General features: G+C 67.5%; 45 protein-coding genes. 27 read left to right on the top strand and 18 right to left on the bottom strand.

The genetic code is table 11. The annotated features are described in order from the left end of the window. Positions 1 to 373: 373 nt before the first annotated feature. Together xseA and queG are read right to left on the bottom strand one after the other, a co-directional pair. Complete coding sequence (gene xseA, locus O0K41_RS10300; protein WP_164223266.1) at positions 374 to 1,705, bottom strand: exodeoxyribonuclease VII large subunit; 1,332 nt, start codon at positions 1,703 to 1,705, stop codon at positions 374 to 376. 44 nt (positions 1,706 to 1,749) lie between these two features. Next, positions 1,750 to 2,820 carry a tRNA epoxyqueuosine(34) reductase QueG gene (gene queG, locus O0K41_RS10295; RefSeq protein ID WP_032966929.1) on the bottom strand — a complete coding sequence of 357 codons (1,071 nt, stop codon included), beginning with the start codon at positions 2,818 to 2,820 and terminating at the stop codon, positions 1,750 to 1,752. 23 nt (positions 2,821 to 2,843) lie between these two features. Here queG and O0K41_RS10290 point away from each other — a divergent pair, with 23 nt between their 5' ends. The 6 genes from O0K41_RS10290 (at position 2,844) to O0K41_RS10265 (ending at position 10,421) form a co-directional block, all read left to right on the top strand. Continuing rightward, on the top strand, positions 2,844 to 4,328 hold the full coding sequence (locus O0K41_RS10290) for an NAD(P)H-hydrate dehydratase (protein WP_123958833.1): 1,485 nt from the start codon (positions 2,844 to 2,846) through the stop codon (positions 4,326 to 4,328). Then, entirely contained in the window at positions 4,325 to 4,807 is a 483-nt protein-coding gene (tsaE, locus tag O0K41_RS10285) for a tRNA (adenosine(37)-N6)-threonylcarbamoyltransferase complex ATPase subunit type 1 TsaE (protein WP_164223263.1), read from the top strand. Before O0K41_RS10290 ends, tsaE begins: the two co-directional genes overlap by 4 nt. A gap of 82 nt (positions 4,808 to 4,889) precedes the next feature. Continuing rightward, the gene (locus O0K41_RS10280) at positions 4,890 to 6,452 is read left to right on the top strand and encodes an N-acetylmuramoyl-L-alanine amidase (RefSeq protein ID WP_164223260.1); all 1,563 of its coding nucleotides are present in this window, start codon (positions 4,890 to 4,892) and stop codon (positions 6,450 to 6,452) included. Positions 6,453 to 6,617: 165 nt separating this feature from the next. Further along, complete coding sequence (gene mutL / locus O0K41_RS10275; RefSeq protein ID WP_308304499.1) at positions 6,618 to 8,522, top strand: DNA mismatch repair endonuclease MutL; 1,905 nt, start codon at positions 6,618 to 6,620, stop codon at positions 8,520 to 8,522. 11 nt (positions 8,523 to 8,533) lie between these two features. Continuing rightward, positions 8,534 to 9,463, top strand: a complete 930-nt coding sequence (locus O0K41_RS10270) for a DUF1684 domain-containing protein (protein WP_005410393.1) — start codon at positions 8,534 to 8,536, stop codon at positions 9,461 to 9,463. Between the two features lies 1 nt (position 9,464). Continuing rightward, positions 9,465 to 10,421, top strand: a complete 957-nt coding sequence (locus tag O0K41_RS10265; RefSeq protein ID WP_108270388.1) for a TraB/GumN family protein — start codon at positions 9,465 to 9,467, stop codon at positions 10,419 to 10,421. A gap of 72 nt (positions 10,422 to 10,493) precedes the next feature. Here the strand turns inward: O0K41_RS10265 and phaR are convergent, their stop codons facing one another. The 3 genes from phaR to gluQRS all read right to left on the bottom strand — a co-directional run bounded on the left by phaR (position 10,494) and on the right by gluQRS (position 12,891). Beyond that, positions 10,494 to 11,027, bottom strand: coding sequence for a polyhydroxyalkanoate synthesis repressor PhaR (gene phaR / locus O0K41_RS10260; protein WP_049451648.1), 534 nt, complete (start codon positions 11,025 to 11,027; stop codon positions 10,494 to 10,496). Positions 11,028 to 11,212: 185 nt separating this feature from the next. Then, entirely contained in the window at positions 11,213 to 11,953 is a 741-nt protein-coding gene (phbB, locus tag O0K41_RS10255) for an acetoacetyl-CoA reductase (RefSeq protein WP_005410389.1), read from the bottom strand. Beyond that, positions 11,950 to 12,891 carry a tRNA glutamyl-Q(34) synthetase GluQRS gene (gene gluQRS / locus O0K41_RS10250; protein ID WP_012480843.1) on the bottom strand — a complete coding sequence of 314 codons (942 nt, stop codon included), beginning with the start codon at positions 12,889 to 12,891 and terminating at the stop codon, positions 11,950 to 11,952. Before gluQRS ends, phbB begins: the two co-directional genes overlap by 4 nt. Before the next feature lie 93 nt (positions 12,892 to 12,984). Here gluQRS and htpX point away from each other — a divergent pair, with 93 nt between their 5' ends. Next, positions 12,985 to 13,851: a protease HtpX gene (gene htpX / locus O0K41_RS10245; protein ID WP_005410387.1), complete on the top strand. Its 867-nt coding sequence runs from the start codon at positions 12,985 to 12,987 to the stop codon at positions 13,849 to 13,851. Positions 13,852 to 14,495: 644 nt separating this feature from the next. Here the strand turns inward: htpX and O0K41_RS10240 are convergent. Then, entirely contained in the window at positions 14,496 to 15,323 is an 828-nt protein-coding gene (locus O0K41_RS10240; protein WP_005410386.1) for an inositol monophosphatase family protein, read from the bottom strand. 120 nt (positions 15,324 to 15,443) lie between these two features. Here O0K41_RS10240 and O0K41_RS10235 point away from each other — a divergent pair, with 120 nt between their 5' ends. From O0K41_RS10235 to O0K41_RS10225, 3 genes are read left to right on the top strand one after another with little or no spacing between them, the layout of a single operon-like run. Next, complete coding sequence (locus O0K41_RS10235; RefSeq protein ID WP_099606072.1) at positions 15,444 to 16,214, top strand: RNA methyltransferase; 771 nt, start codon at positions 15,444 to 15,446, stop codon at positions 16,212 to 16,214. 47 nt (positions 16,215 to 16,261) lie between these two features. After that, positions 16,262 to 17,194, top strand: coding sequence for a phosphate/phosphite/phosphonate ABC transporter substrate-binding protein (locus O0K41_RS10230; protein WP_049451653.1), 933 nt, complete (start codon positions 16,262 to 16,264; stop codon positions 17,192 to 17,194). Then, positions 17,191 to 19,317, top strand: coding sequence for an EAL domain-containing protein (locus O0K41_RS10225; RefSeq protein WP_088435930.1), 2,127 nt, complete (start codon positions 17,191 to 17,193; stop codon positions 19,315 to 19,317). The genes O0K41_RS10230 and O0K41_RS10225 overlap by 4 nt, the downstream gene beginning before the upstream one ends. 73 nt (positions 19,318 to 19,390) lie before the next feature. On the opposite strand, the gene epmB is transcribed toward O0K41_RS10225, so the two are convergent. Continuing rightward, positions 19,391 to 20,407: an EF-P beta-lysylation protein EpmB gene (gene epmB, locus O0K41_RS10220; RefSeq protein WP_049451655.1), complete on the bottom strand. Its 1,017-nt coding sequence runs from the start codon at positions 20,405 to 20,407 to the stop codon at positions 19,391 to 19,393. 118 nt (positions 20,408 to 20,525) lie between these two features. Between epmB and efp the strand changes: the two genes are divergently transcribed. The 5 genes from efp to O0K41_RS10195 all read left to right on the top strand — a co-directional run bounded on the left by efp (position 20,526) and on the right by O0K41_RS10195 (position 24,786). Further along, positions 20,526 to 21,092: an elongation factor P gene (efp, locus tag O0K41_RS10215; RefSeq protein ID WP_005410381.1), complete on the top strand. Its 567-nt coding sequence runs from the start codon at positions 20,526 to 20,528 to the stop codon at positions 21,090 to 21,092. Between the two features lie 200 nt (positions 21,093 to 21,292). Then, positions 21,293 to 22,636, top strand: coding sequence for a TRZ/ATZ family hydrolase (locus O0K41_RS10210; RefSeq protein WP_005410380.1), 1,344 nt, complete (start codon positions 21,293 to 21,295; stop codon positions 22,634 to 22,636). A gap of 25 nt (positions 22,637 to 22,661) precedes the next feature. After that, entirely contained in the window at positions 22,662 to 23,378 is a 717-nt protein-coding gene (gene ubiG / locus O0K41_RS10205; RefSeq protein WP_005410379.1) for a bifunctional 2-polyprenyl-6-hydroxyphenol methylase/3-demethylubiquinol 3-O-methyltransferase UbiG, read from the top strand. After that, complete coding sequence (locus tag O0K41_RS10200; protein WP_005410378.1) at positions 23,375 to 24,070, top strand: phosphoglycolate phosphatase; 696 nt, start codon at positions 23,375 to 23,377, stop codon at positions 24,068 to 24,070. The genes ubiG and O0K41_RS10200 overlap by 4 nt, the downstream gene beginning before the upstream one ends. An 11-nt stretch (positions 24,071 to 24,081) precedes the next feature. Beyond that, positions 24,082 to 24,786, top strand: coding sequence for a phytoene synthase (locus O0K41_RS10195; RefSeq protein ID WP_012480837.1), 705 nt, complete (start codon positions 24,082 to 24,084; stop codon positions 24,784 to 24,786). A gap of 104 nt (positions 24,787 to 24,890) precedes the next feature. Here the strand turns inward: O0K41_RS10195 and O0K41_RS10190 are convergent, their stop codons facing one another. The 3 genes from O0K41_RS10190 to yidD are packed head-to-tail and all read right to left on the bottom strand — an operon-like array spanning position 24,891 to position 27,341. Beyond that, entirely contained in the window at positions 24,891 to 25,739 is an 849-nt protein-coding gene (locus O0K41_RS10190) for a M23 family metallopeptidase (RefSeq protein ID WP_164222840.1), read from the bottom strand. Further along, positions 25,739 to 27,085: a dihydroorotase gene (locus O0K41_RS10185; RefSeq protein WP_088435929.1), complete on the bottom strand. Its 1,347-nt coding sequence runs from the start codon at positions 27,083 to 27,085 to the stop codon at positions 25,739 to 25,741. The genes O0K41_RS10190 and O0K41_RS10185 overlap by 1 nt, the downstream gene beginning before the upstream one ends. A gap of 1 nt (position 27,086) precedes the next feature. Next, the gene (yidD, locus tag O0K41_RS10180; protein ID WP_005414016.1) at positions 27,087 to 27,341 is read right to left on the bottom strand and encodes a membrane protein insertion efficiency factor YidD; all 255 of its coding nucleotides are present in this window, start codon (positions 27,339 to 27,341) and stop codon (positions 27,087 to 27,089) included. 272 nt (positions 27,342 to 27,613) lie between these two features. On the opposite strand from yidD, the gene dksA reads away from it, so the two are divergent. After that, a complete protein-coding gene (gene dksA / locus O0K41_RS10175) occupies positions 27,614 to 28,843 on the top strand; it encodes an RNA polymerase-binding protein DksA (RefSeq protein WP_005410374.1) in 1,230 nt (409 codons plus the stop codon). A gap of 371 nt (positions 28,844 to 29,214) precedes the next feature. On the opposite strand, the gene O0K41_RS10170 is transcribed toward dksA, so the two are convergent. The 3 genes from O0K41_RS10170 to cysS are packed head-to-tail and all read right to left on the bottom strand — an operon-like array spanning position 29,215 to position 32,341. After that, positions 29,215 to 30,462 (bottom strand): MFS transporter, encoded by a 1,248-nt coding sequence (locus tag O0K41_RS10170; RefSeq protein ID WP_088435928.1) that lies wholly within the window; start codon positions 30,460 to 30,462, stop codon positions 29,215 to 29,217. After that, positions 30,459 to 30,911, bottom strand: a complete 453-nt coding sequence (locus O0K41_RS10165; protein WP_005410372.1) for a SufE family protein — start codon at positions 30,909 to 30,911, stop codon at positions 30,459 to 30,461. Before O0K41_RS10165 ends, O0K41_RS10170 begins: the two co-directional genes overlap by 4 nt. Positions 30,912 to 30,964: 53 nt before the next feature. Next, on the bottom strand, positions 30,965 to 32,341 hold the full coding sequence (gene cysS / locus O0K41_RS10160; RefSeq protein WP_049451669.1) for a cysteine--tRNA ligase: 1,377 nt from the start codon (positions 32,339 to 32,341) through the stop codon (positions 30,965 to 30,967). Positions 32,342 to 32,528: 187 nt separating this feature from the next. Between cysS and O0K41_RS10155 the strand changes: the two genes are divergently transcribed. From O0K41_RS10155 to O0K41_RS10105, 11 genes are all read left to right on the top strand, one after another. Continuing rightward, positions 32,529 to 33,092, top strand: a complete 564-nt coding sequence (locus O0K41_RS10155) for a hypothetical protein (RefSeq protein ID WP_049451716.1) — start codon at positions 32,529 to 32,531, stop codon at positions 33,090 to 33,092. A gap of 334 nt (positions 33,093 to 33,426) precedes the next feature. After that, positions 33,427 to 34,437 (top strand): N-acetylornithine carbamoyltransferase, encoded by a 1,011-nt coding sequence (locus tag O0K41_RS10150; protein WP_005410369.1) that lies wholly within the window; start codon positions 33,427 to 33,429, stop codon positions 34,435 to 34,437. 119 nt (positions 34,438 to 34,556) lie between these two features. Beyond that, entirely contained in the window at positions 34,557 to 35,753 is a 1,197-nt protein-coding gene (locus tag O0K41_RS10145; RefSeq protein WP_164222834.1) for an argininosuccinate synthase, read from the top strand. A 151-nt stretch (positions 35,754 to 35,904) separates the two neighbouring features. After that, on the top strand, positions 35,905 to 36,993 hold the full coding sequence (locus tag O0K41_RS10140; RefSeq protein WP_164222831.1) for an acetylornithine deacetylase: 1,089 nt from the start codon (positions 35,905 to 35,907) through the stop codon (positions 36,991 to 36,993). Positions 36,994 to 37,018: 25 nt separating this feature from the next. Then, positions 37,019 to 38,347 carry an acetylglutamate kinase gene (locus O0K41_RS10135; protein WP_164222828.1) on the top strand — a complete coding sequence of 443 codons (1,329 nt, stop codon included), beginning with the start codon at positions 37,019 to 37,021 and terminating at the stop codon, positions 38,345 to 38,347. A gap of 3 nt (positions 38,348 to 38,350) precedes the next feature. Then, positions 38,351 to 38,953, top strand: coding sequence for a GNAT family protein (locus tag O0K41_RS10130; RefSeq protein ID WP_164222825.1), 603 nt, complete (start codon positions 38,351 to 38,353; stop codon positions 38,951 to 38,953). Continuing rightward, a complete protein-coding gene (gene argC / locus O0K41_RS10125; protein ID WP_005414005.1) occupies positions 38,950 to 39,903 on the top strand; it encodes an N-acetyl-gamma-glutamyl-phosphate reductase in 954 nt (317 codons plus the stop codon). The genes O0K41_RS10130 and argC overlap by 4 nt, the downstream gene beginning before the upstream one ends. 20 nt (positions 39,904 to 39,923) lie before the next feature. Next, positions 39,924 to 41,219, top strand: a complete 1,296-nt coding sequence (gene argH / locus O0K41_RS10120) for an argininosuccinate lyase (protein WP_164222823.1) — start codon at positions 39,924 to 39,926, stop codon at positions 41,217 to 41,219. Further along, positions 41,219 to 41,482 carry a YciI family protein gene (locus tag O0K41_RS10115; protein ID WP_164222820.1) on the top strand — a complete coding sequence of 88 codons (264 nt, stop codon included), beginning with the start codon at positions 41,219 to 41,221 and terminating at the stop codon, positions 41,480 to 41,482. Before argH ends, O0K41_RS10115 begins: the two co-directional genes overlap by 1 nt. A gap of 11 nt (positions 41,483 to 41,493) precedes the next feature. Further along, a complete protein-coding gene (proB, locus tag O0K41_RS10110) occupies positions 41,494 to 42,651 on the top strand; it encodes a glutamate 5-kinase (protein ID WP_164222817.1) in 1,158 nt (385 codons plus the stop codon). After that, a complete protein-coding gene (locus tag O0K41_RS10105) occupies positions 42,648 to 43,919 on the top strand; it encodes a glutamate-5-semialdehyde dehydrogenase (protein WP_164222815.1) in 1,272 nt (423 codons plus the stop codon). Before proB ends, O0K41_RS10105 begins: the two co-directional genes overlap by 4 nt. A gap of 103 nt (positions 43,920 to 44,022) precedes the next feature. On the opposite strand, the gene pgaD is transcribed toward O0K41_RS10105, so the two are convergent. The 5 genes from pgaD to O0K41_RS10080 all read right to left on the bottom strand — a co-directional run bounded on the left by pgaD (position 44,023) and on the right by O0K41_RS10080 (position 51,201). After that, the gene (gene pgaD / locus O0K41_RS10100; RefSeq protein WP_005410359.1) at positions 44,023 to 44,493 is read right to left on the bottom strand and encodes a poly-beta-1,6-N-acetyl-D-glucosamine biosynthesis protein PgaD; all 471 of its coding nucleotides are present in this window, start codon (positions 44,491 to 44,493) and stop codon (positions 44,023 to 44,025) included. After that, positions 44,490 to 45,746, bottom strand: a complete 1,257-nt coding sequence (gene pgaC, locus O0K41_RS10095; protein ID WP_005414000.1) for a poly-beta-1,6-N-acetyl-D-glucosamine synthase — start codon at positions 45,744 to 45,746, stop codon at positions 44,490 to 44,492. The genes pgaD and pgaC overlap by 4 nt, the downstream gene beginning before the upstream one ends. Position 45,747: 1 nt before the next feature. Further along, on the bottom strand, positions 45,748 to 47,634 hold the full coding sequence (gene pgaB / locus O0K41_RS10090) for a poly-beta-1,6-N-acetyl-D-glucosamine N-deacetylase PgaB (RefSeq protein ID WP_005413999.1): 1,887 nt from the start codon (positions 47,632 to 47,634) through the stop codon (positions 45,748 to 45,750). Between the two features lies 1 nt (position 47,635). After that, on the bottom strand, positions 47,636 to 49,663 hold the full coding sequence (gene pgaA, locus O0K41_RS10085) for a poly-beta-1,6 N-acetyl-D-glucosamine export porin PgaA (protein ID WP_149501245.1): 2,028 nt from the start codon (positions 49,661 to 49,663) through the stop codon (positions 47,636 to 47,638). Between the two features lie 332 nt (positions 49,664 to 49,995). Then, a complete protein-coding gene (locus O0K41_RS10080; protein ID WP_005413997.1) occupies positions 49,996 to 51,201 on the bottom strand; it encodes an MFS transporter in 1,206 nt (401 codons plus the stop codon). Positions 51,202 to 51,489 lie beyond the last annotated feature (288 nt).

Below are 51,489 nucleotides of genomic sequence, written 5' to 3'. Positions count from 1 at the left end.
CCCCCCCCCCCCCCCCCCCCCCCCCTCCGCCAGATCCGCGCGCCCTGCCGGAAGGGGGGGGGGCCCCCCCCGTTCCCCCCCCCAAACCGGACCGGACCCCGAATTGATTCGATATCTGACAGAGATTCATCCACGCATGGCGTGGATCTACCGACCGTCATCGGGAAACTGTCGAGGGTGGGGCGGTGTGGCTGTGCAGGACCGTTGGCGCCATGGATGGCGCCATCGAGCCCCCAGGGATGGGTTTACGGCGTGTCCTGCACAGCCACACCGCCCCGCCAAACCATCAGCAATCCAGAGCCGCTTTGGCTGTTGCTTCGGCCGTTGCTTGAAGCCTCTGCAGGTGCAGGGCGCAGCCCTGCCGACCACCCCTCTACTTGACCTGCACGTCGATCACGCCGTCGCCAACGCGGGCCTGCAGCGCGTCACCGGGCTGCACCTGGTCGACCTTTCGTACCAGCGTGCCATCGTCAGTGCGGGTCAGGATGCTGTAGCCACGGGCCACGGTGGCCAACGGGCTGACCGCTTCCAGTGAACGCGCCAGTCCGCGCAGTCGCAGTGCATCGCGCTCCAGCAGGCGCTGCATCGCTGCCTGCGGCCGCCCGCGCAGGGCGGCGAGGCGGCGCTGCATCGCGTCGAGCTGGCGTTGCGGATGGTGCCCGCGCAGTACCGCGGCCGCATGGCGCAGGCGTGCGGCACGGCGCTCCTGCTGCTGGTTGAAGACCGCATGCAGGCGCCGGCCCAGATCGAGCTGGCGGCGGCGCAACAGGTCCAGCCGCGCCTGCGGGCTCTGTGCGTTCAGGCGCAGCAGGGCGCGGTCGGCACGCTGCATCGCCTGCTGCATCGCATGCCGTTGCAGCTGCACCATGCGCGCGGCCGTGCGGCGCAGGCGCAGGGCCAGTTCGCGCTGGTCCGGTACCAGCAGCTCGGCTGCCACCGACGGCGTTGGTGCGCGCAGGTCGGCGGCAAAATCGCTGAGGCTGAAGTCGGTTTCATGGCCCACCGCCGATACCACCGGCGTGCGGCTGGCGGCGATCGCACGGGCCAGGGCTTCGTCATTGAACGCCCACAGGTCTTCCAGTGAACCGCCGCCACGGGTCAGCAGGATCACGTCGTAGCGGCCACTGGCATCGGCGGCCTGCAGCAGCCGGGTGATCTGCGCCGCGGCGCTGCTGCCCTGCACCAGGGTCGGCAGCAGGTCGACCTCCAACAGCGGGAAGCGGCGGCCGAGCACGCTCAGCACGTCGCGCACGGCGGCGCCGGTGGGCGAGGTGATCACCGCCAGGCGCTGCACGTGCGCCGGCAGCGGCCGTTTGCGTGCCGAGTCGAACAGGCCTTCGGCCTCCAGGCGTGCCTTCAGCTCTTCGAACGCGCGGCGCAGCGCGCCTTCGCCGGCTTCCTCCATGTGGTCCAGCACCATCTGGTACTCGCCACGGGCGTCGTACAGGGTCACCTTGCCGCGCACCAGCACGCGCATGCCTTCGCGCGGCACGAACTTCAGGTACTGCGCCTTCATCCGGAACATTGCCGCGCGCAGCTGCGCACGCGCATCCTTCAGGGTGAAATACAGATGCCCGGAGGCGGGACGCGCCACGCTGCCCAGTTCGGCCTCGACCCAGATCGCCGGGAAGCTGCCTTCCAGCAGGTCGCGGGCCAGGGTGTTGAGCTGGCTGGGGGTGAGGATGTCGTTGTTGCGTGGCTGCATGGGAACGGCGTGCTGCGGGCGGAACGGGGGCTCAGGATCGCACGTCAGCGCACCGTGTGCTGGCCCAGCGCCCACTGCACGTGTTCACGCACCAGCGGCGAGGGATCATCGACGCGGGTATGCAACGCGGCCAACGCTTCGGCCGAGGACGGTGCATTGCCCAGTGCCACGGCGATGTTGCGCAGCCAGCGTTCATGGCCGCTGCGCCGGATCGGGCTGCCTTCGGTACGGCGCAGGAATTCGGCTTCGTCCCAGGCAAACAGCTGGTCCAGACGGGCAGTGTCGAGGTTGTTGCGCGCGCGGAAATCGGCTTCGTCGGTACGCTTGGCGAACTTGTTCCAGGGGCAGACCAGCTGGCAGTCGTCACAGCCGTAGATGCGGTTGCCGATCAACGGCCGCATGTCTTCGGGGATGGCACCGTCGTGCTCGATGGTCAGGTAGGAAATACAGCGCCGCGCGTCCAGCCGCTGCGGGCCGGTGATGGCCTGGGTCGGGCAGACATCGATGCAGCGCGTGCAGGTGCCGCAGTGTGCCGTGGCCGGTGCATCGATCGGCAGCGGGATATCGATGTAGATCTCGCCGATGAAGAACCAGGAGCCGCCATGGCGATCGATCAGACAGGTGTGCTTGCCGATCCAGCCCAGGCCGGCATTGCGCGCCAGTGCGCGTTCCAGCACGGGCGCCGAATCGACGAACACGCGGTAGCCCAGCGGTGCCACTTCATCGTTGATCTGCGTGGCCAGCTTCTGCAGGCGGTTGCGCATCAGCTTGTGGTAGTCGCGGCCCAAGGCGTAACGGGCCACGTAGGCGCGGCCCGGGTCGGCCAGGGTTGCCCAGGCTTCGGTGTCGTCCTTGTGGCTGTAGTCCATGCCCACCGAGATCACCCGTACGGTGCCGGGCAGCAGCTCGGCCGGGCGCGCACGCAGGGTGCCGTGGCGCGCCATCCAGTCCATCGTGCCGTACAGGCCCTGGCCCAGCCAGTCGGCCAAGTGCGCCTCGTCCTCGCCCAGCTCGATGCCGGCGATACCGCAGCGCTGGAAGCCATGCGCACGCGCCAGTTCGCGGATGCGCTGCACGGCCTGGGCCGGATCGACAGGGACGGGGGCGGGGGACATGTGCACCAGTATAAAATCCCTGCATGGTCAACCTTGCCGATCTTTTCGATTCCGCTGCCGCGCGTGCGCTTGATGCGCAGGCCTCGGCGCTGGCCGCCGAGGGTGGTTGGGGCCTGATGGCGCAGGCCGGCCAGGCCGCCTGGCAGTGCCTGCTGCAGCATTGGCCGGAGGCGCAGCGGATCGGCGTGGTGGTCGGAGCAGGCAACAACGGTGGCGACGGCCTGGTGCTGGCCCGCCATGCACGGAAGGCCGGGCGCGCGGTGACGGTGATCGCCTTGCCGGGCAAGCCACCGGCGACGTCGCTGGCACAGCGTGCAGCATCGGAATTCAAGTCCGACGGCGGCAGCACTGCCGATTTCGACGGCACGCTGCCCGAGGCCGACATCTGGGTGGATGCGTTGTTCGGCCTTGGTTTTGACCGCGCGCCGGAGGGTGCGGCGCAGGCACTGATTGCCGCGCTCAACGCGCAGACTGCGCCGGTGCTGGCGCTGGATGTTCCCAGTGGCGTCGATGCCGACCGTGGGGCGGTGCCGGGCGTAGCAGTGCGCGCTGCACTGACCCTGCAGTTCATCGTGGCGCATCGCGGGCTGTATTCCGGCGATGCGCTGGATCATTGCGGGCAGAAGGTCCTGGCGCCCCTGCAGTTGCCTGCCGCGGCCTGGCAGGGCGTGGTACCCGCTGCGGAGCACTGGACCCAGGCTCGCTTGCCGGCACTGCTGCCGCCGCGTCGTGCCAATACCCACAAGGGCGAATCCGGGCATGTGCTGTGCGTCGGCGGCAACCATGGCAGCGGTGGGGCCATCGCGATGGCGGCCGAAGCGGCACTGCGTGCCGGCGCGGGACTGTTGAGCCTGGCCACCCGGCGCGATCACGTCGGCCCGTTGCTGGCTCGGCTTCCCGAGGCGATGACCCATGCGCTTGAAGATGGCGATGTGCTGCCGGCGCTGCTGGACAAGGCCAGGGTGGTGGCGATCGGCCCCGGCCTGGGCCAGGACGAATGGGCACGCGCAATGTTTGCGCAGGTGCTGGACAGCGACAAACCGCTGGTGGTTGATGCCGATGCGCTGAATCTGCTGGCGCAGGATCCGCGCGCGCTGCCGGAGGCGATCCTTACGCCACATCCGGGCGAGGCCGCGCGTCTGCTCGGCTGCAGTACCACTGACATCCAGGCCGATCGCTACCGCTGTGCGCAGGCGTTGGCCGAGCGATTCCACGCCGTGGTGGTGCTGAAGGGCGCGGGCAGCATCGTGACGGCGCCCGGGCAGGTGCCACGGCTGATTGCTGCAGGCAACCCCGGCATGGCCGTGGGGGGCATGGGCGACCTGCTCACCGGCATCATTGCCAGCCTGCGCGCGCAGGGCCTGGCCGCCTTCGACGCTGCCGCCGCTGGCGCACTGCTGCACGCGCTCGCCGGCGACGCTGCGGCCGCCGACGGCGCGCGCGGCATGCTTCCCACTGATCTGCTGGTGCCGCTGCGGCAACTGGCCAACCCGGAACGCTCTTCATGACTGAATTCTTCCTTGCCGACAGCGAAGCCACCGAACTGCTCGGGCAGTGGCTGGCGGCGACCCGACCGCCCCAGGCGCTGATCGAACTGCGCGGCGACCTCGGCGCTGGCAAGTCCACAACGGCCCGGGCACTGCTGCGCGCGCTGGGCGTGCAGGGCGCGATCCGCAGCCCGACCTATACCCTGGTCGAGCGTTATCCGCTGGCCAGTGGCGGCGAAGCCTGGCACCTGGACCTGTACCGGATCGGCCAGGCCGGCGAACTCGATTTCCTGGGCCTGGACGAGGGCAGCGCGGTGTTGTGGCTGGTGGAATGGCCGGAACGCGGCGCTGGCGCGCTGCCGCCGACCGACCTGGTGGTGGCGTTGGAGATCGAGGGGCAGGGGCGCCGCGTCCGTCTCATCGGAGCCAGCGACGTCGGACATGAGTGGCTGAAGCGGCTTCCCCAAGGGGGCGACTTGCAGGCCATTTCTGTCGGCTGACGAGAACAAAGACCGGCAGGTTACGGATTATTAAGGAAAAAGGTGTTGCATTCCGTTCAGCGCGGTGATTGAATCCTGAGCCATGCGCCCGGGGAACCGTCTCATCGCTATCTGTGCCGCCGTCGGACTGGGTCTGGCGAGCGTCAGTGCGTGGGCCGGTGAAGTCCGCCAGGTCCTGCTGAATACCGGCGCCACCGGCACCCGTGCCGAGATCTCGCTGGTCGGCAGTGGCGGCTACAAGACGCTTTCTCTGGCCGGTCCGAACCGTCTGGTGGTCGACTTCCCTGACTCCAGCGCCATACGCAACCTGAAGATGCCGGCTGCGCAGGGCGTGGTCACGGCGGTGCGTACCGGACAGCCGGTGCCGGGCACCTTCCGTGTCGTTTTCGACCTCGCTGAATCGGTGGCGCCATTCCGCCCGCAGATGCAGCGGGAGGGCAATGAATCCAAGCTGGTGATCGAATGGCCGGGCGATGGCCCGGCCGTGGCCGCCAGCCGTCCGGCAGCGACACCGGCGGTGCAGCCGCAGGCACCGGTGGCCACGCCCGCGCCGACCCCGGCTGAAAGCGTACAGTCGCGTTCCGATGCCGCACGTGCGACCGCACTGCTGACCGCGCAGGTGCGGCAGCAGGCCAGTGCCACTGCCGCCGCACCGGCCACGCCGACCCCGGCGCCGTCCACCACGCCGGCCCAGGTTGCGGCGGCCGGTACCGTGGCCAGCAGCTCACCTTCTTCCTCGCCGGCCGCGATCCTGGCCGGCCAGCGCACCGCCGCCGTGGTGACCACGCCGCCGGCTACCGTGCCTGCACCGGCGCCGACGCCGGTAGAACCGCCGCGCCCGGCCATGCCCAGCGATGCCTCGCGCATCCGCATGCAGGCCGGCATGCGTCATCTGGTGGTCGCCATCGATCCCGGCCACGGTGGCCAGGATCCCGGCGCGATCGGCCCGACCGGCAAACGCGAAAAGGATGTCACCCTGGCGGTGGCGCGTGAGCTGGCCCGCCAGGTCAATGCGACGCCGGGCCTGAAGGCCTATCTGACCCGCGACAGCGACGTGTTCATCCCGCTGCCGATGCGTGCGCAGAAGGCACGTGCAAACAAGGCCGACATCTTCATTTCGATCCATGCCGACGCGGCCGAAAACCGTTCGGCCACTGGTTCGTCGGTATACGTGCTGTCGACCAAGGGCGCCTCTTCGCAGCGCGCCCGCTGGCTGGCGGACAAGGAAAACGCGGCCGACCTGGTGGGTGGCGTGCGCCTGCAGCAGACCGAAGGCACGCTTGCCAACGTGCTGCTGGACCTCGCCCAGAGCGGTTACATGAAGGCGTCTGAAGATGCCGCCGGCCACGTGCTGGGCGGCCTGAAGCGGATCGGCAACAACCACAAGCCGAACATCGAACGTGCGAACTTCGCCGTGCTGCGCACCTCGGACATGCCGGCGATGCTGGTGGAAACCGCGTTCATCTCCAACCCGGACGAAGAGCGCCGCCTGATCGACCCGGCCTACCAGCGCAAGATCGCCGGTGCCGTGCTCGACGGCGTGCACACCTTCTTCAGCCGCCAGCCACCGCCGGGCACGCTGTACGCAGCCCGTGCCCAGGCCGAGATCGACGCTGCCGGGACCATGGCCGGCGGCAGCAAATAACCCGCCGAAGGCAGGTTACTGCTTTCTGTAGCGTCGACTGTCAGTCGACTACGCGCGCAACGCGGGGTTTTCGGCGCCCGGCGGAGGGCAGTCGACTGACAGTCGACTCTACACGGGGCGGCTCCGCTATCATCAACCCATGAAGTCTGCTGCCCATCCTCTCCCATGAGCGCGCCCGGACCGCGCCCGATCCGGCCGTTGCCGGAAATCCTGATCAACCAGATCGCCGCCGGCGAAGTGGTCGAACGTCCTGCGTCGGTGGTCAAGGAGCTGGTCGAGAACGCGATCGATGCCGGTGCCAGCCGCGTTGATATCGATCTTGAAGAGGGTGGTGTCCGCCTGATCCGCATCCGCGACAATGGCAGTGGCATCGAGCCGGAACAGCTGCCGCTGGCGGTCTCGCGCCACGCCACCAGCAAGATCGCCGATCTGGACGACCTCGAATCGGTGGCCACGCTCGGGTTCCGTGGCGAAGCGCTGCCGTCGATCGCCTCGGTCAGCCGCTTTACCCTGTCCTCGCGTCGCGCGCATGACGAACACGGTTCGGCACTGCAGATCGAAGGCGGCAAGATCGGCGAAGTGACGCCCCGTGCGCATGCACCGGGCACAACGGTGGAAGTGCGCGAGCTGTTCTACAACGTACCGGCGCGGCGCAAGTTCCTGCGCGCCGAGCGTACCGAACTGGGCCATATCGAAGAGTGGTTGCGTTCGCTGGCGCTTGCGCGACCGGATGTCGAGCTGCGCGTGTCGCACAACGGCAAGGCCTCGCGCCGCTATAAGCCGGGCGATCTGTATTCCGATGCGCGCCTGGCCGAAACGCTGGGCGAGGATTTCGCCAACCAGGCCGTGCGCGTTGACCACAGTGGTGCCGGCCTGCGCCTGCACGGCTGGATCGCGCAGCCGCATTATTCGCGCGCCAGCGCCGACCAGCAGTACCTGTACGTCAACGGCCGCTCGGTGCGCGACCGCAGCGTCGCCCATGCGGTGAAGATGGCTTACGGCGATGTGCTGTACCACGGCCGCCAGCCAGCCTATGTGCTGTTCCTCGAGCTCGACCCGATCCGCGTTGACGTCAACGTGCACCCGGCCAAGCACGAGGTTCGCTTCCGTGATTCGCGGCTGGTGCACGATTTCGTCTACCGCACGCTGAAGGACGCGCTGGCTGATACCCGCGCCGGCATGTCGGCGCAGGAGATCGGTGCGGGTCCGGTGCATCCGGTGGACGCCGCTGCTGCACCGATGGCATCGAGCGCGGGCGCATCGGGTTTCGGGCTGGCGCGTGGACCTGCGCCCGGTGCCGGCTCGGGTGGCGGTGGTGGTGGTTTTTCCGGCTGGCGCCCGCAGCAGCCCCTTGGACTGCAGGTGGCCGATGCACCGGCGGCCTATGCCGCGCTGTATGCCGCGCCGGCCGGTGCCGAACGCGGTGCTGCGCTGCCGCCGATGCCGACCGAGAACGGACTGCCGGTGACCAGTGCCGACGCCGGCGTACCGCCGCTGGGCTACGCGATCGCGCAGCTGCACGGCATCTACATCCTGGCCGAGAACGCAGAAGGCCTGATCGTGGTCGACATGCATGCCGCGCACGAGCGCATCGGCTACGAGCGCCTGAAGAACGCGCACGACGGTATCGGCCTGCAGTCGCAGCCGCTGCTGGTGCCGATCACACTCGCCGTGGGCGAGCGCGAAGCCGACACCGCCGAAAGTGAAGCCGAAACGTTGGCGGCGCTCGGCTTCGAGGTGACCCGTGCCGGTCCCGGATCGCTGCACGTGCGCAGTATTCCAGCGCTGTTGGCGCATGCCGAACCGGAGGGGCTGCTGCGCGATGTGCTGACCGACCTGCGCGAGCACGGCCAAAGCCGCCGCGTGGCCAGCGCGCGTGACGAACTGCTGTCGACCATGGCCTGTCACGGTGCGGTGCGTGCCAACCGGCGCCTGACCGTGCCGGAAATGAACGCGCTGCTGCGCGACATGGAAATCACCGAACGGTCTGGCCAGTGCAACCACGGCCGGCCGACCTGGGCCCGTTTTTCGCTGGCGGAGATCGACCGCTGGTTCCTGCGCGGACGTTGAGGGGAGCATCGATGCGTTATCGGGGAATGGGCGGCCTGCTGGCCGCCTTGCTGTTGGCCGCGTGCAGTCCGGCAACACCGCCGGCGCCGAAGGTTACCGAAGATCCGGCCTATGCGGCCGCGCAGCAGCAATGGCGGGTGGCCCGCTACCAGGACCTGACCCGGCCCGATGGCTGGACGGCCTTGGTCGGCCTGCACTGGCTGCAGAACAAATCGCACTTCGTCGGCAGTGGTGCCACCAATGGCATCCGCCTGACGGTCGGCCCGGACAAGCTGGGCCTGCTGCGTCGCGAGGGCAGCCAGTGGTGGTTCACGCCCGAAGCCGGTGTGGATGTCAGCCATGATGGCCAGCCGGTGCGCGGCCGTATCCGCATCGACACCGACAAGGATCCGCAGCCAACCCTGTTGGCCTTCGACGGTGGCAAGGGCCAGCTCAGCATCATCCGGCGCGGGCCGCGCGATGCGCTGCGGGTCAAGCATGCCGATGCGCCGGCGCGCCGTGATTTCGCCGGGTTGGAGTACTGGCCGGGTGGCCCGGACTGGCAGGTGCAGGCACGTTTCATCCCGCATCCGGCGGGCAAGACCCTGCCCATTGTCGACATCACCGGCCTGACCACCGAGATGCCCAATGCGGGTGCGGTCGAATTCGAACGCGACGGCCGCACATGGCGGCTGGAGGCGATCGGAGCCACCGGGCAGCCGCTGTTCCTGATCTTTGCCGACCGCACCAGTGGCCGCGGCAGTTATCCGGCCGGGCGCTACCTGGATACCGATGCGCCGGCAGCCGACGGCACGCTACGCATCGATTTCAATCATGCCTACAACCCGCCGTGTGCATTCACCGCCTATGCCACGTGCCCGCTGGCGCCGCCGGAAAACCGGCTGGACCTGCGCATGGAAGCGGGCGAGAAGGCCTACCACCTGTCTGAAGGAGAGGGCTGAGATGCCGTTGAAGGGACTGTTCCGTGCAACGCTGCTGATGGCAGCGTTTGCAATCGCACCGCTGGCACCGGCGCGCAATGCACCGGCCACCGACGCCGCTGCCACGGCGGCGGCCAAGCCGCCGGTGCCGCTGCTGTGGAAGGTGACCGGCCCGGGTGATTCACGCGTATACCTGCTTGGATCATTCCATCTGTTGAAACCGCAGGACTACCCGCTGTCGCCCGATGTCGAGCAGGCCTTCGAGGCCTCGCAGCGGGTCGTGTTCGAACTGTCGCCGGAAGACATGCAGTCGCCGCAGCTGGCCAGCCGCATGGTGCAGGCTGCAGTGCGCACCGATGGCAGCGAGCTCAAGCGCGATCTTGACGCGGCCACCTGGCAGAAGCTGCAGGCGTTCGCATCCGAGAACAAGCTACCGTTGGCACAGATGCAGGGCATGAAGCCCTGGTTCGTCGGCCTGAGCATTTCGGTCGGGCAGATGCAGAAGATGGGCCTGGACCCGGCGTTGGGCCTGGACCGTCATTTCATGGAGCGCGCGCAGAAGACCGGCCGCAGGACCGCTGGGTTGGAAGACATCGATACCCAGATCGGCATGCTCGACGGCATGACCGTGCAGGAGCAGCGACAGATGCTGTCCGAGGCGCTGGATCAGGCGGGCAAGGGCGATGAGCAGGCGCGCCAGCTGCATGATGCCTGGCGGCGAGGCGATGAGCGCGTGTTGTGGACGAAGATGGCCGCGGAAATGCGCCAGCAGTATCCGCAGCTTTACCAGCGCATCAACACCGGGCGCAACGATGCGTGGATACCGAAGCTGCTGCCGTACCTGCAGGCTGGGCAGGGTGGCACGCTGGTGGTGGTCGGTACGCTGCACCTTCTGGGCGGTGACGGCGTGGTCGAGAAGCTGAAGGCGAAGGGCTACAAGGTCGAACGCGTATGCACGGGGTGCAAAGCTAAACGTTGATGCTCCCCCGGGGCACAAAACAAAGCGGCGCGCCATTGGGCGCGCCGTTTTCGTATCCGCCGGTACATCGGCTCAGCGGCGGGTCTTGCCGCCGGTGCCGGTACCGGGTTCGTTGGGCTTGTTGCCGGTACCGGTGCCGGTACCCGTGCCACCCGGTCGCGGACCACCGAAACCGGTGCCCATGCTGCGCTGGAATTCCTGCCACAGCTCCAGGTTGCGCTCGGTCAACTGGTTCATCATCGCCCACGGGGTCTGGCCCAGCAGGTTGCCCATCTGCTGGCGGAACTGCTGCTGCTGGTCGAGGAAGACCTGCATGCTGCGCTCCAGGTAGTTGCCCATGAAGCCCTGCAGGGAATCGCCGTAGAAGCGGATCAGCTGGCTCAGCAGCTGGGTGGACAGCATCGGTTCGCCGTCCTGTTCCTGGTCGGCGATGATCTGCAGCAGGACCGAACGGGTGAGGTCGTCGCCGCTCTTGGCGTCACGGACTTCGAAGTCTTCACCGTCCAGGATCAGCTGGCGCACGTCCTCGATGGTGATGTAGCTGGAGATCTCGGTGTCGTAGAGACGGCGGTTCGGATACTTCTTGATGATGCGGGTCGCAGCCATTGAAGCGGTCACTCGTCACAGTAGATGCGAAGCATGGCGCAGTGCAGCAGCCGTTGCAACCGCCTCAGCCCCCGCCAGGCTTGGCTTTCACAGGGGATCATGTTGCGCAACAAGGGTTTGCGTGCTGCGCAGCATGACCATTGGCAGGGGCGGCGGGTGTGCGCCGCCGCGGCCGCCGGCGCGGCTTACCAACCCATATGGTGGCCGCCATTGATGTCCAGGTTGCTGCCGGTGATCCACGAGGCTTCCTCCGCCACCAGGAAGGACACGCCGTAAGCGATTTCCTCCGGCTTGCCGAGGCGCCCGGTGGGAATGTCGGCGACGATCTTGGCGCGCACTTCTTCCGGCACCGCCATCACCATGTCGGTCGCGACGTAGCCGGGCGAAATGGTGTTGACGGTAATGCCGAAGCCGGCGTTCTCGCGCGCCAGCGAGATGGTGAAGCCGTGCATGCCGGCCTTGGCCGCCGCGTAGTTGGCCTGGCCGTACTGGCCCTTCAGGCCGTTGATCGAGCTGATCTGGATGACCCGGCCCCAGCCGCGGCGGCGCATGCCCTCGATGACCGGGCGGGTGACGTTGAACACCGAATTGAGGTTGGTGTTGATCACATCGTGCCACTGGTCCGCGCGCATGCGATGGAACGTGGTGTCGCGGGTGATGCCCGCGTTGTTGACCAGGATCTCGACCGGGCCCAGCTCGGCCTCGACGGCGCGCACCAGCGCTTCGGCGCTGCCTGGATCGGAGACATCGCCCGGGAAGATCGACACGCTGTAGCCGCGTTCGGTCATTGCCTGCTGCCAGGCGCGGGCCTTGGCCTCGTCGCGGTAGTTGGTGGCGACCCGGTGGCCCTGGTCGGCCAGGCGTTGGCAGATGGCGGTGCCGATGCCGCCGGTTCCGCCGGTGACCAGTGCGACGCGAGATGTCATGGAGTGTTGTCCGGGTGTCGGGTGGGGGAAGGGGGATTCTGCAACATCGGCGCGGAAAGTGCGCCGGCTGGCAACAGGATGTCGGTCCGCGGCAGTCGTGCCGGGTCGAAGGCCTGCCGAGCGGTGGCCAGCAGCGTATCCAGGTCGTGCGCAGGTTCCAGCGCCCCAGGTGCCTGGCCGAGCAGCTTCCAGAGCTGGCGCAGCACGGGCAGCGGGTGCGAACTGTCCACCGGCAGCGCCGCCAGCGACTTGGACAGTTTGTGGCCCGGCGCATCCAGCAGCAGCGGCAGGTGCCAGTAGCGCGGCACCGCCAGCCCCAATGCCTGCTGCAGCAGGATCTGCCGCGCGGTGGAGTCGAGCAGGTCGGCGCCGCGCACCACTTCGGTCACTCCTTGCGCGGCGTCATCGACCACCACCGCCAACTGGTAGGCCCAGCAGCCATCGGCGCGGCGCAGCACGAAGTCGCCGACTTCGGCGTGCACGTCCTGCTGCTGCGGTCCACGCAGGCCATCGTCGAAGTGCACGATGCTGCCCGGTGGCACGCGGAAGCGGACGGCAGGGTCCGGTCGAGGTTGCCGGGCGACGCAACGATGGTGGATGCCGCCGTTGGCGGCCAGGTCGCTGCGGCTGCAGTGGCAGACAAAGGCCTGGTCGCTGGCCAGCAGCACGTCCAGCGCGGCTTGGTAGGCCTCGCCGCGGGTGCTCTGCCAGAGGATCGGGCCATCGTGGACCAGGCCGAACGCGGCCAGCGCCCGCAGCTGTGACTCGGCGGCGCCGGGCACGGTGCGTGGTGGATCGACGTCTTCGATGCGCAGCCGCCACAGGCCGCCGTTATGTCGCGCGAGCAGCCAGCTGCCGAAGGCGGCGAGCAGGGATCCGGGATGGAGCAGGCCGGTCGGCGAGGGCGCGAAACGACCGCAGGGAATGGGGGAGGTCATGCTGGCTGAATCGTCGGTCAGGTTGGCGCTTGAATTCAAGCTGACCACACCGCAAATTGACCGGTATCGACCCCTTCCGAGCCGGATTTTCCCATGTTTACCCGCATTGCCCTGTTCCTGGCGACCAACTTCGCGGTCCTGATTCTCGCCAGCATCGTGATGTCGTTGCTCGGGGTCAATCCAAGCCAGATGAGCGGCCTGCTGGTCATGGCCGCGATCTTCGGCTTCGGTGGCTCCTTCATCTCGCTGCTGCTCTCCAAGTGGATGGCCAAGCGCTCCACCGGTGCGGTGGTGATCACCGAGCCGCGCAACCAGACCGAGCGCTGGCTGCTGGCCACCGTCGAGCGCCAGGCCAAGGCGGCCGGTATCGGCATGCCCGAAGTAGCGGTGTACGAAGGCCCGGAGATCAACGCCTTCGCCACTGGCGCCAACCGCAACAACGCGCTGGTGGCGGTGTCCACCGGCCTGCTGCACAACATGAGCGAAGACGAGGCCGAAGCGGTGCTGGGCCACGAGATCGCCCACGTCGCCAACGGTGACATGATCACCATGGCGCTGCTGCAGGGCGTGCTGAACACCTTCGTGATCGTGCTGGCCCGCGTGGTCGGCGGCATTATCGACAGCGCGCTGTCGGGCAACCGCGAAGGCGGCGGCCGTGGCTTCGCCTATTACATCATCGTGTTCGTGCTGGAGATGGTGTTCGGCCTGTTCGCCACCATGATCTCGATGTGGTTCTCGCGCCACCGCGAGTTCCGCGCCGACGCCGGCGGTGCCTCGCTGGCCGGCCGCCAGAAGATGATCGCCGCGCTGGAGCGCCTGCAGCTCAACCACGGCCAGAGCACGCTGCCGACCCAGATTGCCGCTTTCGGTATTGCCGGTTCGACGGCGAAGAAGCTGTTCATGAGCCATCCGCCGCTGGAAGAGCGCATCGCCGCGCTGCGGGCGTCTACGGTGGCGTGAGCTTTCACTTGTAAAGCAGTGCAGGAACGCCTGGCCTCGCGCCGGGCGTTTTTGTTTTGCGCGCGCACGCATTGGTGGCGCCAGGCGATGCCTAGGATCATTTCCGCGACCGCGGAGGGGTGTCACTTTCTTTGCGCGCAAAGAAAGTAACCAAAGAAACGCTCCGCCGGTCGCGAGCCGTCGCTACGCGCCGGTACCCTGCGCTTCTCGGTGAATCAGGGGGCGGCGCCGAACTCGCTGCGCTCAAACACCGGCGCCTCTCCGCCCCTGATTCCCCTGCGATGCTCGGCTCGCTCAAGGCGGACTGGAAGTCAAGTTCAACGGCAAAAGCATCCACGCGTGACGTGGATCTACTGGGTGCAGCTGTGGCATTTGACCTTGGGACCCGCCTTGAGCGAGCCGAGCACCGCAGGTCCGGCGAGGGCGAAGAGGTGCGGGTGTCTGAGCGCAGCGAGTTCCCGCACCGTCCCTCGGCGGGCCGAGGAGCGCAGGGTACCGATGCGCAGCATCGGCTCGCGCCCTGGCGGCGTGTTTCTTTGGTTACTTTCTTTGCACGAGCAAAGAAAGTGACAAGCACGATCACTGCGGATACGAAAACGGCACCTTCGCAGGTGCCGTCTCCATGAACCGCTTTACGCGAAACCTCAGAACTTCGCGTCGAACTCCGCCGCGTAGCCAGTGTTCACCAGCACCTTCTGCAGCGACTCGGCCACCTTCAGGTTGCCGGCAACGATCTGGTGGGTCTCCGGGCCACGGTTGTCCATCCGGCCCAGGGTCGCGCCCTTGAAGTCGCAGACCTTGCCACCCGCCTCGCGGACCAGCAGCAGGCCGGCAGCGATGTCCCACGCCTTCACGCCGGCTTCGAAATAGGCGTCGGCGCGGCCGCAGGCCACGTAGGCCAGGTCCAGCGCGGCCGAACCGGTGCGGCGGATGTCCTCAGCCTGGACCAGCAGGGTGTCGACCGACTTCAGCTGCGCGCTGGCGCGGCTGCGTTCGCGCGGGGCGAAGCCGGTGTGGATCATCGTGCCTTCCAGATCCTTGCGGTCGGCCACGCGGATGCGGCGGTCGTTCAGCACGGCGCCGGCGCCACGGCTGGCGGTGAACAGTTCATTGCGCAGCGGATCGAAGATGACGGCATCGGTCGGCTCGCCGTTCTCGACCAGGGCGATCGACACGCAGTAGTGCGGCACGCCGCGCAGGTAGTTGCTGGTGCCATCCAGCGGGTCGATGACCCACATCTGGCGGCGCTCGCCCTGCACGCCACCTTCTTCACCGAAGATGCCGTAATCCGGGTAGGCGCGCTTGAGTTCCTTGACGATGACCTTTTCCGCGTCCGCATCCACTTCGCTGGCGTAGTCCATCCGGCCCTTCTGCACCACGTTCAGTGCCTCGAGCTTGTTGATGTTGCGCAACAGGACGTTGCCGGCGAGGCGGGCGGCCTTGACCATGACGGTGACGGCGGGTTTCTGCATGGCGTGGGCTCCCGGAAAGGCAGAAGAGATGGACTGGCGGGGGAAAAGAGCGGGTCCGGCGCAGTGGCCGGCCGCACAGTTTACCATTGGTCATCGTCCAGCTCGACCTTTTCCCTGTTCATGTCCCAGTTTCCCGCCGCCACCCGCCTCCGATTCGTCCTGGTCGGTACCCAGCACCCCGGCAACATGGGGGCTGCCGCCCGCGCCCTGAAGACCATGGGCCTGGCCCGCCTGGTGCTGGTCGCCCCCGAAAAGCCGCTGGACGAGGAGGCCTTCCGCCGCTCGGCCGGTGCCGAAGACGTGCTGGGGGACGCTCCGGTGGTGGCCACCCTGGCCGAGGCCGTGGCTGACTGCCGCCTGGTACTGGGTTGCACGGCCCGTGCCCGCCGCGTCCAGCTGGAGGAATACCTGCCGGCCGACGCTGCCGCCCGTGCGGTGGCCAAGGCGAGCGAAGGTGCCGAGGTCGCACTGGTATTCGGCCGCGAGCGCACCGGCCTGACCAATGAGGAGCTGCAGCTCTGCCACGCCGCAGTGCACATCCCGTCAGACCCGGAGTTCAGCTCGCTCAACCTGGCCGCCGCCGTGCAGGTGCTGGCGTACGAAACGCGCATGCAGCTGCTGGGCGCGCAGCCGGCCGCCGACGCCGAGCCGGGCTTCCGCGAACAGGCCGCCAGCCATGAGCAGATGGAGAGCTTCTTCGCCCAGCTCGGCGACACCCTGGGCGAGATCGATTTCCACAAGGGCCGCGCGCCGGAATCGGCGATGCGCAAGCTGCGCCGCCTGTTCCTGCGCAGCGAGCCGAGCGAGCAGGAAGTGCGCCTGTTGCGCGGCATCCTCGCCGACACCCAGCGCATGGCGCGTCTGGCCCAGGCCGGCAGCAAGGACAGCTGACGACGTTCTCATTTTTTCGGGTAGTCTGTCTGGATACCCAGGGGGGGATGACGTCTGTGTCGGGTCTGCGAAAGGCAATGCAGGGGGGACTGCTGAGCCTGGCCATGGTCCTGCTGGCCGGAGCCGTGCATGCAGCACCGGATCCGGTGCTGGTGCTGGGCCGGATCAGCGATGACCCCCGGGCTCACTACGAGCAGCTGCAACCCCTGCTGGACTACGTGGTGGCGCGCATGCATGACGTCGGCATCCAGGAGGGGCGGGTACTGATGGCCCGCGACCCGCAGCAGATGGCCAGCTATCTGCGGCGGGGACGGGTCGACTGGGTCACGGAAACCTCCGGTACGGCGGTGGCACTGGGCCAGCGCAGTGGTGCGCGGCCGCTGCTGTTGACCGAGCGCAACGGGGTGCGCGAATACCAGACGGTGTTCTTCGTGCGCAGCGACAGTCCCATCCAGCGGGTGCAGGATCTGCGCGGCCATCGCCTGGCCCTGCAGAACACGGCATCCACCAGCGCCTACCTGGTACCAGTGATGACCCTGCTGGACCATGGCCTGTCGCCGCAGATCCTGGCCGGGGTCTGGGACGTGCCAGGGCGTGACAGCGTGGGGTATGTGTTCGCGCGCAGCGAGTTGAACATCGCGACGTACGTGCACAAGGGGATGGCGGATGTGGGGGCGGTGAGCAGCGTGGACTGGAACGACGAGCGGCGGGTGCCGGCTGCATTCCGGCGCGATTTCCGCGAACTGCTGCGCACCGAACCCTATCCGCGTGCGGTGGAGATGGTCCGCGCCGACCTCGATGCCCGGGTGCGCGACCGCCTGCAGGAAGTCCTGCTGCAGGCAGCCAGCGACCCGCAGGCACAGGGCGCGTTGCATCGGTTTTTTGGCACTTCCGGTTTCCACCGTGTCGATGCGCATGCGCAGCAGCGGTTGGATGAATTGAAACAAGGATTGACGCGCGTGCGGATGGAAGTGGAATGAAGTGGCTCGGCTCGGGGATGCAGGCCCGGTTCCTGCTGGCGATGGGCGGAGCGATGGTCGTGGTGGTCGCCATCCTGGCGGTGCTGCTGGGGCGCCAGACGGCGATGCAGAGCGAGGTGCGCACCCTCAGCGGTGGCGTCATCCATGAATTGTTCGACCGCAGCGTGCGCAGCCGCGGCGAGGCGATGGCACGCGAGTTGTCCGATGCGCTGGCCAACCCGCTGTATTACCGCGACCTGGACCAGGTCGGCGTGCTGGTGCGCAGCACGGCGCGACAGCCGGTGGTGCGCTATGTACTGGTGTTCGACGAGCGCGGCCGGCTGGTGCACGACGGCTCGGTCGAGGTCCCGGGATTCGGCCAGCCGATGGCCGATCCCCTGGCACCCAAGGCTGCGGCGGCGCAGACCTTGCTGGTGCAGGAATCGCCGAAGGTGCTGGACAACACGATGCCGATCATGGTTGGCAACCAGCGCATCGGCGGCGTCCGCGTCGGCATGGCGCTGGACGAAGTGCAGCAACGCGAACAGGCGGCCAACGCCACCCTTGGCGAGCGCCTGCAACTGGTCGGCAGCCGCCACCTGGGTTGGTTGCTGCTGATGCTGGGGTTGCTGGTGGTGATCGGCGTGGTGGTGATCCTGTACGTGCAGCGCACCCTGGTCGCGCCGATCCGTGATCTTGCCGTCGCTGCCCGTCGCATCGAGGCCGGTGACTACCAGACGCCCCTGGCCGAGAACACCCGTGACGACGAAGTGGGTGAGCTGGTGCGCGGCTTCGCCCGCATGCGTGATGCGATCGCCCGCCATGACCGCGAAGTGCGGCGCATGGCCTATACCGACGCGCTGACCGGGCTGACCAACCGGCTGGCATTCCGCGAGGCGCTTGATCATCGGTTGATGGCTGCCCGTGCCGCCAATCACCGGTTGGGGCTGCTGTTCGCCGATATCGACGACTTCAAGCGGGTCAATGACACCCTTGGCCATGAAGCCGGCGATGAGGCATTGCTGCAGTTCGCCCAGCGTATCGGCCGCGCGGTCACCGAGGCCGGGGGCGATGAGGCCCTGCTGGCGCGCTTCGGCGGCGACGAGTTCGTGATCCTGGTGGGCGACGGTGATGTGGCCGCCAACGCGCGGGTGCTGGCCGAAGTGCTGGTGCGCGAGCTGGGCAAGCCGCTGGTGGTGCAGGGTAGGGAACTGTTCCTGGGTACCTCGATCGGCGTGACCCTGTTCCCCGACGATGCGGCCGATGCGACCACCCTGTTGAAGAACGGCGACATCGCCATGTACCAGGCGAAGATGGCCGGCAAGAACTGCTATCGCTATTACAGCCGGGCGATGGACCATGCGGTCGAGCGTCGCGTGCATATGGAACAGGAGCTGCGCGGTGCCTGGGAGCGCGGCGAACTGCGCCTGGCCTACCAGCCGATCTTCCGCATGCGCGACCGCCGCATGGTCGGCGTCGAAGTTCTACTGCGCTGGCAGCATCCGACACTGGGCACGATCCCGCCCTCGGTGTTCATCGAAGTGGCCGAGCAGAGTGGGCTGATCGAGATCATCGGCCCGAAGGTGCTGCGCGCGGCCTGCATGGAAGCCTCGCAGTGGCCGCGCGGGGCGGCCGGGGACGACCTGTTCGTGTCGGTGAACGTGTCGCCACGGCAGTTGCGCGGCGGTGAACTGCCGGCGCTGGTCGCGCAGTGCCTGCATGAGTCCGGGCTGCCGGCGTCGCGCCTGCACCTGGAGCTGACCGAAACCGCCGTGATCGGCGACGAGATGGTTGCCGCGCAGCTGCTGGACAAGCTGCACCGCACCGGTGTGAAGGTCTGGCTGGATGATTTCGGGACCGGCTTCTCCGGGCTCAGTCATCTGCGCCAGGTGCCCGTGGACGGCGTGAAGATCGACAAGAGCTTCGTGGCCGACATGCAGCGTGATCCCGACGACCTCGCGCTGACCACAGCGATCATCGCCATGGCCCACGCGCTGGGCATCACCGTGGTGGCCGAAGGCATCGAGCAGCAGGCGCAGTTCGAGCTGCTGGCGCAGCGCGGCTGCGACCTTGGCCAGGGCTACTGGCTGAGCCATCCGGTGACCGCCACCGAAGTGGTTCGGATGATCGAATCGGGCGTCTGACCCCAAAAAAGGGGACGGAGGGAATTAAGTCGCAAATGCATAAGCGACTTAATTCCCTCCGTCCCCTTTTTTGTTACACCGGGCGCTTGCTCGGGTCGCCGGGCAGTTCGCGCACCAGTTTCGGGATCAGATAACCGGACAGGCGTGCGGTCAGGCCGGCAATCAGCGCCTTGGCCTGGGCATCGTCCACTTCGAAGTGGGCCACGCCCTCGACCCGGTCCAGCTGATGCAGGTAGTAGGGCAGTACGCCGGCGGCGAAGCTGCGCTCGCTCAGGTCCTGCAGGGCCTGCACGCTGTCGTTGACCCCGCGCAGCAACACCGCCTGGTTCAGCAGCTGGGCGCCGATGCCGCGCAGGCGGGCCATCGCCGCGTCCACGCTGGCGTCGAATTCATTGGCGTGATTGGCGTGGACCACGATCGCCAGCGGCCACGGCAGGCTGCCCAGCCAGGAGACCAGTTCATCGTCCACGCGCTCGGGCAGCACGATCGGCAGCCGGGTATGGATGCGCAGGCGGCGGATATGCGGGATCGCGCGCAGGGCGTCGGTCAGCTCGACCAGCTTGTGCGTGGCCAGCGACAGCGGGTCACCGCCGGACAGGATCACCTCGTCGATGTCCGGGTCGGCGGCGATGGCGGCTACGGCTTCCTGCCAGCCACCCTTGGCGGCGTTCTCCGCGCCATAGTCGAAGTGGCGGCGGAAGCAGTAGCGGCAGTTGATCGCACAGCTGCCCGTCGCCACCAGCAGGGCGCGGCCACGGTACTTCTGGATGACGCCGGTGGCCTTCTTGGCCGCACCATCACCCACCGCATCGAAGCTGAACCCGGGCGCCGGGCGCATTTCCTCGTCGATCGGCAGCACCTGGCGCAGCAGCGGATCGGCCGGATCGCCCTTGCGCATGCGGGCCACGAACCCCTCCGGCACGCGCAGCGCGAACTGGGCCATGGCCGCTTCGGAGACGCCCAGTGCCGCCGGGTCCAGCTGCAGCCGGGCCAGCAGCGCCTGCGGGTCGCGCAGTGCCTGGCGCCAGAGCTGCTGCCAGCGCGCGGGCGCGCCTGGCGACTGGGGCCGGGGGAAGGCGGAAAGCTGCATGGAGAGGGGCCTGCGGTTATCATGGGGGCAGAAAACAGTCGCCCACCGGCATCCGGTGGGCTTTCCATTCTAACGGCTCGCCGCACCCGCGGCGTTTTTGCCACTCAGGAGTTTACGCATGGCCAGCTACGGCATGAACGACGTCAAGAACGGGATGAAGATCCTGGTCAACAACCAACCGGCCGTCATCATCGACACCGAATACGTCAAGCCGGGCAAGGGCCAGGCCTTCACCCGCGTGAAGTACCGCCTGATCAAGGACGGCCGTACCCAGGAAGTGACCATGAAGTCGACCGACTCGCTGGATGCAGCCGACGTCGTCGATACCGACATGAACTTCATGTACAGCGACGGCGAGTACTGGCACTTCATGGACCCGGAATCCTTCGAGCAGGTCCAGGCCACCAAGGCCGGCATGGGCGGCGCCGAGAAGTGGCTGAAGGGCGAGGAGTCCTGCGTGGTCACTCTGTGGAACGGTGAGCCGATCTTCGTGCAGCCGCCGAACTTCGTCGAGCTGAAGATCACCGAAACCGATCCGGGCGTCCGTGGCGACACCTCGGGCGGCGGCGGCAAGCCGGCCACCCTGGAAACCGGCGCCGTGGTCCGCGTGCCGCTGTTCGTGAACCAGGACGAAGTGATCCGCGTCGACACCCGTTCGGGCGAATACTCCGCACGCGTCAAGTAATCCGGCGCAGCCGGATTACGGTAGTGCCGGCCGCTGGCCGGATACGCGCCATCGCGTTCGCGCTGGCGCTCCCATGATCTGCTTCGGCAGATCATGGGCTCCGCTTCACGGGTCTCCAGACCCCGCCGCTTCGCGGCAGCCCCTGACTCAGGGGCGTGTCCCCCAGAAGTATCTCGCCGCCCCCCAGCCAGTGAGCCCGCATGAGCGATAGCCCGCACCTCCCCGAAGCCTGCGACCTGCTCATCGAAGCCGGTTACGTCGTTCCGATCGAGCCGCATGCGGTGGTGCTGGAAGACCATGCCGTTGCCGTGCGTGGCAGCGAGATCGTGGCCATCCTGCCGCGTGCCGAGGCGCGCGCACGGTTCCGCGCCACCCAGGTGGTCAGCCGCCCCGAGGCGGCGCTGATGCCGGGCCTGGTCAATGCGCACACGCACAACCCGATGACCCTGCTGCGCGGCGTCGCCGACGACCTGCCGCTGATGACCTGGCTGCAGCAGCACATCTGGCCGGTGGAAGCGGCGGTGATCGGCCCCGAATTCGTCGCCGACGGCACCACCCTGGCCATCGCCGAGATGCTGCGCGGCGGCACCACCTGCGCCAACGAGAACTACTTCTTCGGCGATGTGCAGGCCGCCGTCTACAAGAAGCATGGTTTCCGCGCGCTGGTCGGCGCGGTCATCATCGATTTCCCCACCGCCTGGGCCAAGACCGACGACGAGTACTTCGCCAAGGCCGGTGAACTGCATGACCAGTGGCGCACCGATCCGCTGATCGGCACCGCGTTCGCGCCGCATGCGCCGTATACGGTCAACGATGCCAACTTCGAGCGGGTGCGGATGCTGTCCGACCAGCTCGACATGCAGGTGCACCTGCACACCCACGAGACCGCGCAGGAGATCAACGATTCGATCAAGCTGCACGGCCAGCGCCCGCTGGCGCGGCTGGATCGCCTCGGCCTGGTCAACGACCGCCTGATCGCGGTGCACATGACCCAGCTGACCGATGCGGAAATCCACCTGTGCGCCGAGCGTGGCGTCAGCGTGGTGCATTGCCCGGAATCGAACCTGAAGCTCGCCTCCGGTTTCTGCCCGGCCTGCGCCCTGCAGCGCGCCGGCGTGAACCTGGCGATCGGCACCGATGGCTGCGCCAGCAACAACGACCTGGACATGTTCAGCGAGAACCGCACCGCGGCGATCCTGGCCAAGGCCGTGGCCGATGACGCCACCGCGCTGGACGCGGCGACCACGCTGCGCGCGTCCACCCTGGGCGGTGCCCGCGCGCTGGGCTTCGGCGAGCGCATCGGTTCGATCGAAGTCGGCAAGCAGGCCGACCTGGTCTGCGTCGACCTGTCCGCACTGGAAACCCAGCCGCTGCACAACGTGCTGTCGCAGCTGGTGTACGCCACCGGCCGCCAGCAGGTCAGCGACGTCTGGATCGCCGGCAAGCCGAAGCTGGTGCAGCGCGAGCTGGTCGGCATGGACCTGCCGGGCATCATCGCCAACGCGCGCCAGTGGCGCGAGCGCATCCGTCATATCCGCGCCTGAACCCCGGCGCCGCAAGGACTCCCTCATGACTGCCCCCCACGCTTCCTCCAATTTCGATCAGGCCGAGCTGGACAAGTTCGCCGCGCTGGCCAACCGCTGGTGGGACGCTGACGGCCCGCAGAAGCCGCTGCATGCGCTGAACCCGGTGCGCCTGAAATACGTGGCCGACCGCGTTCCGCTGCGCGGCGCACGCGTACTCGACATCGGTTGCGGTGGCGGCCTGTTGAGCGAAGCGCTGGCCCAGGCCGGCGCCGACGTCACCGCCATCGACCTGGCCCCGGAGCTGGTCAAGGTCGCGCGCCTGCATGCGCTGGAAAGCGGCGCCAAGGTCGATTACCGGGTGCAGGCCGCCGAGGACCTGGCCGCCGAGCAGCCGGGCAGCTTCGATGTGGTGACCTGCATGGAAATGCTGGAGCACGTGCCAGACCCGGGCGCGATCATCGAGGCCTGCAAGCGCCTGCTGAAGCCGGGCGGCCACCTGTTCCTGTCGACCATCAACCGCACCGCTGCCGCCTTCGCAGTGGCGATTGTCGGTGCCGAGTACGTGGCGCGGCTGCTGCCCAAGGGCACGCACCACTACCAGGAATTCATCAAGCCGGCCGAGCTGGCGCGCTGGCTGCGCGAGGCCGACATGCAGCTGGTGGACGTCAGCGGCATGGCCTACGAGCCGTGGCGCAACCACGCCCGCCTGAGCAGCCGCACCGACATCAACTACCTGGCCTACGCGGTCAAGCCGGCATGACCTCCGCCCGCTTCCCGCGTGCGGTGCTGTTCGACCTGGATGGCACGTTGCTGGACAGCGCGCCGGACTTCGTCGCCACCTGCAACGCGATGCTGGCCGAACGTGGTCGTGCACCCATCGATCCGGCCGCACTGCGCCCGGTGGTGTCGAAGGGCTCGCGGGCGATGGTCTCGGCCGCGTTCCCGGACCTGGATGCCGCTGCGCGCGATGCACTGATCCCGGAATTCCTGCAGCGCTATGAAGCGTTGATCGGCCAGCACGCAGTGCTGTTCGACGGCGTGGCCGGCATGCTCGCCGCGCTGGATGAGGCCGGTACGGTGTGGGGCATCGTCACCAACAAACCCGAGTACCTGGCGCGCCTGATCCTGCCGCAGCATGGCTGGCAGCAGCGCTGTGCGGTGCTGGTCGGCGGTGACAGCCTGGCCGAACGCAAGCCGCACCCGCTGCCGCTGCTGCACGCTGCGCAGGCCATTGGCATTGCCGCCGAAGACTGCGTGTACGTGGGTGACGACGAGCGCGACATCATCGCCGCACGCGCTGCCGCCATGCCGTCGGTGGCGGCGCTGTGGGGCTACCGCCTGCACAGCGACGACCCGCTGGCCTGGCAGGCCGACGTGCTGGTCGAGAACGCCGAACTTCTGCAACTGGCCAGTCTCTGGCCGACCCGGCCGGCAGCCCCGGCCCAGCCGTAAGGAATCACGTAGTGAGCAGTACCGCGCTGGACAGTTTCCTCGACAAGTGGCGCAGCCGTTGGCCGGAATGGTCGGTGGCCGCCCCGTTCGTGGCCGAATCGCAACGCGAGCTTGCCGTGGCGTGGTTCGCGCTGCTGCAGGAGTTCGACGACATGCTCAATACCGGCGGCGATCCGCTGCCGGCCGATGCCAAGCTGGCATGGTGGGGCGAGGAACTGCGCAGCTGGGCCGGGCATCGTTCGCGCCATCCACTGGGCCGTCTGCTGGAGCCGGTGCGTGCGCCGTGGGCGCAGTTGGCCGAGGCGCTGCCGGATCTGGTTGAAGCACGCACCGTCGCGCTGGACGCCGCCAGTGCCGAGCGTGCGCTGGCCAACTACGCTGAAGCCGTGGCTGCGGTCGAGGCGGCCTTGTTCGCGGACAAGCCGCGCACCGGTGCCGGTCGTGCGGTGCAGCTGCAGACCCTGGCCCAGCGCCTGCAGGATGCCGGCGTGGCCGGTGTGCCGCGCAGCCTGCTGGACGGTGATGCCAGTACGGCTGCACAGCGCTGGGCGCAGCACCTGTTGAAGGGCTGGGGCACGCGCGTGCCCGGCCCGCGACCGCGCCGTGTGTGGTCCAGCCTGGCGCGCGCCCGCGTTGCCGCGCAGGCCGCAGGCAAGCCGATTGAAGCGACCCCGGTGCGCACCTTGTTGCGCGTGTGGTGGGCTGCGCGCGGTTGATCGATCTTCGCTGTTGACTGCTTCTGGTGGGTGCGGGCCTTGGTCCGCACGCTCTGTGAGGTTGTGCGACCAAGGTTGGCACCCACCAAAGCGCATTGCGCGCGTTACTTGCGTTCCAGTACCAGCAGCGGATCGATACGGGTATCGAACCAGTTCATGCCCCAGTGCAGGTGCGGGCCGGTGGCACGGCCGGTGGCGCCGACCGCGGCGATCACCTGGCCTTGTTCCACACGGTCGCCAACTTTTACGTCGATGCGCGACAGGTGCAGGAAGTTGGAACTGACCCCGAAACCGTGGTCGAGCAGCAGCGTACCGCCGGTCAGGTACAGGTCCGGCCCGGCGAAGGTGACGATGCCGGCGGCCGGTGCCTTCACCGGCGTGCCGGTCGGTACCGCGATGTCCATGCCGGAATGACCGGCACCGGGCTGCCCGTTGTACACGCGCGCATTGCCGAAGCGACCGCTGATGCGGCCCTGCACCGGCCAGATGAAGGTCTGGGTGAAGTCGGTGCGGTCGTCATCGCGGGCACGCGCGGCGGTCACCTGCGCCTGTTCGCGCTTGATCCGCTCGGCAATCGCCGGCGGCGGGTTGACCGTCTTCGGCGGCACGCCGTTGACCCGCTCGGTGGGCCAGTCGCGCGGCGTCACCACAATGGTCGCGGTCTCGCTGCCACCATCGGGGCGCTGCACCTGCACGCGCAATGGTCCCTTCTCGTCGCGGCCGATGCCGAACACCACGCTGCCGTAGCCGCTCACCCGCAGCTGGCGGCCGGCGTACTGCACGCGGCTGCCGGCGGGCACCTTGCCGATCACCAGTGCGCCCTGCGACGCACTGGCCGGGAACACCACGCGGCTGTCGATCAGGCTGCCGATGGCATCCTGCGCGTGAGCCGACGGTACGCTGAGCAGGGGCGCCGCCAGCAGCAGCGCCCCGGTAAATAGGGCCGCGCGCATCAGCGGTCGTAGGTCATGCGCTGGCCGGCGGGTTCGCCCACCAGTTTGCTGCCATCCCACACCAGCTGGCCGTTGACCCAGGTGGAGGCCACGCGCGAACGGAAGGTCGTGCCTTCGAACGGCGACCAGCCGCACTTGGACAGCACGTCCTCGCGCTTGACGGTGAACGGCACGTCTTCCACAAGCACCATGTCGGCGAAGTAGCCTTCGCGCAGGAAGCCGCGTTCTTCCACGTCGAACAACTGTGCCGGCGCGTGGGCGAATTTCTGCACCACCTGTTCGCGGGTCAGCTTGCCTTCGTGCACGCGCTCCAGCGCGGCCACCAGCGCGTACTGCACCAGCGGCAGGCCCGACGGTGCCTGCGCGTACGGCTTCTGCTTCTCTTCCCAGGTGTGCGGCGCGTGGTCGGTGGCCAGCACGTCCAGCACGTCGTCGGCCAGCGCAGCGGTGATCGCCTCGCGGTCGGACACTTCCTTGATGGCCGGGTTGCACTTGATCAGGTTGCCCTTGGTCGCATAGTCCGGGCGCGCGAAGTGCAGGAAGTGCACGCAGGTCTCGGCGGTGATCTGCTTGCGGCTGCCGTCGGCGCGGATCAGCGGGCCCTTCTCGAACAGCGCCAGCTCGTCGGCGGTGGAGATGTGCAGCACATGCAGGCGGGTGCCGTGCTTGCGCGCCAGCGACATCGCCAGGCGGGTCGACTTGATGCAGGCCTCGCGCGAACGGATGTCCGGATGCATGTCCGGAGTCAGCGCATCGCCGTACCTTTCCTGGAAGGCCTTCAGGTTGGCATCGATCATCGGCGTGTCTTCGCAGTGCGTGATGATCGGGGTCGGGCATTCGCGGAAGATCGCATCCAGCGTTTCCGGGTTGTCCACCAGCATGTTGCCGGTCGAAGCACCCATGAACACCTTCACGCCCGGGGCCTTCTTCGGATCCAGGGCACGGATCGCGTCGAGGTTGTCATTGCTGGCGCCGTGGTAGAAGCCATAGTTGGCCCAGGCGCGGCCGCGCGCGAGCTCGTACTTGGCTTCCAGGATGGTCGAATCCAGCGTCGGCGGGTTGGTGTTGGGCATGTCCATGAAGCTGGTCAGGCCACCGGCCACGGCCGCGGCCGATTCGCTGGCGATGTCGCCCTTGTGGGTCAGGCCTGGTTCGCGGAAGTGCACCTGGTCATCGATCATGCCGGGCAGCAGCCAGCGTCCGGCCGCATCCACCACCTGTTCGCCGTCGCGCGGCGCCAGCCCGCTGCCGATCTGCGCGATGCGGCCGTTCTCGATGCGCAGGTCGCCGTCGAAGGTGCGGCCTTCGTTGACCATCCGGGCGTTGGTGATGAGGGTGGAGGACATGTCAGTGTTTTCCTGTGCAACGGCAAGAGGGGGCGTTGGGAGACTCGGGCACGGGGTCGAAGCCGCCGGGATGGAACGGGTGGCAGCGACCGAGCCGGCGTGCAGCCAGCCAGCTGCCGCGCAGCGGGCCGTGCCGCGAGATGGCTTCCATCGCGTATTCAGAACAGCTCGGCACGAAACGGCAGCGTGGCCCCAGCAAGGGGCTGATGAAGCGCTTGTAGAAGCGCAGCAGGGCAATGAGCAGGCGCGAGATCACCCAGTCATCTTATGCCAGTTGGCATGAAGGCCGCATTTGTGCAGGATGGGCCGTTGGTCGCATGTCGCCGATGGCCTGCGACCGGTACCAGCACCTGCGGGTGCTGGCCAGGTTCCGTACCGCGCAAGGCGGTCCGTGTTCGTCGGACTGCCTCCAAGGGCGCCTTGACTCCAGGACTGAATGGAGCAGGGTGCCGAGGTTGCTGCTGCGGGTCGGGTAGGCTATAAAGGCCCGCTTTCCCGGGCCCCGGGGAATCCAAGGAAGAGCGTTTCGTGGCTGCTAAAAAAACTGCAAAGAAGGCCGCAACGGCCGCCAAGAAAACCGCCAAGCCTGTTGTGAAGAAGTTGGCGGCAAAGCCCGTTGCCAGGAAACCGGCCAGCAAGCCGGCGACCAAGGCAGCGTCCTCGCAACCGGCGGCCAGGAAGGCCACCGCAAAGAAAACGCCGGTCAAGGCAACCAAGCCGGTGGCGAAGAAGGCTGCTGCGCCCGCCAAGGCCAAGCCTGCCGCTGCCAGCAAGAAGGCGCCGGTGGTGAAGAAGGCCGCCAGCAAGGCCGCGCCGGTGAAGAAGGCTGCCGCCAAGCCAGTGGCGAAGAAGGCAGCAACCAAGCCGGCGCCGAAGGCGGTGGTGAAGAAGGCTGCAGCCAAGCCGGTCGCCAAGCCCGCAGCAAAGAAGGTCGCTGCGGCCAAGCCGGTCGCCACGCCTGCCGCTGTAAAGAAGGTTGCCAAGAATGTTGCCGCGCCGGCCGTAAAGCCGACCCCGGCCCCAGTAGTGAAGTCCGCACCGAAGCCTGCTGCCAAGCCGGCTCCGGCCAAGCCTGTCCCGGCCAAGACCGTGGCAGTGGCAGCAGCCCAACCGGCCTCCAAGCCGGCCCCGGCCGCCGCTCCTGCCGCCTCGAAGGCCCCGCAATCCAAGAATCCCGTGCCCGTTTCGAAATCGCCTGCCAAAACCGCCGTGAAATCCGATTCCGCCCCGAAGACCGTGTCGCGCCCTGTCGGCAAGGTTGCCGTGGCCGTCGCCGCCCGCTCGGCGGCACCGGCCCCGCGCAGCAAGTACAAGGTGGTCGAGTACAAGACCGACGAGGCCACCGGCCGCCCGATCCTGCCGGCTGGCTACAAGCCGTCCTCGGAAGAGGAATACATGAGCCCGCTGCAGCAGGAGTACTTCCGCCAGCGCCTGCAGAACTGGCGCGCGGACCTGGTGGAAGAGTCCAAGCAGACCATCGAGAACCTGCGCGAGGAAGTGCGTGACATCGGCGACGAAGCCGAGCGTGCGACCCGCGAGACCGAGAACTCGCTGGAACTGCGTACCCGCGACCGCTATCGCAAGCTGATCGGCAAGATCGACAGCACCCTGAAGCGCCTGGAAGCGGGCGACTACGGTTACTGCGTCGACACCGGCGAGGAAATCGGCCTGGAGCGCCTGGAAGCGCGCCTCACCGCCGAACGCACCATCGACGCCCAGGAGCGTTGGGAGCACTTGCAGAAGCAGCAGGGCGACTGATTCCCGCTCGTTGTATGGTCATGCAGAAAACCCGGCTTCGGCTGGGTTTTTTGTTGGGGGATCGTTGGTAAGCGACCGTGGCTGGCACGGGCAGTTGTGGCCGTTGACTTGGGTCCGCCTTGTAGCGAGCCGAGCACCGCAGGGGAATCGGGGGCGAAGAGGCGCCGCTGTTTGAGCGCAGCGAGTTCGGCGCCGTCCCCTGATTCACCGAGGAGCGCAGGGCACCGGTGCGCAGCACCGGCTCGCGGATGGCGGCGCGTTTCTTTGGTTACTTTCTTTGCGCGCGCAAAGAAAGTGACAAACCCATTCATCGAGGGAAAGTGACGTGGCCAGTCAAACGCCCGGCGCCGCCGAACGCGCTCTCCGCAGGGTCACTGCAGATCACGCAAATTCAGTTTCCGCAGCGTCGGGTTCTTCCACGCGGTGATCCCGGCCACGCTCAGCACCGCAAACCCACCCAGCACCACTGCAGGCACCAGCCCCAGCAGACGGGCCATCGTGCCGGCATAGAACGCGCCCAGCTCGTTGGACGAACTGATGAAGATGCCGTTGATCGACGACACACGTCCACGCATTTCTTCCGGCGTGGCCAACTGCAGGATGGTCGAGCGGATCACCACCGAGACGCCATCGAAGGCCCCATAGAACAGCAGGATCAGCGCCGACAGCCAGAAGTGCTGCGACAGCCCGAAGCCGATCACGCACAGGCCGAACCCGCCCACCGCGAACAGCAACACGCGGCCGGCATTGCGGTGCAGCGGGTGGCGGGCCAGCCACAGGCCCACGCACACCGAACCGAGCGCCGGCATCGCGCGCAGGATGCCCAGGCCTTCGGGGCCGTGGTGCAGGATTTCGTGCAGGAAGGCCGGCAGCATCGCCACCACGCCGCCCAGCAGCACCGAGAACATGTCCAGCGCCATCGCGCCGACCATGATCCGGTTGCCGACCACGAATCGCGCGCCTTCGGCGATGCTCTTGAAGATCGGCGCGGCCGGACCGGTGTGCACCGGCTCCTCCACTTTCAGCGTGGCCAGGCAGGCCATCGCCACCAGCGCAAAGGCCGTAGCCACCGCGTAGGACAGGCCCTTGCCGCCGAAGCCGACCAGCACGCCGCCCAGCGCCGGGCCGGCCACCATGCCGGCCTGGAACACCACCGCGCCGAGGCCAGCGCCACGTGCGAACTGGTCACGGGCCAGCACGCGGGCGAACAGTGCGTTGTAGATTGGCGACAGGAAGGCGCGGACCATGCCGGTCAGGGCGATGGCCGCATAGATCGGCCACACGCCCTCGAACGGCAGCCAACCCGTCGCAACGCCGGTCAGCACCAGCGCCGTGGCGATCAGCCCGGAACAGGCGACCATGCCCAGCCGACGGCGCGGCAGGTGGTCGACCAGATAGCCGGCGAACGGCGCCACGCAGAAGAACGGCAGCACCTCGGCCAGGCCGACCAGGCCCAGCGAGAACGGATTGCGGGTGACTTCGTAGATGTGCCAGCCGACGGTGACCGCCACCACCTGGTAGGACAGCATTGCGAAGATGCGGTAGGCCAGCAGCTTGGCGAAACCGGGCCGGGACAGCAGGCCCAGCGCGGTGTCTTCGGCTGTGGCAGGCTCGCTCACGACGGGTCGCGCTGCAGCTGGGCCTGCGCGGTCTCGCGGATGAAGGCCAGCATCGCCGCCACGCCGTTGCTGCGGGTGGGGGAGAGGTGACGGGCCAGGCCGATGTCCTGGATGTAGCTGGGCTCGGTGTCCAGGATTTCCTGTGCCGAGCGCCCGGAGTACACGCGCAGGGCCAGGAAGATCAGGCCGGAAACGATGGCCGAATCACTGATGGCATGGAAGCGCAGCGACTGCGCGTTGCCTTCCGGCACGATCCAGACCATCGACTGGCAGCCGAGGAGGCGGTGCTCTTCGGTCTTCCATTCGTCCGGGAAGGCGGGCAGCTTGCGGCCGAGGTCGATCAGGTACTGGTAGCGCTCGGACCAGTCGCCGAAGAAGCCGAATTCCTCGGCGATGGCGGTCTGGGCCTCGGCGGCGGTAGGTTCAAGCGGGAACGGGGAGTCGGTCACAACAGTCTCTACAGTGGGGGCGTGCCGGCGGGCCGGCCACGGGGCAGGGCAGGTCAGCCGCGCTTGCGCGACCAGCGCACGCCCTGCGGGGTGTCTTCCAGCACGATGCCTTCGGCGGCCAGCTGGTCGCGGATGGCATCGGAACGCGCGAAATCACGCGCTTTCTTGGCCGCAGCACGCTCGTCGATCAGGCCCTGGATGCGGGCATCGTCGCCGTCATCGCCCGCAGCGGTACCGAACCACTGCGCCGGATCGGCCTGCAGCAGGCCCAGCGCCAGGCCGGCGCCGAGCAGCTCGCCCTTCAGCCGTGCCTGTTCGGCCGGGTCGGTGGCGCGGCGTGCATCGGCGGCGATGCGGGCCACTTCGGCCAGCGCCTGCGGGGTGTTCAGGTCGTCATCCAGGGTCGCCTCGACGCTGGCCGGGATCACCGCGCTGGCTTCGATCGACGCCAGCTCGCGCAGCGTGCCGTACAGGCGGTCCAGGGTGCGCACCGACTGCTCGATCAGGCCATCGGACCAGTCCAGCGGCTGCCGGTAATGGGCCGACAGCAGGGCCAGGCGCAGCGCTTCCGGCGGATGCTGGCGCACCAGGTCGTGTACGCGCTCGATGTTGCCCAGCGACTTGCTCATCTTGGCGCCGCCGAAGTTGAGCATGCCGTTGTGCAGCCAGTAGCGGGCAAAGATCCTGCCGCCATGCGCGCATTCGCTCTGCGCGATCTCGTTCTCGTGGTGCGGGAACTGCAGGTCGACACCGCCGGCATGGATGTCGATGGTCTCGCCCAGATGGGCGGCCGCCATCGCCGAGCATTCGATGTGCCAGCCCGGGCGGCCACGGCCCCAGGGCGATTCCCAGCCGGGCAGGTCGTCGGTGGAGGGCTTCCACAGCACGAAATCGCCCGGATCACGCTTGTAGGGGGCGACATCGACGCGGGCGCCGGCCAGCATCTCTTCCGGATCGCGTCGCGAGAGCTTGCCGTAGCCGTCGAAGCTGGCCACCGCGAACAGCACATGGCCTTCGGCGGCATAGGCATGACCATTGGCGATCAGCTGCTCGATCATGGTGATGATCTGCGGCATGTGCGCAGTCACTTCCGGCTCGATGTCCGGCGGCACCACGCCCAGCGCGGCCATGTCTTCACGGTAGGCGGCGGCGAACCTGTCGGTGATGGTGCTGATCGGCACCCCCTGCTCGCGCGCAGCGGTGTTGATCTTGTCGTCCACGTCGGTGATGTTGCGCGCGTAGCGCAGGCCACCGAAACGCCGCCGCAGCAGATCGGCCAGCACCCCGAACACCACCGGGCCGCGGGCGTTGCCGATGTGCACGTAGTTGTAGACCGTGGGGCCGCACACATACAGGGTCGGACAGGCCGGATCGAGCGGGGTGAACGGTTCGAGCTGGCGAGTCAGGTTGTTGTGCAGGCGCAGGGTCATGGGGCTGTGGCTGGGGGACAAGCCTGTGATTTTAGAACGTGTCGGCCCGCTTTGGGGCGCCGATTGCCACCGGTGGACGCCGGCTCCACCCAAGGTGGGGTGGGCAGGAACGGCGTGGACGGGTAATGTTCAGCCCCTTGCGCTCGTCACTGCCTACACTATTGCCGTGTCCTTGCTCCCGTCGCCACTGAAATCCATCGCGTTGCTGACCCTGGCCTGCCTGTCGGCGACGGCCGCCGTGGCCCAGGCGCAGGAGGCCGAGCCGCGCAACCGGGTGGTGATCGTCGAGAACGTGAAGTTCGACTATGCGCAGGTGCTGAACGTCGAGCCGGTGTTCCAGACCCTGCGCGCGACCCGCACCGAGGAGCATTGCGAGCCGATCTCGACCCGCACCCTGGCCCCGGTCAACGTCACCGGTGAAGAGCCGGTCGAGGACAAGGGCCGGATCAGCCGCTTCTGGGACTCGGTGCGCTCGATGTTCAAGCGCAGCGATGAAGAGGTCTCCGAGGAGACCGCCGCCGAGACGCCTGCCCCGGCACCGGCCAACAACGGCCCGATGCTGACCCGCGACTGCCGCATCGTGCCGGTCGGGCGTGAATTCCGCCGGCCGATCGCCTATGACGTGGATTACGTCTACAAGGGCACCAAGTACCGGTCGCGCCTGCCGGAGGACCCCGGCAACCGGCTGAAGATCCGGGTTTCGATCACCCCTTGGGTCGGCCCCGAGCAGGGCGCCGCCGGTAATCCCTGATTCTGCGACCCCGGCCCCTTGCGTCGGCCCCGGCCGCATGCAAAGATTGGCGGCCATGAAGCTCACCGACTTCCAGCACGACAGCAGCGCAGCCCGACAGGCGTCGGGCATGACCTCGCGTGCGCGTCGACCGGAACCCCACATCCTCGCTGGGTAACCGGAGCTTTCTGCTGTTCGTCCGAAAAAAACCCAGCCCGCCGGCTGGGTTTTTTCGTTTCCGCGCTTCAAAAATGCATGTGCTGAAAGCTGCAACTGCAACCTTTTCGATCCACCTTTGCTTCCTGCTTTTCCCTTCCACCGCGTCGAACCCGGCGCCGCCACGCAAGGAAAGATGATGTCCCCCAAGCACTTCCTGAACACCCAGGACTGGAGCCGCAGCGATCTTGACGCGCTGCTGACCCAGGCCGCGCTGTTCAAGCGCAACAAGCTCGGCGACCAGCTCAAGGGCAAGTCGATCGCGCTGGTGTTCTTCAACCCCTCCATGCGCACCCGCACCAGCTTCGAACTGGGCGCGTTCCAGCTCGGCGCCCACGCGGTGGTGCTGCAGCCGGGCAAGGATGCGTGGCCGATCGAGTTCAACCTCGGCACGGTGATGGACGGCGATACCGAAGAACACATTGCGGAAGTGGCCAAGGTGCTGGGCCGTTACTGTGACATCATCGCCGTGCGTGCGTTCCCCAAGTTCATCGACTGGGCCTACGATCGCCAGGACATCGTCCTCAACAGCTTCGCCAAGTATTCGCCGGTGCCGGTCATCAACATGGAGACCATCACCCACCCGTGCCAGGAACTGGCCCACGTCATGGCCCTGCAGGAGCACTTCGGCACCCAGGACCTGCGTGGCAAGAAGTATGTGCTGACCTGGACCTACCACCCCAAGCCGCTGAACACCGCCGTGGCCAACTCGGCACTGACCATCGCCACCCGCATGGGCATGGACGTGACCCTGCTGTGCCCGACCGCCGACTACATCCTCGACGATCGCTACATGGGCTGGGCCGAGCAGAACGTGGCCGAGAGCGGCGGTTCGCTGAAGATCAGCCATGACATCGACAGCGCCTACGCCGGCGCCGACGTGGTCTACGCCAAGAGCTGGGGCGCGCTGCCGTTCTTCGGCAACTGGGAGCCGGAGAAGCCGATCCGCGACCAGTTCAAGCACTTCATCGTGGACGAGCGGAAGATGGCACTGACCAACAACGGTGTGTTCAGCCACTGCCTGCCGCTGCGCCGGAACGTGAAGGCCACCGACGCGGTGATGGATTCGCCGCAGTGCATCGCCATCAACGAAGCCGAGAACCGCCTGCACGTGCAGAAGGCGATCATGGCGGCGGTTGCCGGGCGCTAGATCGAACAAGGGGTAGCGCCGACCGTTGGTCGGCTGCTCCCGCAGCGGCGCATCCATCATTCCAGCCGACCAACGGTCGGCTCTACCGAATTCCCATCCCCCAAGTGGACCTGACTCCCATGAGCAACAAAGACGTCGTTCTCGCCTTCTCCGGCGGCCTGGATACCAGCTTCTGCGTGCCGTACCTGCAGGAGCGCGGCTACAACGTGCACACCGTGTTCGCCGACACCGGCGGCGTGGATGATGAAGAGCGCGATTTCATCGAAAAGCGTGCCGCCGAACTGGGCGTGACCAGCCACGTCACCGTCAACGGTGGCCCGGCCATCTGGGAAGGCTTCGTCAAGCCGTTCGTGTGGGCCGGCGAAGGCTACCAGGGCCAGTACCCGCTGCTGGTCTCGGACCGCTACCTGATCGTCGATGCCGCGCTGAAGCGTGCCGCCGAACTGGGCACCAACATCATCGCCCACGGTTGCACCGGCATGGGCAACGACCAGGTCCGCTTCGACCTGGCCGTGAAGGCGCTGGGTGACTACCAGATCATCGCGCCGATCCGCGAGATCCAGAAGGAACACACCCAGACCCGCGCCTACGAGCAGAAGTACCTGGAAGAGCGCGGCTTCGGCGTGCGCGCCAAGCAGCAGGCCTACACCATCAACGAGAACCTGCTGGGCCTGACCATGTCCGGCGGCGAGATCGACCGTTGGGAAGCCCCGGGCGAGGGCGCTCGTGGCTGGTGCGCACCGCGCAGCGAGTGGCCGGAACAGGCGCTGACCGTCACCCTGAAGTTCGTTGAAGGCGAAGCCGTTGAACTGCACGGCAAGGCGCTGCCGGGCGACCAGATCCTGGCCCAGCTCAACAAGCTGTTCGCCCCGTACGGCGTCGGTCGCGGCGTGTACACCGGCGACACCGTGATCGGCCTGAAGGGCCGCATCGTGTTCGAGGCCCCGGGCCTGGTTTCGCTGCTGGCCGCACACCGCGCGCTGGAAGATGCGGTGCTGACCAAGCAGCAGAACCGCTTCAAGCCGGACGTGGCGCGCAAGTGGGTGGAGCTGGTGTACGAAGGTTTCTACCACGACCCGCTGAAGACCGACATCGAAGCCTTCCTGAAGTCCTCGCAGGCCAAGGTGAACGGTGAAGTGGTGCTGGAAACCCGCGGTGGCCGCGTCGATGCAGTGGCGGTGAAGTCGCCGCACCTGCTCAACACCAAGGGCGCCACCTACGCGCAGTCGGCCGACTGGGGCGTGGAAGAGGCGGAGGGCTTCATCAAGCTGTTCGGGATGAGCTCCACTGTCTATGCGCAGGTCAATCGTGGTTGACCTGTGACGGGGGGCCGGCCGCTGGCCGGCGCCTCGCAACGTCGATGGAGGGTAGTGCCGGCCGCTGGCCGGCTCGTGGCACGGCTGGATCATTGCGGAGCCGGCCAGCGGCCGGCACTACCGATTTCGAACCCTACGGATATTCAGACACATGCTTGAACAGACGCTCGATCACCTGCAGGCCCTGGTGTCTTTCGACACCCGCAACCCGCCGCGTGCGATCACCACCGGTGGCATCTTCGATTACCTGCGCGCGAACCTGCCCGGCTTCAACGTCGAGGTGATCGACCATGGCGCGGGCGCGGTCAGCCTGTACGCCGTGCGTGGTACGCCGAAGTACCTGTTCAACGTGCACCTGGATACGGTGCCGGACTCGCCGCACTGGAGTGCCGACCCGCATGTGATGCGGCGCCTGGACGACCGCGTGGTCGGCCTGGGCGTGTGTGACATCAAGGGCGCGGCCGCTGCACTGGTGGCTGCGGCCAATGCCAGCGATGGTGATGCCGCGTTCCTGTTCTCCAGCGATGAAGAAGCCAACGATCCGCGCTGCATCGCCGCGTTCCTGGCCCGTGGCCTGCCGTACGACGCGGTGCTGGTGGCCGAGCCGACCATGAGCGAAGCGGTGCTGGCGCATCGCGGCATCAGCTCGGTGCTGATGCAGTTCGCCGGTCGTGCAGGGCACGCCTCGGGCAAGCAGGATGCGGCTGCCAGCGCGCTGCACCAGGCGATGCGCTGGGGCAACCGCGCGCTGGACCATGTGGAATCGCTGGCTTCGGCGCGCTTCGGTGGGCTGACGGGCCTGCGCTTCAACATCGGCCGCGTCGAAGGCGGGATCAAGGCCAACATGATCGCGCCCGCTGCCGAAGTGCGCTTCGGCTTCCGGCCGCTGCCGTCGATGAACATCGACGCGTTGCTGGCCACCTTCGCCGGTTTCGCCGAGCCGGAAGCGGCGGTATTCACCGAAACCTTCCGTGGCCCCAGCCTGCCGGCCGGCGACATCGCCGAAGCCGAGAACCGCCGCCTGCTGGCACGTGACGTGGCCGATGCGCTGGAACTGCCGATCGGCAACGCGGTGGACTTCTGGACCGAGGCCTCGCTGTTCTCGGCCGGTGGTTACACCACGCTGGTGTTCGGCCCGGGTGACATCGCCCAGGCCCACACCGCCGATGAGTTCGTGACGCTGGAGCAGTTGCAGCGCTACACCGACGCCGTGCACCGCATCATCGCCGCCGGCGCCTGATTCTTCCCTTTCCGACGAAACCGAAATGTCTCCTGCCCTCCAGCCCCATCGCCAGACCCGCCAGACCATCGTGCGCCTGCTTTCCAGCATGGCCAGCGCGAAGGAGATCAGCCAGTACCTCAAGCGCTTCTCGCAGCTGGATGCCAAGCGCTTCGCCGTGGTCAAGGTCGGCGGCGCGGTGCTGCGCGACGACCTCGACGCGCTGACCTCTTCGCTGTCGTTCCTGCAGGAAGTCGGGCTGACCCCGATCGTGCTGCACGGCGCCGGCCCGCAGCTGGATGCCGAACTCTCGGGCGCCGGCATCGAGAAGCAGACCGTGAACGGCCTGCGCGTGACCTCGCCGGAAGCGCTGGCGATCGTGCGCCGGGTGTTCCAGCAGTCCAACCTGCGGCTGGTCGAGGCGCTGCAGCAGAACGGCGCGCGCGCCACCTCGATCACCGGCGGCGTGTTCGAAGCCGAGTACCTGGATGTGGATACCTACGGCCTGGTCGGCGAGGTGAAGAAGGTCAACCTGGCACCGATCGAGGCCAGCCTGCGCGCCGGCTCGATCCCGGTCATCACCAGCCTGGGCGAGACCGCCGGCGGCCAGATCCTCAACGTCAACGCCGACTTCGCCGCCAACGAGCTGGTGCAGGAACTGCAGCCGTACAAGATCATCTTCCTGACCGGCACGGGCGGCCTGCTGGACGAGGCGGGCAACGTGATCGATTCGATCAACCTGTCCACCGAGTACGACCACCTGATCGCGCAGCCGTGGATCCACGGCGGCATGAAGGTGAAGATCGAACAGATCAAGGATCTGCTCGACCGCCTGCCGCTGGAATCGTCGGTGTCGATCACGCGCCCGGCCGACCTGGCCAAGGAACTGTTCACCCACAAGGGTTCGGGCACGCTGGTGCGCAAGGGTGAGAAGGTGCTGCGCGCCACCGCCTGGAACGAACTGGACCTGCCGCGCCTGAAGGGCCTGATCGAATCCAGCTTCGGCCGCGCGCTGGTGCCGGACTATTTCGAGAAGACCAAGCTGTTGCGTGCCTACGTCAGCGAGAACTACCGCACCGCGGTCATCCTCACCGACGAGGCAGAGGGCGTGTACCTGGACAAGTTCGCCGTGCTCGACGACGCGCAGGGCGAGGGTCTGGGCCGTGCGGTCTGGAACGTGATGCTGGAGGAGACGCCGCAGCTGTTCTGGCGCTCGCGCCATGGCAACCCGATCAATCACTTCTACTACGCCGAATCCGACGGCTGCTACAAGCAGGACCACTGGAAGGTATTCTGGTTCGGTGCCGATGGCATCGACCGGATCAAGACCTATGTCGATCATTGCGCGCAGCGCACCCCGAGCCTGCAGGGCTGAGCAATGAGCAACCTCGATGCCTGGAACACGGTTCCCACCCTGCGCGGCCAGCACGTAACCCTGCAGCCGCTGCAGATGGAACACGTGCCCGGCCTGCGCGATGCGCTTGAAGGCAGCGGCCTGGACCAGCTCTGGTACACCCAGGTGCCGTCGCCGGAACAGGCCGAGACCTATGTGCGGGCCGCGCTGCAGGCGCAGAGCGAAGGCAAGGTGCTGCCGTTCGTGATCCGTGATGCGGCGGGTGACATCATCGGCAGCACGCGCTTCTACGACATGGATGCCGGTGTGCCCAAGCTCAGCCTCGGCTACACCTGGTACACACCACGCGTGCAGCGCACCGGTGCCAACACCGAAGCCAAGCTGTTGCTGCTGCAGCACGCCTTCGAAACGCTGGGCTGCATCAGCGTGGTGCTGGAAACCAGCTGGTTCAACGCCACCTCGCGCACTGCCATCGCCCGCCTCGGCGCCAAGCAGGATGGCGTGCTGCGCAACCACAAGCGGCATGTCGACGGCACGCCGCGCGACACCGTCATCTTCTCCATCATCGACGCGGAATGGCAGGGCGTGAAGCGCCACCTGCAGTACCGCCTGGACAGCCACGCATGAACGATTCGACCTTTACCCTTGGCATCGTCGGTGCCCGCGGCCATACCGGCGCCGAGCTGATCAAGCTGGTGGCCGCCCATCCGCGGCTGGAACTGGCTTTCGTCTCCTCGCGCGAGCGCGCCGGGCAGCGCCTGTCCGACCATCACCCGGAATTCCAGGGCGATCTGCAGTACGAGAACCTGGACGCCGACGCGGTGGCGGCCAAGGGTGTGGACGCAGTGATCCTGGCCCTGCCCAATGGCCTGGCCGCACCGTTCGTGGCTGCGCTGGAAGCGGCGAAGCCGGACACCGTCATCGTCGATCTCTCGGCCGACTATCGCTTCGACAACAGCTGGTACTACGGCCTGCCGGAGCTGACCCGCGGCCGCTACAACGGCCAGAAGCACATCAGCAACCCGGGCTGCTATGCCACGGCGATGCAGCTGGCGGTGCATCCGCTGCTGGACCTGCTGGCCGGTCCGCCGCAGTGCTTCGGTGTCTCCGGCTACTCCGGCGCCGGTACCACGCCGTCGGACAAGAACAACGTCGAACTGCTGGCCGACAACCTGATGCCCTACGCGCTGACCAACCACGTGCACGAGCGCGAGGTGTCGGTGCAGCTGGGTGTGGCTGTTGAATTCATGCCACATGTCGCGCCGCATTTCCGGGGCATCACGCTTACCGCCAACCTGTGGCTGAACCGCGTGCAGACCCGCGAACAGATCGTCGAGCGCTTCCAGCAGGCCTATGCCGGCGAACCCCTGATCGACGTGGTGGATGAAGCGCCGTGGGTCAGCCGCATCGCCGGCCGACACGGTGCCCAGGTCGGTGGCTTCACGCTCGCGCCGGGCGGCAAGCGGGTCGTCGTGGTGGCGACCCTGGACAACCTGCTCAAGGGCGCGGCCACCCAGGCCATGCAGAACCTCAACCTCGCGCTGGGCATCGATGAACTGATGTCCATCCCGCACTGAACACGCCTTCCGGAGCCCCCATGGCAGACCTTCTTTGGCAGAAGCCCGGCGTCGCTGTCGACGCCCAGATCCAGACCTTCCTCGCCGGCGACGACGTGATCCTCGACCGCGAGTTCTTCCTGCATGACATCGCCGCCAGCGCCGCACATGCACAAGGCCTGCAGCACATCGGCATCCTCAGTGCCGACGAGTTGGACGGCCTGCTGCGCGAACTGGAGGTGCTGGCGCAGGACTTCCGCGAAGGCCGCTTCGTGCTCGATACCCAGTATGAGGATGGCCACTCGGCGATCGAAGCCCGCCTGACCGAACGCCTCGGCGATGCCGGCCGCAAGATCCACACCGGCCGCAGCCGCAACGACCAGATCCTGGTCGCCACCCGCCTGTGGCTGAAGGAGAAGCTGCAGCGCGTGGCACAGCTCAGCGCCGAAGTGGCCAAGGTCGCGCTGGACCGCGCACAGGCCGAGAAGGACCTGCCGATTCCCGGCTACACCCACATCCAGCGCGCCGTAGTGTCCTCGGCCGGTATGTGGTGGGCGGGCTGGGCCGAGGCCTTCATCGACAATGCCATCCGCGCGCGTGACACCCATGCGCTGGTCGATGCCAATCCGCTCGGCACGGCTGCCGGCTACGGCGTGAACCTGCCGCTGGACCGCGAACACACCACGGCCGCGCTCGGTTTCGCGCGCATGCAGATCTCGCCGATCTACGCACAGCTGTCGCGCGGCAAGTTCGAGCTGGCCGCGCTGGAAGCGCTCGGTGGTGCCACGCTGGACCTGCGCCGCATCGCCTGGGACCTGTCGCTGTTCACCAGCGCCGAGTTCGGCTTCGTCGCGCTGCCGGCGCAGTACACCACCGGCAGTTCGATCATGCCCAACAAGCGCAACCCGGACGTGATCGAGCTGATGCGTGCGACCCACGCCAGCGTCGCCGCAGCGCGCACCGAGATCGAGCAGCTGCTGTCGCTGCCGTCGGGCTACCACCGCGACCTGCAGTCGTCCAAGGGCGCCATCTTCCACGGCTTCGGCCGTGGCCTGGCCGCGCTGGAGCTGCTGCCGGCGCTGCTGGCCAACCTGGAATGGCGTGACGACAAGCTGCGTGCGGCCATCGATTCGGGCATGTATGCCACCGACGTGGCGGTGGAAGCGGCCGTGGCCGGCGTGCCGTTCCGTGAGGCCTACAAGGCCGCTGCGGCCGGTGCCGACAGTGCAGGGCAGGGGCGTACCCCGGAAGGCAGCCTCGCCGCGCGCTTGTCGCCGGGTTCGGCCGCCGACCTGCGCCTGGACGAACTGCGCGCGCGCTGGCAGGCGCTGTCCTGATGGCGGGCACTGTCTACCTGGTGATGGCGATGCGCCGGCCGGACTTCAACGATGCAGCGGTGCAGCCGCACCGCGATTTCCTCGATGCGTTGCAGGTGCAGGGCAAGCTGCAGCTGACTGGTGGTTTCGCCGACGGCAGTGGTGGCGCCTATGTGCTGTGCAACGTGGACAGCCTGGCGCAGGCGCAGGCCATCGTCGCCACCGATCCGCTGGTGACGATGCAGGCCTCCGAGCTGACCGTGCACGAATGGAACACCCGCTGAGAGACTGACTGATGACCCTGCACGCCGCCAACGCCGCTTCGCCGTTTCCGCAACAGGCGCTGCCGCCGTGGCGGCGTGCGGTGCTGAAAGTCGGCAGCAGCCTGCTGGCAGCCGATGGCGGCGGCCTGTCACCACGCCACGCGCTGGGCCTGGCCCAGTTCGTCTCGGCCAATGTCCTGGCCGGGCGCGAGGTGGTGATCGTGTCTTCCGGCGCGGTCGCTGCCGGGCGCGCGATCCTGCCGCGGGCCGATGAACCTGGCGCGGCGATGGCGGCGCGGCAGGCGCTGGCTGCGCTCGGCCAGGCCCAGCTGATCGGGCTCTGGCAGCGCTTCTTCGAGCGCCCGGTGGCGCAGGTGCTGCTGACCCATGACGACCTGCGCAACCGCCGCCGCTACCTCAACGCCCGCGCCACGCTCAACGAACTGCTGCGGCTGGGCGCGTTGCCGGTGGTCAACGAGAACGACACCGTGTCGGTGGACGAGCTCAAGCTTGGCGACAACGACAACCTGGCGGCGACGGTGGCGGCGCTGGTCGATGCCGATGCGCTGTTCATCGCCACCGATATCGATGGCCTGTACAGCGCCGACCCGCGCACCGCGGCCGACGCGCGGCCGCTGCACGACGTGCCGGAACTGAGTGACGAGGTGCTGGCGATGGCCGGCGGCGCCGGCTCGCGCGCCGGTACCGGCGGCATGCGGACCAAGCTGGAAGCGGCAGCGAAGGCGGGTCGTCTCGGCATCGAAACCTATCTGTTCAATGGCCGCAGCGGTGACGTGGTACGCGCGCTGGCCCAGGACCGCCTGTTCGGTACCCGTATCCACGCCGCGCGCAGCCGTGAGGCGGCCCGCAAGCACTGGCTGCGGCACGCGCCGCTGGTCGAGGGTGCGATCGTGATCGATGCCGGCGCGGCGCAGGCGATGCGCGAGAAGGGCGCCTCGCTGCTGCCCGGCGGCATCACCGGCGCGGAGGGCATGTTCCGCCGTGGCGACATGGTGCAGGTGTGCTGGAACGCGCCACAGGGCCGCGTCTGCGTGGCGCGCGGCGTCAGCCAGTACGCGGCCGATGATGTGCGCCGGATCGCCGGCCGCCATTCGCGCGACATCGAGGCCGTGCTGGGCTACAACTACGGTGGCAGTGTCGTCCATCGCGACGATCTGGTGCTGCCATGACCGGTTTGAAGGACTCCCCGATGAGTGAAATCGAAGCGCAGGCGCGTGCCTGCCGTGACGCGGCCCAGATCGTTGCCGGCCTCGACAGTGCGGCGCGCCGCACGCTGCTGCTGGCAATGGCCCAGGCACTGGAAGTGAATGCCGGGCTGATCCTGGCCGGTAATGCGCGCGACCTTGCCGCTGCGCGCGAGAAAGGCATTGGCAGTGCCATGCTCGACCGCCTGGCGCTGGACCCGGCACGCCTGTTCGCGATGGCCGAAGCCGTGCGTGAGGTCGCCGCGCTGCCCGATCCCGTCGGCCAGATCACCCGCGACGATGTGCGTCCAAACGGCATCCGCGTGCAGAAGGTGCGCGTGCCGCTGGGCGTGATCGCGATGATCTACGAGGCGCGCCCGAACGTGACCGCCGAAGCGGCTGCGCTGTGCCTGAAGGCCGGCAATGGCGTGATCCTGCGCGGTGGTTCCGAAGCGGTCCACTCCAACACCGCCATCGCCCAGGCGCTCGCCGGCGCCCTGCAGGCCAATGGTGTACCGGCGGCGGCAGTGACCGTGCTGACCGACCTGCGCCGCGAAGCAATGCTGGAGCTGCTGCAGCTGCATGAACTGATCGATCTGGCGATTCCGCGCGGCGGCGAAGGCCTGATCCGCTTCGTTGCCGAGCATGCGCGGGTGCCGGTGATCAAGCACTACAAGGGTGTCTGCCACCTGTTCGTGGATGCCAGCGCCGACCTCGGCAAAGCCATCGACCTTCTGGTGGACGGCAAGTGCAGCCGTCCGTCGGCCTGCAACTCGCTGGAAACCCTGCTGGTGCATCGTGATGTGGCCGAAGCCTTCCTGCCGCGCGTGGCGCAGGCGCTCGGTGAGCGTGGCGTGGAGCTGCGCGCCGACACGAACGCGCAGCCGCTGCTGCCGGGCAGCACCGCCGCCAGCGAAGACGACTACGCTGCCGAGTTCCTCGACCTGGTGCTGGCCGTGCGCGTGGTTGATGACCTCGAGGCGGCCATCGCGCACATCCGTGCCTATACCTCCGACCACACCGAAGTGATCGCCACCGAAGACGCCGGCCATGCCGAGCGCTTCGTCAACGCACTGCGCTCGGCGGTGGTGATGGTCAATGCCTCGTCGCGCTTCTCCGACGGTGGACAGCTGGGCCTGGGCAGCGAGATCGGCATTTCCACCACGCGCCTGCATGCGTACGGCCCAATGGGCCTGGAAGCACTCACCGTCGAACGATTCGTCGTGCGCGGTGAAGGGCAGACGCGCAAGTAGATCCACGCGATGCGCGGATGCTCTTCGCGGTAGACCCCGGTGCCGACCAAGGTCGGCGCCCACCAGGCCCAAGCGCCGACCCGGGTCGGCGACTACCGGGGCGTCACACCACCTCGCGGCGGATACCGATCGGCCGCGCGTGATCGTCCATGTGCAGCGTGGCCGCCTTGCAGCCCAGCAGACGCTCGGCAAGGCCGGTGCTGGCACCCAGATCGGCCGCGACTTCATTGAGGCTGGCCAGCGGTCGCGGCAGGCGTCGCTCGTGGCCACGGAAGCGCGCGCGGTTGTACTCGGCCCAGCCGATCAGCAGCACGCTGGCACACAGCAGCATCAGCGGCAGTGCCACCAGCACATAGGGGTCGAACTGGCTTTGCCGTTCGTACAGCTGCTGCCAGGCCAGCTGGCCGCCGATCAGCCACGAGAACAGGGTCACCAACGGTGCCCACAGGTAGAAGTAGAACCCCCAGAACGCGAGGGTGACGAAGCCCCAGGCGGTGCGCTGGAAGCGTGGTTGGCGATGCGGCTTGCGGATCATCCGTGAGTCGAAGCGGTTGGACGGGCGTTGTGCGTTCATCGGATCCCCCGATCGGGACTGGTCCAGGTGGCGCGCTTGCTGCGACGGCGCAGCAGGGTCTTCGGCAACGCCACCAGGGTGGTGGAAAGACTGATCAGCCAGTACGCCATCGGGTACCAGATGACCCAGAAGTAGTTGCGTCCAATCTGTGTTTCGTAACGACGGTCGATGATCAGGCTGCTGGCGAACTGCATCAGGCAGACCAGGGCCAGGATCACGCCATGCCATTGCGGCAGCAGGCTGGCGATGTACAGCTGCGGCGGCATGTCGATGAGCTTGCCCAGCACCCACAGCACCACGATGAACAACATGGTGTAGGCCCAGATCACGCTCAGCACGTACTCCAGCAGTACGCCCCACATGCGCCGTTCCTTCCAGTGCAGCAGTGAACGCGCATGCCGCAGCATCACTTCCACGCCACCCTGCGCCCAGCGCAGCCGTTGCCGCCACAGACCCTTCAGCGTTTCCGGCATCAGGATGAAGCACAGCGCGTTGGGTTCGTAGCGGATGTCCCAATGCGCACGCTGCAGGCGCCAGCTGATGTCGATGTCTTCGGTCACCATGTCGTCCGACCACCAGCCGACCTGGTGCAGGGCGGTGCGGCGAAAGCCGGCGATCACTCCGGAGATGGTGAAGATGCGCCCGTACACGCGCTGCGCGCGCTTGATCATGCCGATGATCGAGGAGAATTCGGCCACCTGCAGGCGTCCAAGCAGGGTGGAACGGTTGCGGATGCGCGGGTTGCCGGTGACCGCACCGACGCGGTTGCCGCTGACCAGGTGCCAGACCATCCAGTGCAGGGCGTGTTCCTCCAGCATGGCATCGCCATCGATGCACACCAGGTACTCCGAGCGGGCCGCCAGCGCACCCATGCGCAGCGCGTTGGCCTTGCCGAGGTTGCGGTCCAGGTGCAGCACGCGCAGCCGCGGATGCTTCGCCGCCAGCACGTCGAGCCGGGCGCCGGTGTCATCACTGCTGCCATCGTCGATGGCGATCACCTCGTAGTCGGCCGGATAGCGCTGTGCCAGCGCCGCGCCGAGTGTGTCGTCGAGGTTCGCGGACTCGTTGTGGCAGGGAATCAACAGGCTCGCGAACGGTGGATCGACCATCAGCGGCGGGTCGTTGCGTGGGCGCGAATGGCGTTCGCGCCGGAAGTAGTAATACAGGCCGCCCGACATCCAGAAGAACGCCATCACCATCGGGTAGTAGAAGGCGAACTGGAACAGGACCTGCAGCAGCGGGTGCATGTCCATGTCACTTCTCCGGGTACGGGAAGTTGCCGGCGGACATCGCCGCGCGGGCATCATGGGTGGAAGGCTGGCCGGCGATGAAGTCATCCGGGTACCAGGCGAAGTGGTGCACGCCCTGCGCCTGCAGCTGGCGGATCTGCGCGCGCAGCCGCTCGGCGGGAATCGGTTGCCCGCTGCGCCAATCGACGGTCTGCAGTTCGAACAGGGTGTGCTGCAACTGGGGATCGTGCGCACGCACCGCGGCCAGCAGCTGGTCGAGCCAGCGTTCCGGATGCCTGCTGCCTTCCATCCACGGCATCGCCATCAGTGCGGTCTGGTCGTAGGCCTTGTTGAACAGGTCCAGGCGCTGCGCGAACCAGGCTTCGCTCTGCGGACGCAGCACCGGCTCCGCGTACAGGTTGCGCACCGTGGCCAGCTTCGGCCGCCAACGCTGCGCACTGTCGCGCAGGGCCAGGGTGAAGTCGATCAGCGCCCGGGTGCGAGCGCTGCCATCGTCGCCGGCCGCCAGCGTCGGCAGTTCTGTGTCGCGCAGGTAGCCATCATCATGGAAGAGCAGGCCTTCGAAGTACGAGTTGACGGCCAGATCCTCGTAGATGTCGAGCATGATCTGGCGTGCCTTCGGATTGGTGAAGTCCAGCCGGTACATGCCGTCGGCATCGCCGTTGTGGATCGCCAGTGCCTTGCGCTGCACGGGGTCGGGCAGCTCGAAGCCGAGCACCGGCAGCCATGCGTAGACCTTCACCCCCGCGCGCGACTTCAGCTGCCAGGCGACCCGGCTGAACAGGTCCGCGCGCATCGGCATGTGCCGGTTGGGGAAGTACAGTGCATCGGCGGTGTTGTTGCCGTCCGGATCGGCGAACGCCTGCAGGTAGACGTGGGTGGGCGAAATGCGCTTGACCCGCTCGATCAGCGCATCGAGGTTGCGCCCCTGCTGCGCCGGGTCCGGGTCGTACACATCATCCAGGTCGACCTGCAACGCGCGGATGCCGTCGAGCGCAACGTCGCGCCGCAGCTCGTAGGCCAGGCCCTCCACGGTCGGGTTGTCGCTGACCAGGAAGCGCGCCAGCCCATGCAGGTCGCTGGCCACTGGTGTGCTGCGGCCTTCCAGATCGAAGGACACCGGCATGCCCAGCTGTTCGGCGATGTCGTTGCTCAACTGGTTGTAGGCCGCGTACGGCCAGACAATGGCGCGCGGGCGCACGCCCAGGTGCTGCTGGATGCGCTGCACGCTGCGGCCGAGATCGGCGCGCAGGCGCTGCTCGTACTGCGCCTCGCTCTCGTAGCTGCGCGTGGCCGGCCGGTAGATGCGGGTGACCACCGCTGGCGTCGAATTGCCCTGCGGATTGGCAAGCACTCCGTGGTGCAGGTCGTCGGTATGGCTGGCCACTTCGATCAGGCCGCTGTCGTGCATCTGCTTCAGCTGCGCCCAGGTAACGAAGTCATCGTGGCCGAACGGCCGGTAGCCATAGTCGATCGTGCGCCCGGGCGCCATGTCCACGTAATCGGTGATCACTGCCACCAGCGCCGGGTAGCGGTACGCCTGCAGCAGCGGGAACGCCTTGTCGTAGACGCTGCGCAGGCCATCATCGAAGGTCAGCAGTACCGGTTTCGGTGGCAGCGTGGCGCGTCCCTGGGAGGCGTCGATTACCTGCGACAGCGACACCGGGTGGTAGCCGTGTGCCCCCAGCCAATCCAGGTGCGCAGCGAAGTTCTGCGTGCTCACCGCGTAGGTATCGGCGTCGCCCTTGGCCGCGACCCGGTCGCGGATGTCGTGGTAGCTGAGGATCAGCAGGCCGTTGTCAGTGGCATCGAGATGCAGCGCCTGCTGCGCGAACGCCGGCGGCGTGGCGGCCAGCAGCAGGAGCACGATCAGTCGCAGGATGCGGGCCATGTCACTCTCCCCAGCGCAGTGCGGCTTCGAAGCCGATATGACGCTCGCGGTGGCCGTCGTAGACCGGCCGCGACCAGCGCACGCCGTACTCGAACACGCGGCCCTGGCCCAGCTGCCATTCGTGCATGTAGGACACCGAAGGGACCAGCGCGCTGCCGAAGCCGTCCTGCCAGTAGTCACCCAGCGAGACCGTCAGGCGGTGCCGGAAGTGGCGCTCGTAGTGGCGCCACAGCTGCTGGTCGATGCGCAGCCCGATCTCGACCATGCGGTCGCGCTTCGGGTTGAAGTAGGGCGCGTCGTCGCGGCTGCCCCGGCTGGTGTAGGCACTGGCCAGGCCGTCGATCAACCAGCGCGGGCGGGTCAGCAGGCGCTGTTCGATGCTGGTGCTGAACAGCTCGCGGTGGTTGCCGTCGTCATAGCGGAAGCGGCTGGCGCCGAACATCCAGTGGGTCAGCTCGCTGCGCCGGTAGTCGACCTGCGCGCTCACGCTGTCAGCGGTGATGCCCGCCACGCGCGCCTGCATCGAGGCTTCCGGGTCATTGCGTGCGGCCACCAGCCCGGCATGCCAGTAATCGTTGAACTGCCAACCCACGCCGATGCGCAGGCCGGTATCGCCAATGTGGTCGTTGGCGCGCAGTACCGCCGCTTCCGCATCTAGCTGGCCAAAGCGGTAGCGTACGCCCGCGCCCAGCCACAGCGGGTCGATGCGCTGGTCCTGGAAGTCGACCGAGCGCCTGTCGGCGAAGGCGAACAACCGCCAGCGGTCGTCGAGCACCGGTGTCTGCACTTCCATGCCGTAGTGACGGTCGTTGTTGCCCAGCGGCGAGGTGCCGCCACCGCCGGAGCTGCGACCAATGTCGGTCCATGCCTTCAGCTGCCAACCGCGATGCGCGCGCCAGGCCTGGTCCATGCGTTCGACGGCGGGTTGGGTCGGGTAGCGTGCGACAAGATCGTCGTGCAGTGGCCTTGCCAGGTCATCGCGCTGCAGGGCGACGTAGGCCTCCTCCATGCCCAGCCGCGGCTCGATGTCGCGAGGGTCCAGCGCATGTGCCATCTGCTGGCGCTGCAGTGCCATGCGTGGCCATCCGCGCATCATGTACACGCTGCCCAGCGCGCTCTGCAGGCCGCCGTTGCCCGGTGCGATGTCGACCATCGATTCCAGGTCGTGCTGTGCGGTGCGCAGGTCGCCGCTGTAGGCGCGTACCATCGCCAGATTCAGGTCGGCCTCGTAACGTGACCAGTTCGCGTACGGTGACTTGCCGTTGCTCCAGCGCCACGCCGGCTCCTTGTCACGCCAGGCCTGCAGCAGGTCGATCGCCTTTTCCTGCTGCTCGCTCTCAAGGTAGGCATAGGCCAGTTCCGAATGCGAGGCATCGCGTGTCGGGTCGCCGGCCACTGCCGCCTGCAGCACCGGTATGGCTTCTTCCGGATGCAGGGTGCCCATCAGCGAATCGCCGACCGCAGGCAGCACATAGTCGGGCAGGGCATGGCCTTCGGCCTGCAGTGCGCGGGCTTCCTCGCGCACCTGCGCATGGCGGCCCAGCCGGTTGAGCAGGATCAGCCGGTCCATGCGGACGCGAAGCGGCGCCTGCGCGGGCGGGGTGCCCTCGCTGCCCAGGTAGCGCTGCATGCGCGCCAGGGTCGATTCGGCTTCTTCCAGGCGGCTGTCTTCGCTGCTGCTGTAGGCCAGGCTCCAGACCACAAGCTTGGCCAGGTAGTCGCCTTCGATGCGTTGCTTCTGTGCAGCGTCGAACAGTTGCGGGCGCTGCTGGTACAGCTCCCAGGCGCGCCAGGCGTTGCCGATGTCGCCCAGGGTCAGTACGCGCAGCTTGAACAGCAGGTCGTCGTTGGGTTGCTCTTGGCTGGCGCGCTCGATCGCGCCGAGGGCATCCAGCCAGCGGGCCTGGTCGCGGTAGCGGCCGATCTCGGCCAGGGCCGCCTCGCGGTCAGGCGGGGCAGCGCTGCTGGCCCAGGCCAGGGCGGTACAGGCAAGGCCGACGCAGAGCGCCAGCCGGCGGTGGACAACCATTGGGGACCCCCTTGGCTTCCGAACCAGACAACCTCAGAAATGTGACGCACATCACATGCCAGCTTTTGGCGTGGCCGTGGCCCGCGTCACTCCCTTCGTGCATTCCCGTCCAGCAAGGACGGATACAAACCCGGACAGCGACCTGCAATGTCTTGTCTGAAACGAGAGTCCCCCGCACACCGAATGGCGGCCTGGGCGGCGCTGCCGCCCCCATGCCCGATGCCGGCACGCGGCAAGGATGGGCATTCGTGGGCACTATCCGCCCGGAATTGTCAGCCCGGTGTCAAAATGCGCAGACGGGCTGACGAGCGGTAGGTAGGGCCGGTTGCGGCTTACCAGAGGTCTTCCAGCTTGCGCGGCTTGCAGGCCACCCAGGAGGCGCACAGCATCAGGGTGGCGCAGCCGAACAGGAAGCTGAACGGGAGCGTCCAGCCGTTGCTGACCGTATGCAGCCAGCCGACCAGGAACGGCCCCAGACAGCTGAAGCTGTAACCCACGCCCTGCATGAAGCCGGACAGTGCCGCCGAGCCGGTGGGGGTGCGCGTGCGCAGGTTGATCAGGGTCAGCGCCAGCGGGAAGGTGGATGGACCGACGCCGAGCAGGCACGCCCACAGCAGGGGGGCCTTCATCGGTGCCAGCAGCAGGCCGGTGAAGGCGATCACGAACGAGAAGAAGCCGATCAGCACCAGCGGGAACGGGTTCTGCATGCGAACTGCCATGGATGGAATGACCAGCGACGGCAGCAGCCCGAGCGCCGAGAACACCGCCACCATCACGCCACCAAAGGCCGGTGTGCCGCCGGCCTCGACCACGATGCGTGGCAGCCAGGTGAACATCGAATAGGTCATCAGCGAAGTCATGCCGAACATCAGCGTCATGCTCCAGCCCAGTGAGGTGCGCCAGACTTTCCCATGCGGCTGTGCGGCCGGGTCGGTGGCATCTGCCTGCGGCTTCGGTGCGCGCCTGGCCAGAACCAGCCACGGCAGTGCGGCAGCCAGTGCCAGCAGTGCCCACATGCCCAGCGACACGCGCCAGCCAGCGGCGTTGGCCATCGGTACCGCGAGCAATGCGGGCAGCATGGTGCCCAGCTGCAGCACGCTGATGTAGAGCGTGCTCATGGTGCCGACCTTGTTGGCGAAGTAGCGCTTTACCAGCGGCGGCACCACCACGTTGCCGATGCCCATGCCGGCCAGTGCCAGCACCGAACCGAGCAGCAGCGTGCCGACGTTGCCGGCACTGGAGCGCAGCAGCAGGCCGGCCATCGCCATCACCATCGCCAGCAGCGTGGTGCGCTCCAGACCCAGGCGCCGCGCCAGCGCCGGCGTGGCCACACCGAACAGCGCGAACGAGGCGGTCGGCAGCATGCCCAGCACGCCGGTCATGGTGGTGCCGAAGCCGAACTGCTGGCCGAGTACGTCGAGCAGCGGGGTGATCGAGGTGACCGCCGTGCGCAGGTTGACCGCTGCCAGCAGGATCGCGGCAAACGCGAGGACACGACCGTGCAGCAGCGACGGCGAATCGGAAGTGGAGGAACTCATCGGTGGTCCTTGCAGGTGTCGCATGCCGCGGAAATGGCATGCAGCGCCGGCATCGGTCTACGCCGAAGCGGCAGGTGGAGGTGGGGGCTGCTGGCGGGCCGGCAGCGCGGCCATTGTACGTGCGGGCTCCGGCAAGGTCCCGTCATGCGGGCGGCCAGGTGCCTGATACAAAAAAACCCGGAGGACAGTGATGTCTTCCAGGCTTCTTGGTGACCACCGAAGTGGTCGGGGAGACAGGATTCGAACCTGCGACCTCTACGTCCCGAACGTAGCGCTCTACCAGACTGA

It is taken from the genome of Stenotrophomonas sp. Sm2128, assembly GCF_030985535.1.
Lineage (GTDB): Bacteria > Pseudomonadota > Gammaproteobacteria > Xanthomonadales > Xanthomonadaceae > Stenotrophomonas > Stenotrophomonas maltophilia.
This window is presented reverse-complemented; position numbering and strand designations above follow the sequence as displayed.

Bases quoted from the DNA above. Each gene is read 5' to 3' on its own strand.
- htpX (WP_005410387.1), top strand. From the start codon at position 12,985: ATGTTTACCCGCATTGCCCTGTTCCTGGCGACCAACTTCGCGGTCCTG.
- cysS (WP_049451669.1), bottom strand. From the start codon at position 32,341: ATGACCCTGCGCCTGCACAACAACCTGACTCGCCAGCTCGAACCGTTC.
- O0K41_RS10235 (WP_099606072.1), top strand. From the start codon at position 15,444: ATGTCCCAGTTTCCCGCCGCCACCCGCCTCCGATTCGTCCTGGTCGGT.
- O0K41_RS10200 (WP_005410378.1), top strand. From the start codon at position 23,375: ATGACCTCCGCCCGCTTCCCGCGTGCGGTGCTGTTCGACCTGGATGGC.
- gluQRS (WP_012480843.1), bottom strand. From the start codon at position 12,891: ATGACCTCCCCCATTCCCTGCGGTCGTTTCGCGCCCTCGCCGACCGGC.
- O0K41_RS10135 (WP_164222828.1), top strand. From the start codon at position 37,019: ATGTCTCCTGCCCTCCAGCCCCATCGCCAGACCCGCCAGACCATCGTG.
- O0K41_RS10130 (WP_164222825.1), top strand. From the start codon at position 38,351: ATGAGCAACCTCGATGCCTGGAACACGGTTCCCACCCTGCGCGGCCAG.
- O0K41_RS10290 (WP_123958833.1), top strand. From the start codon at position 2,844: ATGGTCAACCTTGCCGATCTTTTCGATTCCGCTGCCGCGCGTGCGCTT.
- pgaA (WP_149501245.1), bottom strand. From the start codon at position 49,663: ATGGTTGTCCACCGCCGGCTGGCGCTCTGCGTCGGCCTTGCCTGTACC.
- pgaC (WP_005414000.1), bottom strand. From the start codon at position 45,746: ATGGACATGCACCCGCTGCTGCAGGTCCTGTTCCAGTTCGCCTTCTAC.
- O0K41_RS10240 (WP_005410386.1), bottom strand. From the start codon at position 15,323: ATGCAGAAACCCGCCGTCACCGTCATGGTCAAGGCCGCCCGCCTCGCC.
- O0K41_RS10270 (WP_005410393.1), top strand. From the start codon at position 8,534: ATGCGTTATCGGGGAATGGGCGGCCTGCTGGCCGCCTTGCTGTTGGCC.
- O0K41_RS10210 (WP_005410380.1), top strand. From the start codon at position 21,293: ATGAGCGATAGCCCGCACCTCCCCGAAGCCTGCGACCTGCTCATCGAA.
- O0K41_RS10190 (WP_164222840.1), bottom strand. From the start codon at position 25,739: ATGCGCGCGGCCCTATTTACCGGGGCGCTGCTGCTGGCGGCGCCCCTG.
- queG (WP_032966929.1), bottom strand. From the start codon at position 2,820: ATGTCCCCCGCCCCCGTCCCTGTCGATCCGGCCCAGGCCGTGCAGCGC.
- efp (WP_005410381.1), top strand. From the start codon at position 20,526: ATGGCCAGCTACGGCATGAACGACGTCAAGAACGGGATGAAGATCCTG.
- argH (WP_164222823.1), top strand. From the start codon at position 39,924: ATGGCAGACCTTCTTTGGCAGAAGCCCGGCGTCGCTGTCGACGCCCAG.
- xseA (WP_164223266.1), bottom strand. From the start codon at position 1,705: ATGCAGCCACGCAACAACGACATCCTCACCCCCAGCCAGCTCAACACC.
- O0K41_RS10115 (WP_164222820.1), top strand. From the start codon at position 41,219: ATGGCGGGCACTGTCTACCTGGTGATGGCGATGCGCCGGCCGGACTTC.
- O0K41_RS10150 (WP_005410369.1), top strand. From the start codon at position 33,427: ATGTCCCCCAAGCACTTCCTGAACACCCAGGACTGGAGCCGCAGCGAT.
- O0K41_RS10230 (WP_049451653.1), top strand. From the start codon at position 16,262: ATGACGTCTGTGTCGGGTCTGCGAAAGGCAATGCAGGGGGGACTGCTG.
- O0K41_RS10140 (WP_164222831.1), top strand. From the start codon at position 35,905: ATGCTTGAACAGACGCTCGATCACCTGCAGGCCCTGGTGTCTTTCGAC.
- O0K41_RS10225 (WP_088435930.1), top strand. From the start codon at position 17,191: ATGAAGTGGCTCGGCTCGGGGATGCAGGCCCGGTTCCTGCTGGCGATG.
- O0K41_RS10080 (WP_005413997.1), bottom strand. From the start codon at position 51,201: ATGAGTTCCTCCACTTCCGATTCGCCGTCGCTGCTGCACGGTCGTGTC.
- O0K41_RS10280 (WP_164223260.1), top strand. From the start codon at position 4,890: ATGCGCCCGGGGAACCGTCTCATCGCTATCTGTGCCGCCGTCGGACTG.
- O0K41_RS10105 (WP_164222815.1), top strand. From the start codon at position 42,648: ATGACCGGTTTGAAGGACTCCCCGATGAGTGAAATCGAAGCGCAGGCG.
- phaR (WP_049451648.1), bottom strand. From the start codon at position 11,027: ATGGCTGCGACCCGCATCATCAAGAAGTATCCGAACCGCCGTCTCTAC.
- pgaD (WP_005410359.1), bottom strand. From the start codon at position 44,493: ATGAACGCACAACGCCCGTCCAACCGCTTCGACTCACGGATGATCCGC.
- argC (WP_005414005.1), top strand. From the start codon at position 38,950: ATGAACGATTCGACCTTTACCCTTGGCATCGTCGGTGCCCGCGGCCAT.
- O0K41_RS10265 (WP_108270388.1), top strand. From the start codon at position 9,465: ATGCCGTTGAAGGGACTGTTCCGTGCAACGCTGCTGATGGCAGCGTTT.
- O0K41_RS10185 (WP_088435929.1), bottom strand. From the start codon at position 27,085: ATGTCCTCCACCCTCATCACCAACGCCCGGATGGTCAACGAAGGCCGC.
- tsaE (WP_164223263.1), top strand. From the start codon at position 4,325: ATGACTGAATTCTTCCTTGCCGACAGCGAAGCCACCGAACTGCTCGGG.
- pgaB (WP_005413999.1), bottom strand. From the start codon at position 47,634: ATGGCCCGCATCCTGCGACTGATCGTGCTCCTGCTGCTGGCCGCCACG.
- epmB (WP_049451655.1), bottom strand. From the start codon at position 20,407: ATGCAGCTTTCCGCCTTCCCCCGGCCCCAGTCGCCAGGCGCGCCCGCG.
- ubiG (WP_005410379.1), top strand. From the start codon at position 22,662: ATGACTGCCCCCCACGCTTCCTCCAATTTCGATCAGGCCGAGCTGGAC.
- mutL (WP_308304499.1), top strand. From the start codon at position 6,618: ATGAGCGCGCCCGGACCGCGCCCGATCCGGCCGTTGCCGGAAATCCTG.
- phbB (WP_005410389.1), bottom strand. From the start codon at position 11,953: ATGACATCTCGCGTCGCACTGGTCACCGGCGGAACCGGCGGCATCGGC.
- proB (WP_164222817.1), top strand. From the start codon at position 41,494: ATGACCCTGCACGCCGCCAACGCCGCTTCGCCGTTTCCGCAACAGGCG.
- O0K41_RS10145 (WP_164222834.1), top strand. From the start codon at position 34,557: ATGAGCAACAAAGACGTCGTTCTCGCCTTCTCCGGCGGCCTGGATACC.